This window comes from Sanguibacter hominis ATCC BAA-789 (assembly GCF_012396185.1).
Taxonomy (GTDB): domain Bacteria; phylum Actinomycetota; class Actinomycetes; order Actinomycetales; family Cellulomonadaceae; genus Flavimobilis; species Flavimobilis hominis.
Genome location: NZ_JAAXOW010000007.1, coordinates 1 through 52477 on the forward strand (window position 1 = coordinate 1; position 52477 = coordinate 52477).

The 52477-nt window shown below is 68.1% G+C and carries 45 protein-coding genes and 1 pseudogene; 34 read left to right on the forward strand and 12 right to left on the reverse strand.

The genetic code is table 11. The features are described from left to right. The first annotated feature begins 187 nt into the window (after positions 1 to 187). Positions 188 to 433: a hypothetical protein gene (locus HF995_RS13305; protein ID WP_168448307.1), complete on the forward strand. Its 246-nt coding sequence runs from the start codon at positions 188 to 190 to the stop codon at positions 431 to 433. A 128-nt stretch (positions 434 to 561) separates the two neighbouring features. Here HF995_RS13305 and HF995_RS13310 read toward each other — a convergent pair whose 3' ends face one another. The 4 genes from HF995_RS13310 to HF995_RS13325 form a co-directional block, all read right to left on the reverse strand. Beyond that, on the reverse strand, positions 562 to 1023 hold the full coding sequence (locus HF995_RS13310) for a hypothetical protein (protein ID WP_168448308.1): 462 nt from the start codon (positions 1021 to 1023) through the stop codon (positions 562 to 564). A 333-nt stretch (positions 1024 to 1356) separates the two neighbouring features. Further along, complete coding sequence (locus tag HF995_RS13315) at positions 1357 to 1869, reverse strand: hypothetical protein (protein WP_168448309.1); 513 nt, start codon at positions 1867 to 1869, stop codon at positions 1357 to 1359. Positions 1870 to 1905: 36 nt separating this feature from the next. Continuing rightward, on the reverse strand, positions 1906 to 2211 hold the full coding sequence (locus HF995_RS13320) for a hypothetical protein (RefSeq protein ID WP_168448310.1): 306 nt from the start codon (positions 2209 to 2211) through the stop codon (positions 1906 to 1908). A gap of 17 nt (positions 2212 to 2228) precedes the next feature. Further along, positions 2229 to 2447, reverse strand: a complete 219-nt coding sequence (locus HF995_RS13325; RefSeq protein ID WP_168448311.1) for a hypothetical protein — start codon at positions 2445 to 2447, stop codon at positions 2229 to 2231. A gap of 238 nt (positions 2448 to 2685) precedes the next feature. Between HF995_RS13325 and HF995_RS13330 the strand changes: the two genes are divergently transcribed. The 5 genes and pseudogenes from HF995_RS13330 to HF995_RS14195 form a co-directional block, all read left to right on the forward strand. Then, the gene (locus HF995_RS13330; protein WP_286189668.1) at positions 2686 to 2856 is read left to right on the forward strand and encodes a hypothetical protein; all 171 of its coding nucleotides are present in this window, start codon (positions 2686 to 2688) and stop codon (positions 2854 to 2856) included. A gap of 31 nt (positions 2857 to 2887) precedes the next feature. Further along, a complete protein-coding gene (locus tag HF995_RS13335; protein WP_168448313.1) occupies positions 2888 to 3559 on the forward strand; it encodes a helix-turn-helix domain-containing protein in 672 nt (223 codons plus the stop codon). Between the two features lie 51 nt (positions 3560 to 3610). Continuing rightward, complete coding sequence (locus HF995_RS13340) at positions 3611 to 4477, forward strand: hypothetical protein (RefSeq protein WP_168448314.1); 867 nt, start codon at positions 3611 to 3613, stop codon at positions 4475 to 4477. An 86-nt stretch (positions 4478 to 4563) separates the two neighbouring features. Then, complete coding sequence (locus HF995_RS13345) at positions 4564 to 4854, forward strand: hypothetical protein (protein WP_168448315.1); 291 nt, start codon at positions 4564 to 4566, stop codon at positions 4852 to 4854. Positions 4855 to 5318: 464 nt separating this feature from the next. After that, a pseudogene (locus tag HF995_RS14195) lies at positions 5319 to 5405 on the forward strand (winged helix-turn-helix transcriptional regulator); the annotation flags it as partial. A gap of 366 nt (positions 5406 to 5771) precedes the next feature. Here the strand turns inward: HF995_RS14195 and HF995_RS13975 are convergent. The 3 genes from HF995_RS13975 to HF995_RS13360 all read right to left on the reverse strand — a co-directional run bounded on the left by HF995_RS13975 (position 5772) and on the right by HF995_RS13360 (position 7794). Continuing rightward, on the reverse strand, positions 5772 to 6284 hold the full coding sequence (locus tag HF995_RS13975; RefSeq protein WP_286189670.1) for a hypothetical protein: 513 nt from the start codon (positions 6282 to 6284) through the stop codon (positions 5772 to 5774). Positions 6285 to 6418: 134 nt separating this feature from the next. Continuing rightward, entirely contained in the window at positions 6419 to 6871 is a 453-nt protein-coding gene (locus HF995_RS13355; RefSeq protein WP_168448317.1) for a ParB family protein, read from the reverse strand. Further along, positions 6868 to 7794: a ParA family protein gene (locus tag HF995_RS13360; RefSeq protein WP_168448318.1), complete on the reverse strand. Its 927-nt coding sequence runs from the start codon at positions 7792 to 7794 to the stop codon at positions 6868 to 6870. Before HF995_RS13360 ends, HF995_RS13355 begins: the two co-directional genes overlap by 4 nt. A gap of 429 nt (positions 7795 to 8223) precedes the next feature. Between HF995_RS13360 and HF995_RS13365 the strand changes: the two genes are divergently transcribed. From HF995_RS13365 to HF995_RS13380, 4 genes are all read left to right on the forward strand, one after another. Next, entirely contained in the window at positions 8224 to 8790 is a 567-nt protein-coding gene (locus tag HF995_RS13365; protein ID WP_168448319.1) for a hypothetical protein, read from the forward strand. Beyond that, positions 8787 to 9392: a signal peptidase I gene (locus tag HF995_RS13370; protein WP_168448320.1), complete on the forward strand. Its 606-nt coding sequence runs from the start codon at positions 8787 to 8789 to the stop codon at positions 9390 to 9392. Before HF995_RS13365 ends, HF995_RS13370 begins: the two co-directional genes overlap by 4 nt. Before the next feature lie 35 nt (positions 9393 to 9427). After that, complete coding sequence (locus HF995_RS13375) at positions 9428 to 10129, forward strand: hypothetical protein (protein ID WP_168448321.1); 702 nt, start codon at positions 9428 to 9430, stop codon at positions 10127 to 10129. 62 nt (positions 10130 to 10191) lie between these two features. Beyond that, positions 10192 to 11409 carry a fibronectin type III domain-containing protein gene (locus HF995_RS13380; protein WP_168448322.1) on the forward strand — a complete coding sequence of 406 codons (1218 nt, stop codon included), beginning with the start codon at positions 10192 to 10194 and terminating at the stop codon, positions 11407 to 11409. A 58-nt stretch (positions 11410 to 11467) separates the two neighbouring features. Here the strand turns inward: HF995_RS13380 and nrdH are convergent, their stop codons facing one another. After that, positions 11468 to 11818 (reverse strand): glutaredoxin-like protein NrdH, encoded by a 351-nt coding sequence (gene nrdH, locus HF995_RS13385; protein WP_168448323.1) that lies wholly within the window; start codon positions 11816 to 11818, stop codon positions 11468 to 11470. A 326-nt stretch (positions 11819 to 12144) separates the two neighbouring features. Here nrdH and HF995_RS13390 point away from each other — a divergent pair, with 326 nt between their 5' ends. The 19 genes from HF995_RS13390 (at position 12145) to HF995_RS13665 (ending at position 34256) form a co-directional block, all read left to right on the forward strand. After that, complete coding sequence (locus tag HF995_RS13390; protein WP_168448324.1) at positions 12145 to 13080, forward strand: hypothetical protein; 936 nt, start codon at positions 12145 to 12147, stop codon at positions 13078 to 13080. Next, on the forward strand, positions 13077 to 13892 hold the full coding sequence (locus HF995_RS13395; RefSeq protein ID WP_168448325.1) for a DUF2637 domain-containing protein: 816 nt from the start codon (positions 13077 to 13079) through the stop codon (positions 13890 to 13892). The genes HF995_RS13390 and HF995_RS13395 overlap by 4 nt, the downstream gene beginning before the upstream one ends. Next, positions 13889 to 14467 (forward strand): hypothetical protein, encoded by a 579-nt coding sequence (locus HF995_RS13400; protein ID WP_168448326.1) that lies wholly within the window; start codon positions 13889 to 13891, stop codon positions 14465 to 14467. Before HF995_RS13395 ends, HF995_RS13400 begins: the two co-directional genes overlap by 4 nt. Before the next feature lie 136 nt (positions 14468 to 14603). Next, positions 14604 to 15095 (forward strand): hypothetical protein, encoded by a 492-nt coding sequence (locus tag HF995_RS13405; RefSeq protein WP_168448327.1) that lies wholly within the window; start codon positions 14604 to 14606, stop codon positions 15093 to 15095. Positions 15096 to 15133: 38 nt separating this feature from the next. Then, the gene (locus HF995_RS13410) at positions 15134 to 15607 is read left to right on the forward strand and encodes a hypothetical protein (RefSeq protein ID WP_168448328.1); all 474 of its coding nucleotides are present in this window, start codon (positions 15134 to 15136) and stop codon (positions 15605 to 15607) included. After that, on the forward strand, positions 15607 to 16689 hold the full coding sequence (locus HF995_RS14200; RefSeq protein ID WP_168448329.1) for a C40 family peptidase: 1083 nt from the start codon (positions 15607 to 15609) through the stop codon (positions 16687 to 16689). The genes HF995_RS13410 and HF995_RS14200 overlap by 1 nt, the downstream gene beginning before the upstream one ends. Then, positions 16686 to 17303, forward strand: coding sequence for a hypothetical protein (locus HF995_RS13420; RefSeq protein ID WP_168448330.1), 618 nt, complete (start codon positions 16686 to 16688; stop codon positions 17301 to 17303). Before HF995_RS14200 ends, HF995_RS13420 begins: the two co-directional genes overlap by 4 nt. A 20-nt stretch (positions 17304 to 17323) precedes the next feature. Next, positions 17324 to 17692 (forward strand): hypothetical protein, encoded by a 369-nt coding sequence (locus HF995_RS13425; protein ID WP_168448331.1) that lies wholly within the window; start codon positions 17324 to 17326, stop codon positions 17690 to 17692. Positions 17693 to 17773: 81 nt separating this feature from the next. After that, a complete protein-coding gene (locus tag HF995_RS13430) occupies positions 17774 to 18106 on the forward strand; it encodes a hypothetical protein (protein WP_168448332.1) in 333 nt (110 codons plus the stop codon). A 30-nt stretch (positions 18107 to 18136) separates the two neighbouring features. Beyond that, complete coding sequence (locus HF995_RS13435; RefSeq protein WP_168448333.1) at positions 18137 to 19480, forward strand: hypothetical protein; 1344 nt, start codon at positions 18137 to 18139, stop codon at positions 19478 to 19480. After that, complete coding sequence (locus tag HF995_RS13440; protein ID WP_168448334.1) at positions 19477 to 20964, forward strand: SCO6880 family protein; 1488 nt, start codon at positions 19477 to 19479, stop codon at positions 20962 to 20964. Before HF995_RS13435 ends, HF995_RS13440 begins: the two co-directional genes overlap by 4 nt. Further along, positions 20961 to 22406, forward strand: coding sequence for an ATP-binding protein (locus HF995_RS13445; protein WP_168448335.1), 1446 nt, complete (start codon positions 20961 to 20963; stop codon positions 22404 to 22406). The genes HF995_RS13440 and HF995_RS13445 overlap by 4 nt, the downstream gene beginning before the upstream one ends. 14 nt (positions 22407 to 22420) lie before the next feature. Further along, a complete protein-coding gene (locus HF995_RS13450) occupies positions 22421 to 24235 on the forward strand; it encodes a type IV secretory system conjugative DNA transfer family protein (RefSeq protein WP_168448336.1) in 1815 nt (604 codons plus the stop codon). Further along, entirely contained in the window at positions 24235 to 24639 is a 405-nt protein-coding gene (locus tag HF995_RS13455) for a hypothetical protein (RefSeq protein WP_168448337.1), read from the forward strand. The genes HF995_RS13450 and HF995_RS13455 overlap by 1 nt, the downstream gene beginning before the upstream one ends. Further along, positions 24636 to 25184 (forward strand): hypothetical protein, encoded by a 549-nt coding sequence (locus tag HF995_RS13460; protein ID WP_168448338.1) that lies wholly within the window; start codon positions 24636 to 24638, stop codon positions 25182 to 25184. Before HF995_RS13455 ends, HF995_RS13460 begins: the two co-directional genes overlap by 4 nt. Further along, positions 25181 to 27652, forward strand: coding sequence for a coiled-coil domain-containing protein (locus HF995_RS13465; RefSeq protein WP_168448339.1), 2472 nt, complete (start codon positions 25181 to 25183; stop codon positions 27650 to 27652). Before HF995_RS13460 ends, HF995_RS13465 begins: the two co-directional genes overlap by 4 nt. Before the next feature lie 122 nt (positions 27653 to 27774). Next, positions 27775 to 32208 (forward strand): LPXTG cell wall anchor domain-containing protein, encoded by a 4434-nt coding sequence (locus tag HF995_RS13470; RefSeq protein WP_168448340.1) that lies wholly within the window; start codon positions 27775 to 27777, stop codon positions 32206 to 32208. Between the two features lie 87 nt (positions 32209 to 32295). Further along, on the forward strand, positions 32296 to 32772 hold the full coding sequence (tnpA, locus tag HF995_RS13985; RefSeq protein WP_168448341.1) for an IS200/IS605 family transposase: 477 nt from the start codon (positions 32296 to 32298) through the stop codon (positions 32770 to 32772). Then, the gene (locus HF995_RS13665; RefSeq protein WP_210727508.1) at positions 32769 to 34256 is read left to right on the forward strand and encodes a CAP domain-containing protein; all 1488 of its coding nucleotides are present in this window, start codon (positions 32769 to 32771) and stop codon (positions 34254 to 34256) included. Before tnpA ends, HF995_RS13665 begins: the two co-directional genes overlap by 4 nt. A 58-nt stretch (positions 34257 to 34314) precedes the next feature. On the opposite strand, the gene HF995_RS13485 is transcribed toward HF995_RS13665, so the two are convergent. Then, positions 34315 to 34890: a recombinase family protein gene (locus HF995_RS13485; RefSeq protein WP_168448342.1), complete on the reverse strand. Its 576-nt coding sequence runs from the start codon at positions 34888 to 34890 to the stop codon at positions 34315 to 34317. Positions 34891 to 35142: 252 nt separating this feature from the next. Between HF995_RS13485 and HF995_RS13490 the strand changes: the two genes are divergently transcribed. The 5 genes from HF995_RS13490 (at position 35143) to HF995_RS13510 (ending at position 45894) form a co-directional block, all read left to right on the forward strand. Next, the gene (locus HF995_RS13490) at positions 35143 to 35613 is read left to right on the forward strand and encodes a single-stranded DNA-binding protein (RefSeq protein WP_168448343.1); all 471 of its coding nucleotides are present in this window, start codon (positions 35143 to 35145) and stop codon (positions 35611 to 35613) included. A 302-nt stretch (positions 35614 to 35915) separates the two neighbouring features. Further along, complete coding sequence (locus HF995_RS13495) at positions 35916 to 37007, forward strand: hypothetical protein (RefSeq protein WP_168448344.1); 1092 nt, start codon at positions 35916 to 35918, stop codon at positions 37005 to 37007. 95 nt (positions 37008 to 37102) lie between these two features. Beyond that, on the forward strand, positions 37103 to 38602 hold the full coding sequence (locus tag HF995_RS13500; protein WP_168448345.1) for a hypothetical protein: 1500 nt from the start codon (positions 37103 to 37105) through the stop codon (positions 38600 to 38602). A gap of 240 nt (positions 38603 to 38842) precedes the next feature. Beyond that, positions 38843 to 39421 carry a hypothetical protein gene (locus HF995_RS13505; protein ID WP_168448346.1) on the forward strand — a complete coding sequence of 193 codons (579 nt, stop codon included), beginning with the start codon at positions 38843 to 38845 and terminating at the stop codon, positions 39419 to 39421. 95 nt (positions 39422 to 39516) lie between these two features. Beyond that, complete coding sequence (locus HF995_RS13510) at positions 39517 to 45894, forward strand: helicase-like domain-containing protein (RefSeq protein ID WP_168448347.1); 6378 nt, start codon at positions 39517 to 39519, stop codon at positions 45892 to 45894. 806 nt (positions 45895 to 46700) lie between these two features. Here the strand turns inward: HF995_RS13510 and mobF are convergent. From mobF to HF995_RS13525, 3 genes are read right to left on the reverse strand one after another with little or no spacing between them, the layout of a single operon-like run. Beyond that, positions 46701 to 50327: a MobF family relaxase gene (mobF, locus tag HF995_RS13515; RefSeq protein ID WP_168448348.1), complete on the reverse strand. Its 3627-nt coding sequence runs from the start codon at positions 50325 to 50327 to the stop codon at positions 46701 to 46703. After that, positions 50324 to 51493 carry a DNA cytosine methyltransferase gene (locus HF995_RS13520; RefSeq protein ID WP_168448349.1) on the reverse strand — a complete coding sequence of 390 codons (1170 nt, stop codon included), beginning with the start codon at positions 51491 to 51493 and terminating at the stop codon, positions 50324 to 50326. The genes mobF and HF995_RS13520 overlap by 4 nt, the downstream gene beginning before the upstream one ends. A gap of 44 nt (positions 51494 to 51537) precedes the next feature. Continuing rightward, positions 51538 to 51828: a hypothetical protein gene (locus tag HF995_RS13525; protein ID WP_168448350.1), complete on the reverse strand. Its 291-nt coding sequence runs from the start codon at positions 51826 to 51828 to the stop codon at positions 51538 to 51540. Positions 51829 to 52477: the final 649 nt, after the last annotated feature.

Below are 52477 nucleotides of genomic sequence, written 5' to 3' on the forward strand. Positions count from 1 at the left end.
ACAGGGGTGCGAGGGGTTCGGGTCTGTGGTGCTGCGCGCTCCCCCGGCGCGCGGAGCGCGCCTCGAGCGGTTGACCGCTCGCTGCTTCCCCAACACACACGCGCACTCGGCACCGATGCCAACGGCGGTTTGATCGATACGCAGCGAGCCTTGACACCCTCGCGCCTGTCAAGGTGTGCTTGACAACATGATCACCGCCTCCCACGCCCTCATCACCCTTGAGCGTCAAGCAGCGTCAGCCCGGCTGAACTACGAGACTGAGGTCTCCGACCTGCTGGACACTCTCGGCGCCCTGCGCATGATCGAGCTCGCGGCGGAGCAGGCGCGACGGGCCGTGGTCGCCCAGGCGCGCACTCAGGGCGCCACCTGGCAGACACTGGCTGACACCCTCGGCGTGACCCGCCAGGCAGTCCAGCAGCGCTACGCCCGGTAGCGCTGCCTTCAGGCCGACGGAACGATCGCGAACCGGGTGTCGAACTTGACCAGGGCGTCGAGGGTGGCGGCCCTGACAGACACCAAAGGCCGGCGTCCTTGGTGGACGCCGGCCGTGGAGTGCGGCTGCTAGTCGAGCGTGACGGTGCTCGGCCAGGTGCCGGTGGCGTCGTGCGCGGCTCGTGCGGCTTCGACGATGCGGGTCGCGGTCGTCACTGTCGCGCGGCCGCGTGCGTCGAGCTGAGTGGTGGCGGTGTCCGTCAGGCTCGCCAAGGCGACCGCCGTGCCGGCCACCTGAGCCTCGACGCCCGCGCCGACGAGGGCGCGCACGGCGGGCTCGTGCGTGGGGCCGATGACGGTCGCCAGAAGGGTGAGCGCTTCGTCGAGCGCGTCACGCACGATGAGCGTGCGGCTGGTGTCCTCGGCCCAGCGGTAGACCGTCTGGCGGGTGACATCGGCGGCGGCCGCAACCTCGGTGACGGAGCGGCCCAGGGCCACCGCCTCGCGCACGCGATCACGAAGGTGGGCCTGAGCCCGTTCGAGGTTGGTCCGGGCGGCGACTATCTCGCTGATGACCTCGGTGTCGGTCATGACGCTCTCCCTTTGCGGTTCGTCTTGCTGGCCTTGCGCTCGAGTCCGGCGACCGGAAGGTCGGCGCGCCACCAAGTCTCACACCCGCAGGCCGGACAGGGCCCGAGTGCCACTGGCCGGAGCGACGAGCGAACGACGACCGTGCCGCACCACGAGCACTGGAACACCGCTTGCTCGCCCCGCTGCATCGCAATCGTCGGTTCGATCCGTAGGTCGAGAAGCGGCTGGAAGGGTGCTCTCGTGCGACTGGGGGTCCCCATGATCTTGGCCCTTCGGGCTGGTCGGGGTGGGGGGCAAGGGCGCGGGACCGGGGGCGGTCCCGCGCCGGACTGATCAGGCGAGGCGTCGCCAGGTGTTCTCTGCTTTGATCCAGCGCCACGCGACGTCGCCCTCGCGCATTCCGGTGCGCGCGATCTTGAGCACCGCGTCGTCGGTGGCGCTGTCAGGGACGCTCAGGCGGTACTCGCGCTGGTTGTCGTGCGCCTCGTCGAAGTCCTCGCCGTCGATGAGGTCGCGGTACTCCAGGGGGAGATCGCCGGGGGTCAGAAGGACCGACGCATTCTCAGCGCCGTTGCGGTCGGCGGCGAACAGCACGCGGTTGGCGAACTGCTCCTGGTTGTCGAGCGTGGCGATCAGGTCGCGGCCCTCCCGGGTCATCGGGTGGGGCCACGCTCCCCCGCCGTTGCCTTCGTCAGTGACTTCGATGATCCGGGTCTTGCCGACCTGGATGTACGTGCGCATGAACACGCCGCCGCGAGCGGGGCCGATTTCGGTGTCGACAAACTTGAACGAAGCGAGGCCGCTGTCGATGGTCTGGCCGACGGCGGGGAGGGCGGTGCTGGTCATGGTGACTCCTTGGCGGTTGTGGTGGAACGGGGCGGGTTAGGCGTTGACGTACAGGTGGCACGCGAGCACGAGGTCGAAGTCCTCGCCGTCGACGGTGCCGATGAGGTCGGCGACGTCGAGCATCGCCTGCACCTCGCGGGCCGTGATGTGCCCGCCGGGTGCGCCCATGCGCCCATGGATGCGAGCTGCGGCCCCTTCGGGGGCGGGTGTTGCCGTCGCCGTCTTGGCGGCGACGGCACGCAGCGCGTTGCCCTCGCTGTCGTAGAAGGCCACCGTGGTGGCAGGGCTGGCGTTGACGTGGCGGGTGATGAGGCGTGCCGCCGTGGTGATCTCGATTGCCATGGTTCTCCTGTTCGGCGTCAGTAGGTCTCGCACCATGTGAGTGCGCGGCAGTTGCAGTGGGAGGTGGTGCGCCAGCGACCGTCGTCCAAGCGGACGGTCTTGGCGTTGATCGCGCCACACGGTCCGTAGGCGGTCGTTCCGCAGGTCACGCAGCGGGTCGAAGCCTCGACGTGCTCGCCGGTCGCGGCGATGGTTGCGGGCGAGTCCGCCAGGGTCAGCAGGTCGAGCAGGTCCATCGAGCGCACCTGGTGCGAGGTGCGGTGTGCTGTCGCAGTTGCCATCTCTGTGCCTCCTGTGTTCCGACCGGCTGTGTAACACGATCATACACTACTGTCACACAACTAGACAACTTGCAACGAGGTCAGATGTGCCGCCTACGGTTCGTCCGTGAGCAGACCCACCGGCAATACCCCGTTCCCCCAGAGGGCTCGATCCCTGTCGCCTCGCCAGTACGCCGGGCCGATCACGCGGGCAATGCGGCCTATCCCCGTCCGGGCGTGGCTGCTCACCGTCGACGGCGAGGAGGTCGAGGTCGAGGCAGAAGCGGTCGCCTGGACGGGCCGTGCCGTCCGCGTGAGCTACGTCGACAAGTACGGACACGAGGACTCCGCCTGGGTCTGGGCCGGGGCTGTGGCGCGCAGGTGACAAAAACGGTCGCGTAGGCGACTATTTATGTATGTCCTATCTCTCCACGGCGGACCTAGCCGCTGCTCTCGGCGTCTCTCGTCGTCAGGCGCAGCGGCTCGTCGCGGCCGGCAAGGTCGACGGCGCACATCGTGCAGGCCGCGCTTACGTCGTCGAGGAGACGGCCAGCGTGAACGTGCTCGGACGCGGGCGCCCGTGGTCGGAGCGCACGGCGTGGGCCGCGCTCGGGATGTTGTCAGGGGATTCGCTCGTCGACGTCGACGCGGTACAGCGCCGCCGACTGCGCGCGCGCATGGCGCAGCTCGATGCCGGAGCGTTGGCAAGCAAGGTGCGCGCTCATGCCGCCTGGCAGCGGTATCGCACGACGACCAGCGCGTTGGCGATCGCGCGTGAACGCCTCGTGCTCTCTGGGGCTAGCGCGGCGTCGTCGTTGGGCGTGGCGACCGTGGGAGATGACCTGGCAAGCGTCTGCGGTTACTGCACCGCCGAGGTGGCGCGCGACCTCGTGACGGCCTTCGCTATGGCTCCCGACCGCAGGGGCAACCTGCTGCTGGCCGTACCCGGTGAACACCTGACGGTCGACGGGGCCCTCATGCCGGCCGGGGTCGTCGCGGTCGACCTGATGGACTCAGCCTCCGAGCGTGATCGGGTCGTGGGACGTGAGTGGATCGACGCAGCGCTGGGCGCGATGCGCCACGACTGAGCGGCTGCTATCGGCGGCCTGTGAAGGCAGGGCTGCCCGCATAGTGAGGGCATGACCCAATCCTCTAGTGCAGGGCGAGCGGCAGATCTCTCGGTCATCGTGCCGCCCGTCTCGGCTCACGGCCCCATGATGCAGCTCGCGGAGATTGCCGGCGTCCTGGCCGAGCGCACTCCCCCGCACTCTTGGATGCTCGTCGGCGGGCTCATGGTTCAGGTCCACGCGATGGCGGCTGGGCTTAGCCCGTCACGGGCTACCGAGGACGTGGACCTGGCGATCAACCTGACTGCTCCTGACGTTGTGGCCGCGAACGTGCTGGGGGCTCTGCGGGGCATCGGCTACGACGTGATGGACCCGCTCGACCGTGACGGGCCGTTGCACCGGCTCACCCGCGACAAGCACCACATCGACCTCCTGGTCCCGGACCACCCTCCGCGCAACGAGTCGACCCGACGGCGCTACCGCGTCGGTGGCCGAGAGCTCTTCAGCGCCGCGGGGGTCTCTCAGGCGCTCGCGCGACCTCAGCAGGCCCTCATCACCCTGGAGCGGACACCGAGCTTCACGGTGACTGTGCCGAACCTCCTCGGCGCCCTCGTGCTCAAGGGAGCCGCATGGAAGGCAGACAACCGTGCCGCTCGCCGTCACCTCGAGGACGCGGTGACGCTCGCCGCATGCGTGGACGACGCCGTGCCGTACCTCAGCGACTTGCGCGGGAATGACCGTCGCCGACTTCGCGGACTGCACGAAGCGCTCGCCAGCGGTGACCCGGCGCTGGCGAGGCTCGGTGCTGCGGAAGCCGTCCGGGTGCAAGACACCATGCGCATCCTTGCGACTGCGCCGGGTCCCGGCCGACAGCGGCCCGTCGTTGAGGGCGCCCCGCTGGATTGGGCCCCTTCGACGCGAGGGCCACTGGGCCGATGACCGGCCAGGACATCACCGCGACCGTTGGTGTGGTGGCGCGGCGTGTCGACGGCGGTAGCGCTATCGATAGCGCTAGGTTTGCGTGCATGACCGATCCGACACCGCCCATCATGAAGCGGCCGCGCGGAACGCTCGACCCCGCCCGGACCACTGCGCTCTACGCCAAGGTCGACGTCGACGCCAAGGATGTCTTCGTGCGCCTCTCGCACGCCTCGGGACTGTCCCTTGGTGTGGTCGTCGAGCGGGTCGCAGAGCACCTCGAGCGGGAACTGCTGGACACGACCGGGCTGCCGGAGTGGTGGCCGACTGCGGCTGTCTCGCAGGACACCCTCAACCTGGACACAAACGCTGGGAGGGCTGCACGGAAGAGCGCCTAACCGCATAAACAGAGCGGCCCGCCCCCGAAGGGGCGGGCCGAGATTCAGCAGCTCATCACCCTCAAGCTTGGCGGCGACGGAGGTGATGGGCCCCGGTTGACGCACCCTTGGTGCGTCCGTGTCTGGAGTTCATCATAGGCATCCCGGTCCATTTCGACCAGTCTTTCCACGACGACACTCCGGTGTCGAACCGTGATTTCGGTCGCGACCTGCCCGCTGGCGGTCGTCGCAAGACCGTCATGCAAGAGTGCTCATGGTCCGACGTCGCCCGCGCGATCCGGTTGCGCCCCTACCGTGGCGCTGTGGTGCGCGCTGCGCGTGTCCCTGACGTCCTGGCTGCGTTCGACGCCTGCCCACACCCCCGCTTGATGCGGATGCGCGAGGACGGACGTGCGACTCTTCGGCACCTGCTGACCGTCTTGGCCTGGTCGAGCGATTGGGAGGTCCAGCGTCGTCGTCGCGAGATGCTGGTCAGCGTTCCTCAGCGCGAGCTCGCACGTCGGTGCGGGCGTACCGAGCGCACCGTCCGCAGACACCTGCGCGTCCTTGAGGAGATTGGGATGCTGGCGACCGTGCGTGAGGGCATCTCGGCCGAGGCACGTCCCTTCGCATCCGGCGACGAGGGCAACGTGGTCCCCGTGTACGTCCTGCTGATCCCCAGGTCCAGCCTGGACGGCTCTGACGACGCCCCGGACGTCGACGACGGGGAGCCGACGATCGCGGAGGATGCCCAGGGCGGGCGCCGGCATCTCTCTCTTGTGGACATAGATGTCCTCCCCTCGGGTTCCCCTTTTAGGGGAACCCTCGTCCCAACGCACACGCGCGCGAGGCGAGCCCTTCACGAGCCGCTTCGCGGCCCTGACCCCTCTGGCGGCGCTCCGCGCCGCCGCCTCCGGTCTGCAACGCGACAGCCTGGCCTAGATGAAGGTCACGTAACGCGGAGCCCGGAGGAAAAGCGTCGACCCAATCGCGAGATCGGTGCGGTCAGCACGCTGTCGTGGCCTGCGTACGAGGTCACCAAGTCCAAGCGTGACCGTCTGGCTGCGTCTGACGAGCTGCGTAATCGCCTGCCGGTCCTGCGGCACATCTCGGCGGCTCACGTTCGCTACGTCGTCCGAGAGTTCTTCCTGGCTGGCTGGACGGTCGCTGACGTCGCGTATGCAGTCGATCACCGCCTCGACGGCTCTCCGTGGCCCCACAGTGGCGCTGACGGTGTCGCGCGTCCCGCTGATTGGCTCGCCTACCGTCTCAGCGCTTGGCGGGACGAGGCGGGCACCGTGCGACGGTCTCGGGGCCAGCGCATCGAGGCTGAGCGCGTCTCCCAGCGTGCACGTCAGCGTGTAGCGCGCGACCGTGCCGCTGCGGCCGAGGCCAAGCGTGCTGAGAACCTGGTGTCGCCTCGCCGCGCCAAGATCATCGAGAGCATCCACTCCAACCTGCCGCCTCGTCGTCGCAGATGAGCCCCGGTTGGCCGGCATCGCGCGCACCTGCGTCGCAGCTCGTCTCCAGGTGACACGAAAGGGCCCCAGAACACCGAGTGCTCTGGGGCCCTTGCCGGACGGGGCTACCCCCGGGTAATGGGTCGGCCCGACGGAAGGGACGACGTCACACGCGGCAGCGGCTCGCCGTGGTTGTAATTCTCCTCGATCCGCGCGATCTCACGCGCCAAGGCCTGCTCGACGAACTCGCCATAGCTCTTCACCCCTTCGCGGAAGCGGGCCACCTCGTACGCGGCGCGGGAACGCTCACGCACGTCGGCGTCGATCTGAACCGTGATCGGTTGCTTCTTGCTACCGGTACTGCGCTTCGTCGGGGCGGCAGAGGTGCTGACCACCTCCGCGGACGCGACGCTCGGGGTAGGCGCAGGCAACTCCGTGGGAGCGGGAACAGTCACAACAGGCTCTACGTCGCGGACGGGTGCCGGGGTCGTCTCGCGCTTATCACGGCGGATCGTTGAGGGCTTGACGCGACGCGGAGGCGGCGGCGTCACGGTGCGGTTGGGCTGTTCGGCGCTCATGACGCCACCTCCTGCGTCTCGTGTTCGGTCAGGCGGGCCACGACCTCCTCGGTGAGGGCATGGAGATCTTCCGCAACCGTAGTGGCGGAACGAGGACCGCTCTGCGCGGCCGCGACCTCGCCGCGACGCACGCGCCACCACTCGGGCTCCTGGCGGACCGCGTCATCGAGCTCGTGGACCAACAGCCGGCGCTTGCGAATCTCCTGGGCGACCGCGCTCGAGTGTCGGATCGTGCTCTTGAACAGAACGTCTTCGCTCTCGAGACTCTCAGCGACCATTGCGCGGGCGTTCTCGCGCACACGGCTCGCAGCGGTGTCGACGTCGAACAGCGCAACTCCGAGCAGGTCGACGTCAGGGTTGTACGGCAGCACCGCCGCGAGGCGACGTGCCACGTCATCGAGCCCCTTCTGCGATCCTGCGTCGCCACGCGACGGGATAAGGACCCAGCGCGCGGCGGCGATCGCTGCGGACTGGAGGGCGTCGTTGCCCGGGGGGCAGTCGATCAGAATCACGTCGTAGTCGTCTGCAACGGGGACAAGGGCCCGCGCCAGGGAGAGAGCTGCCTTGGCGGCGTCCCTGCTGCCCTGGGCGGCCAGTGCAGCCTGTGCCATGTGCAGGGCGTCTCCCCCGATCAGCACGTCGAGGTTGGTCCTGACCGCGCGATGCGGCGCGGCCGCTCCCCCGTATGTCAGGGAAGTAGCGAGTGCCGCTCCCCCGTCGTCAGCGTCGGTGTCGACGTATCCCAGGTCCAGGCCGAGGTTGCCTTGTGGGTCCATGTCGACTACCAGCACGCGCCATCCGCTCAGCGCGAGAAGACCTGCCACGTTCGCGGTGATTGTCGTCTTGCCCACGCCACCCTTGCCGTTGATCACGGCGATGGTTCGCCCTAGCGCCGAGCGGTCGAGTTCGTCAGTTCCAGGCATCGTGGTCTCCTCATGGTCGAGCCAGCAACGCTGGCTTCACTTGCTTCGCTTCAATAACTTAGATCGTAGTGAACACCGGGAACCCTGTCAACACTGACAACACCAGAAATGCAAGCGTTTGTTGGATGGCGGCGGCAACCGACGAGTACATGACTAGACGTCCAACTCATGCCGCACGCGTGAGAACGCGCGCGTTGGACTGGGATGGTGCTCGCCCCTCCACTGAGGCCGAGAGTGACGGCAACGATGCTACCGATGTCAACGCCGGTATCACCGGCATGACTGGCAACACCAGGAACGCGGCAAAAACTGGAAACACAAGTAAAGCCCTTTTGCCTGGACGTATCAACCAGGCGTGAGAAGCACCCGGCGTGCGTGTGAGGGGCGTGGGCCTGCACAGGGCTGGCCCCACTGACTCTGGGAGACCTCATGCGTTCTTCGCGTCATCAGGCTGCGCTCGCCGCGCGGCGCTCGGTCATCATCCGTTCATCCATGGCTGTACTAGCGATTGGCGGGATCGCAGGGGTGGCGTCCGTCGCCGCCTTCTCCTCGTCGGTCGTGGTCCAGGCGGAGGTGGTGGCCGGCACGCTGGACATCAACCTCGACGGCAAGGTGGGGACTGAGGCGAGCCCGTACATGCTCCCTCTGACCACGGGCAAGATCGAGGCCGGGTCGACGAAGACGACCACTGTGCAGGTCAACAACACCGGGAGCGTCGACTCGGTTCTGGGGCTCGTGACGTCCGTCGAGACACCGACATCGGGCCTGGCGGGTCAGCTCACAGCAACGGTCAAGGACGGCTCGACCACGCTCTACGACGGCAAGCTCGCATCTGCCACCTTCGACAAGGTGACACTCAACGGCGGCGCGACGAAGACGCTGACGGTGACAGTCACGGCTCCGAACAACCTGGCGAACGCCTACAAGGGGACAGCGGACTCGGTTCGCCTGGTCTTCAACGCGGTCCAGGCATCGGCAATGGTGGACACGCCGTGACCGCAACGCGAGCGACAACACCGGTGCTGCGGTTCTGCGCGCAGGTGCTCCTCACCGCTGCGGCTGCGCTCGGCGTGGCCTCCGCGCTGCTGTTTGTCGGCACGAAGGCAGGCGTCGTAGCGACGTACTACGTCACGTCGGGGTCCATGGAGCCGAGCTTCGGGGCAGGGGACCTACTCATCTCGCGTCCGATCAGTGCTGCTGACCTCGCTGTGGGCGACGTGGTAACGGTCCAGGCGTCCGACGGCTATCTCGTGACGCACCGCGTGCAGGAGATCGCGGACGGTGCCGATGCCTCGTCGCGTGCGGTGATTCTCAAGGGTGACGCCAATGCGACCCCTGACCCGACGCCGTACCTTGTCGACGACGTGTGGCAGGTCGCAGTCGCGGTCCCAGGAGGGGCGACGTTCTTTGCGTTCCTGACGACCGGCCTGACCCCGGTGTTCATGATCGCGGCGATCATAGGCGTGGCGGGCTCTCTGCTCATGGGACCAGGACCTTCGCGTTCGCCGCGTCGTGTGGCGGAGCGAGCCGAGACGGAGCTCGAGCCGCGCCCCCTGGTGATGTGGCTGCCGGAGCCGGTCGCGGAGCCAGTCCCGTGACTGCCACACGTCGAGGCATGGGGGCGGTGGTCTGCTTGGTGCTGCTCGCGGTACCTGCGACGGGTGCGAGTGCCGGCGTCGAGCCCGGACTCGTGGCTGACCATGCGCAGCTCGTCATCGCCGACGTCGCCCCGGGGCATCCCGGTGTAGGCACGACGTGGCTGACGAACACCGCCAGCATTCCGCTCCAGGTCACCGCGCTGTCAGTGGCAAGAGGCGACCTTGTTGCCGGTGGCCTGACGGTCACCGTGCAGGCGTGCTCGGCCGCCTGGGTCCACGCGGACTGCCCCACAGGCGCGCTCGAGGTTGCCCAGGCCACGATTGTCGAGGGAATCACCACGACGACCACCACGTTCCGCATCGAAGCCAACGACAAGACACAACTTCGCGTCGAGGCGTCCTTGCCCAGCACCGTGGGCAATGAGGCTCAGGCACGCTCAGCGAGCGTGACGCTGACCTGGGCAGGCATCAAGGCGCCCTGGCGTCCTGGAGACCCTGAAGACGAACCTGCGGCGCAGCCCACGGTGGAACCGTCCTGGACACAGACCGACCCGAACACGCCGAAGATCACGCCCGAGGAGCCACGCCCAGGCCCCGGGTGGCTACCGCGAACTGGCCCCGCCGGAACAACAACGATCATCGGCGCAGCGGCAGCCCTGATCTTGGCCGGCATCGGCACGGTCAGCGCTCGAGCGCTGATCACCCAACGCCGCCGAAGCACCACCGAAGGAGCTTGATCCCCGTGACCCGTCCCGCAGCTCGTCACCGCGCGAGAAGCGCCCGCTTGCCTCTGGCTTTCGTGGCCGCGGTACTCGCCCTGGTCTCCGTCCCGGTCGCGTTGAAGTCCTCGCCTCCCGAGGTGACGTCAGCGGCGTTCTCTGCCTCCGCGTGGGGGAGGGCGACGATCACGGCCTCGGCACAGTGGGAGGCGACGTCGCCGACCGCGTTGGCTCTTTCCAACACAACTGCCCGTGTCACTTGGGTGGCTGCTGAGGGTCACACGACCTACACGCTCCAGCGCGCAACCAACGCTTCGTTCACTGCGGGATTGACTGCTGTCACGGTCAGCGGGACAACGTCCAATGTCACAGGCCTGGCGCAGAACACCACCTACTATTTCCGCGTCCGCGGTGCAGCGAACACCAACCTGCCATGGTCGGCCGTGGCCTCCGCGAAGACAGGTCCTGGCTCGTCCGTCACCAAGGTCGAGCTCATGCCTTACAGCGACATGCGCCTGCCTCACGGGCTGGTCGTCGACTCGTCGAACGTCGTGTGGGCTGCCGACTACAACACGGGAAGCCTTCTCCGCGTGCCTGCCGCTGGAGGCACTGTCACGACCGTTCTTGACGCGACATTCCCAACGAAGTCGATCCGCCAGATCTCGCTCACACCTACCTCGGGGGATGTCGCCATGGTGGTGAATGTGGAGGACGAGACACCTAACGCTCAATCAGGTAAAGATGGGATTTACCTGAAGTCGGGCGCGACCGCACGAAGGTGGGTCGATCCCGCACCGTACGGACTCGCCTACAGTGCCACCAGATCGCGCTACTACGCGACCGGCCTCGATGCGGCGGGCCGGACGGGCAGGGCGGTCTACGAGTGCACGACGGCCTGGGCTTGTGTGCGGATCTGGGAGAGTCCCGTGTGGATGGCGTACCTGTCAATTGCGCCGGGAAGTTCCAAGCTCACAATCGGGAGCGCGGATCGCATCTACAGTTTGGATTTATCGACGAAGAACGCTGTGATCGTCGCGACATTGGGAGGTGACGTGCGAGGCGTCTATTCTCCGACGGAAAACCTCTACTTCGTCGCCGACTACGCTGACGGTCTGGTTTGGCGCGTGCAGTATGTGCCCTCCACCGGGGCCACCAACTCGCAACTCATACTCACTGGGCTCCCCGGGACGCGAGCGATGGCGACGACGAGCAACGGGGACCTCATCGTTGCGAACTCAGCGCCAGCCGCGAACATCAACCTGCGCGGTATCTGGAAGTACGCGGGGCTGGGTAGGTAAGCAACTCAGCGTCAAACGGATTGTGAGGGGGCCTTTAGTCCGGAGTTCGCCGAGAAGATCATGCGAGCGTAGGCGACGCAGCTCGATCAGGAGACCCGATGGGGGCACCTACGACTGATACGCGGGCGGGTCTTAGGGGCGTCGCGTTCTCGGACCGCGACGCCAGAGCGGCGATGCGTTCAGGACGGTAGCCGCTCCAGTGTTCGGAGGGGCTGGCCACGACGACCGGCACTTGCTGGTAACCCATGGCGCGCACGGACTCAAGGGCGTCAGCGTCGGCGGTGAGGTCTACGAGCTCGTAGGCAATCCCGCGCTTCTCAAGAGCGCGGAGGGTCGCATCGCACTGTACGCAGGCCGGCTTGCTGTAGACGGTGATCGTTGCCCGGGTCGGGTCTGTAGTGGCGGTCATAGGTGCCTCCATGCTCGGGTCGGGTGGGGGTTAGCACCTATACACGCGAGGTGCGCGGACGTGAGTCCTCGTTGAGAGGGGGTGGGGGCCGATCACGACTTCCGGGGCGTGAGTTGCACCTCAGTCTGGCGGGCAAAGCGGTCATTAACGGGCGGGTCTATTGACTTATCAGTATCAGGCCGACTAGACCTGCTCCCGGGTCTAGTAGTGACCAATGGGGGACAGGTGGAGCGGTTCGCTCCACGCGCTTTCGCGCTAACTCCCGGTCCCGACGGCCACGGCCTGGCCGGGTGAACACGAGCAGAGAGCACGCCATGACGATTGAGATGACCGAGCCGCGAGAGCTCGAGGCCGATGCGCTGAACCGCGAGGCGGCCGAGGCGCTGACCGCCCAGATTCGCGAAGCGACCGCTCGTGCTGTGGGTGCGCTGGCCGAGGTCGACGAGGCAGTCGAGAAGGCTTGGGCGGGACGGGCCTGGATCGCGATGGGCTACGACTCGTGGGAGGGCTACTGCACGGCTGAGTTCTCCGACACGCGCCTGTGGCAGACGGTCGAAGAGCGCCAGCAGCGGACCTTGCACCTTCGTGAGGCGGGCCTGTCGACGCGTGCGATTGGCGCTGTGCTTGGCGTCGGGGTGGGGACAGCGCACCGCGACCTCACGGTGGTATCAGGTGTTCCATCTGGAACACCTGATGAGCGTCAGACGGGCGTCGACGGACGAAACTACCCGTCGCACCACGTCCCCGAGTCCGTGCTGAGCCGTCGGGTCAAGGCGGCGGAGCTGGCCAAGGCGGGCCTCTCGCAGAGTCAGGTCGCCGCCGAGCTTGGTGTCTCGCAGGGCACGATCAGCAGCGATCTGAGGTTCATGACGGACCTTGTGGAGAGTGCTCCCGAAGCGGCCCGTGAGGCGGTGACGTCGAACACGCTGACCTTCCAGACCCTCATCGAGAACTTCGACGTCACGACGACGCCCGCATATGACCTGGGTAAGGTCGCTGCCGGTGCCATGCGTGACCTGTTGCCGGTCGCGCGGTACACCTACGAGAAGGTCGTCCTGGCTGATGCGTGGGTCGAGGAGGGTCAGCGGGCGAGCGCTGTCGACGCGCTCGTGCCGAGCCTCGCGGATGCGGCAGTCGCGCTCGTGAGCGCCATGAGGGAGATCAACCCTGACGAGATTGCGGACGCCGAGCAACGGCTGCGCTGGACTCAGACGTGTGGTGACCTCGCACGCCTGACCGCCGCCTGGGACGGGCGCGCATGAGCACGTACCGCATCTCGAAGGTCGCAGACCGGCGCATCGGCGCGGTCGCAACGACCACGACGGTCATCGTCGCCCTGGCCGCTGCCGTCCTGTCATGGCACGGCCTGACGATGCTGGGCCAGAACGCTGGTCTCGGCGGTCTCGCGGTGCTCCTGCCGCTCGTGATCGACGGGACGATGCTTGTTGGCACGCTCCACGTCCTGCACTCCGAGCACACTGGCATGTCCACCCGGTTCGGATGGGGGCTAACCATGGCGGGGGTTGTGCTCTCGACCTGGGGCAACATCGCGGGCGCGACGACGACGACCATCGCGTCCACGATTGTCCACGCAGTGCCCGCGCTCGCCCTGGCCGCGTCTGTCGAGGCGACCATGCGGATCATCCGCCGTCGGGTGCATGAAGCAGCTCGTGCGACCACCGAAGTGCCCGCGCTGGTCGCCGCGACCGTGACGCAGACCGTGGCAGCGCCGCCTGCTCCTGCACCTGGTGCGGCGCGTACAGCGAAGCCTGCACCGGCACCCGCGCTGCCCGCCTCCACCGCCACAGATGCTCCTGCGTCGTCACGCCCTGTCCCGGTGCCTGAGCGACGTCTGCACGCCGTGCAACCGCGCCCGGACGTGACCGAGGCCGTGCGCCGCATGGGCGAGTGGATGCACGGCGAGCAGGAAGCGGGACGGCCCGTGTCCGCTGGTCGTGCGCACAAGGCTGGCCTGGCCTCGTCCGAGAGCACAGCACGACGTTTGCAGGCCAAGGTCAAGGAAATCGGCGTTGAGGCATTTGCCCTGCGCACAGACGAGAGGAAAGCGCTGTGACGGCGCAGAGCGAGGACGTGACAGTAAGCGAGGTCGATCCCGACACACGGCCAGCGCGGGAGGTCGCCTATGACGCCGACGAGTTCGCGGTCGCGGTGCAGACCTGGCGACCGCTCGTCCGCAGGCAGTTGGCGAAGTGGGGTGAGGCGGGTCGCGTCGAGGACGTCATGGCGATGTTCGCCTCGGACCTGTGGACGTCCCTCGGGCGTTGGGAAGTCGCTAACGGCAGCCCGCCGCTCGTCCAGTGGGCGCATGGGGTGGCGAAGAACACCGTCAGCACGTACCTGCGTACGGAGCGCCCGGGGCGCGGCCCTGCCGGTCGCCAGACGGTGCCGCTTGAGGTGCTCGTGGAGCTGCCAGGTCGCGAGTCAGAGAAGGCGGAGAAGGCCGAGGAGACGCGCGCTGCGAGAGAGATCATCCGCCAGTGCGAGACGTACTATGCGTCGATCCCAGGCGGGCTTGCGAAGTGGAAGATGATTCTGGATCAGGCCGACCATGAGCGGCGTGGCGTCAACGCACGCCAGCACGCCCTGGAGCTGCTGGAGACCTTCACCGACTCGCTCGACGAGGACTGAACCGGCTTGACGACCCCTGTGGCCGCGTAGGAGGGCAAGACCCCCTCGTGTTAGGACGCCGACAGTGGAACCAGAAGAAGCGGCCACGATCCGAGTCGTCTCGGAGATGCTCTGGTTCCGACCGTTCGCCACCACGGTGCTCGACGTGCTGCCGGTGACCGCCTTCGAGGACCGCGCATCCATCGTGGCGGTGATTGCAGAGCACGACGTCAAGCGTCCTGACGTCGCCCCTGACGGCATCGAACGACCGACGAGCATCGTCGCCTCGCTCCACGCTCACGCCCTCGCCGTCGGCCATTACGAGCGCGAGCTCGCAGCATGGCGCTCGAACAGCATGAACGGCCCCGCGCCCGTGTCCCCGTACCTCATGGTTACCCCGCCCGAGCGACCGTCGGTGGACCTGACCTTGCTCAGCCGCGCAGACACGATGATCGCCACCGGGCGCATCGGGGAGGTGATCGCGCCACCGCCCGCCGTCGCGGCAATTCCCCCCGGGGAGGCCCTGGCCTACCTCCTGACACTCAACGAGACGATCCCCGCCTTGCCACAGTCCTTCGAGAGGCCCCGCCCAGTAGTCCACGGCGGACCGCTGAATGGAAGACCCGTGAGCGGTCCCGGCCTCGCGTAGTCCCCGTAGAGACCGATCCGATAGCGGAGGGGACACCCATGAGCGACACGCTGGTGAAGATCACCCAGGTTTGTGGCCACGAGACGAGCGTCGACCTCGGCACTCGCAAGCCGTTCGAGCGCGAGAGCTTCCTGAAGTGGCTGCGCGGCAAGCAGTGCCGCGTCTGCGACCCCAAGGAGCAGAAGAAGCGGCAAGCCTTCCTCGACGAACGTCGCCGTCAGGAGGACGAGACCGCCCGCGAGGCAGAGAAGGCCTTCGGGTTCACCCCGCTGAACGGCCCGCCCAAGGCTCTGGCGTGGGCGACGCGCGTGCGCGTCGCCATGGTCGCGGCCGCGTGGCAGGAGCTGGGCCTGGACGAAGCGGAGTTTGACCGCACTGTCGGTAAGCCTGCGGGCGAGGTGGACGCTGCAACGTGGTGGCTCGACCATCGCGATACCACCTCGGAGAGCCTGCCGGCACTGCTCGCCGCCGCGCTCGGTGAGCCAGGCGTCGCAGACGGAAACCCCTTCTGATGGCTGCTGCCACCACGGGGCTCGCGGTCAAGGTCGCCAAGAGCGGTCTGATCCGCAAGATCGTGCGCGTAGGGCTCACGATCTACCTCGTGGGCTTCATGGCGCTGATCGCGTTCGCGGTCACAGTTCTCGGCGGCTCCATGGAGTCCGAGGGGGTGACTGAGACGGCCACCGGCGCGCGCGTGCCGGTCGAGTTCGTCCCCACGGTCGTCGCAGCAGCAGACGAGTGCAACGAGGTTGATGCGCCGACAATCGCAGCGGTGATCCACGTCGCCTCGGGCTGGGACCCAGAGTTCCAGGACGTCGGGCAAGACCGAGTCGGTCTCGGGGCCTACACCGCCCAGGACTGGACTCGGCTCAACGGGCGCACCGCCGAGAGCCGCAGGGAAGCGACCACCTCTATCACCACCGTTGCGGTCGAGCTGTGCGGCCTGGACAACATCCTGAGTGTCGTCGAGCCGGACCCCGTCGCGCGGGCTCGTATGACCATCGCCGCGCGCATGTACGGGGTAGCGGCGGTCCAAGACGCGCGCGGTGTGCCCCAGGTCGACGGTGCGCTCGAGTACGTGAACGCCGTCGAGGAAGCGCGTACGTCCCTCGCCCTCCAGTTCGGTGGGGGAGTGGAGAGTTCCGAGCTCGGCGCTCGGATCGTGGCTCAGGCACGCTCCGCAGTCGGCACGCCGTACATCTGGGCGGGTGGCACGCCGAGCGGACCGTCCGCCCCCAACGGAGGCACCAAGGGTTTCGACTGCTCGGGCTTGGTGATGTGGGCGGTCTACAACGCATCCGACGGCAAGATCGCGCTGCCACACCTGGCAAAGTCACAAGGTGGCCTCGGCCAGGCAGTGCTCACCGCACGGGGGAACCAAGCGGACCTGTCGCTGATGAGCCCCGGCGATGTGATCGCGTTCAAGCTCTCCAACCGCGTGGGCATGGCACCGACGGACTATGACCACGTGGGTATCTACATCGGAGGGGGGCGGATGATTCACGCCCCCAAGCCGGGGTCATACGTATCGGAAGCGGACCTCAGTTCGAGCTATTGGGCCACGACCATGTGGACCGTCAGGAGAATGGGATGAAGTACCTCACACGCGCCGCCAAGACGGCTCTGATCGCTGTGGCCGTCGTTGTATCCGTGGCCGTGGCCGGCATCGTGTACGCCGCGACCCGGCCCGAGCCTGCGCCACCTGTCGCCAGCCCGACCGACGGGCGCGTGCCTGGGCTACCTGACCCGGTGCGCGTGACGTCTCCCTCGACGCCTGTGGCGACGCCGCCCATCGACCCCGAGCACCGCGGCCTCTTCGATGCCAAGGAGGACGAGATCGTCACCTCGACGGCCAGCGCGCTGTTTACCTTCGACACCCGCGTCGACAAGGGGCCGAGCGACGTCGCGGCGCGCGCGGCAGGCTGGTTCATCGACGGTGCAGCACCCGAGACGATCATCGGGCCGTGGGCCACCGCCGAGGGCTGGGCTGCTCTGGGGGCGACCACGACGTCCACGCTCGTAGGTCTCTCGGACGCCACCGAGGCAGGTGCTCCCCAGAGCCCGTCCGAGGTCATGAAGCGCTACGTCGCCACCGTCGAGCTCAACGATGGCTCGACGATCACGCAGCGCGACGTCATCTTCGACATCACGCTCAAGCGCCTGGCGGACGGCGTGTACTGGCGCGCCTCGCAGGTTCGGGAGATGTGACCGTGCGCACTGTGCTCCCGATGATCACGTTGCGCCCCGACGACGAATGGGTTGCCTCGATGGGGTTCTTCCGCCGACTCGCGGGAGGAACGTTGGCGGTCGTACTCGTACTGGCCGTGATCGCGCTAGTCGTTGCGGTCGTGGTCCTCATGCTGACCAAGGCTGCACCCCAGGTGTTCGGCTCGCGTCATCCGGACCCGTCCTCGATCTTCAAGGTGATGCTCGCAGCGGCCCTCGCCGGCAGCCTCTCTGGACTGGTCGGCTGGGGTGGAGGGCTCGACCTGGGACAGGCTCTCAGATCGTTCTACAGCGGCGGGAAGTCTACGGGCGTGAAGCTCGAAACCTGCCAGGGCCACCTGGCTGACAAGCTGGAGAGCTGCAAGGAGTGAGGGGGGACGACTAGTAGTCGTCCCCGATCATCCCCCGGCGTGCATGTAGGTGGTGTTCGCACACCTACTCAAGGAGTCACCATGCTCGCCACCTTGGAAGCAAACCTCACGTCGACAGCCCTCGCTGTCCTGCCCGCCAAGATCGACCCCGGCGTCAAGGTGAACTGGTCGTTCTTCCCGTTCATGAAGACCCTCAAGGACGCGGCGGGCGGTCTGATCGCCGTTGGTCTGGTGATCGGCGTCATCGGCATCGTGATCGGCGCGATCATGCTCATGATGGCCAAGTCCACGAAGTCGACCCGGATGAGCGATGCATCGGCCACCGTCCTGCTGTGGGTCATCGGCACGTCGGCGGTTATCGCCTCGGCCAGCGGCCTGATCATGTGGGGCGCGAGCCAGAGCCTCGGAGTCTGACCCGTGTGTGCTCCGTGGGACGGCGCATGCATGGCGAACGAGATTCTCTCGTCGTTCTCGAGCGACATGGCGGAGTCCGCCTGGGGGTTCCTCGTTGGTGCGTTCACGGGCTCCGCGTCCTACATCTCTGACGAGCAATGGTCGGTTGCGACCATCTTCACCAACCGCTTCGCGGCGGTCATGGCGATCTTCACCGTCATTGCAGCTCTGCTTCAGATCGTGCGCGCCTTGTTCGCCGGACGGACGCGAGACGTCCTGATCCCCGCCGTGGCAGCGGTCCTGGCGTGGCCCGTGACCGCTGTCTCGGTGTGGCTCACGATCAGGGCGGCGGGCGCACTCGATCACCTCGTGAGGGCGATGTTCGGGTCCTCCGACGACAGCGCGCTCGAGTCGATCTTCCTGCCGCTTGCAGCGCTCGGCACGGAGACGTCACCGCTGGGAACGGGAGGGTTCGGAGCCACGCTCCTGCTCCTGGCCCTGGTCTGGATCGCGTCGCTGGTCCTGTCCCTCGTGATGATCTTCCGCAACTTCGCGCTTCTGATCCTCGTCGCGTTCGCCCCGGTCGCTCTCATGCTCCTTCCGGCGTCGATCACACGGTCGTGGAGCAAGGTTTGGGCGCAGTCGGTCGTCGCGCTGATCATCGCCAAGCCTCTAGCGGCAGGGGTGCTGCTCATCGCCGCCGAGTTGACCGCTACAGCGGACGGTATGGCTCAGGTGCTTACCGGCCTGACCGGGCTCATCGTGGCGTGCGCCTCCCCGGCTGGTGCGTTGCAGCTCGTGCGCTTCACCGGCGCGACGTCGGCCACGACCGACACTGCTGCGACGGCGGGAGCGATAACCAGCCCGGCCGGCAAGGCGCAACGCACGTTCACGTCGGCGTCCCACACCCTGCGAGGGATGCGCCTGGGTGGTGGGGGCGCGTCGCGTGCTAGCGCTGGGGTCGCCCGTACGCAGGCGGTCCCGATGCCGTCCGCCAAGGGGGCGGTGGGAAGTGGCGCAGGCGGTGCGGCTACGGGTGCCACCAGTTCTGGGGGCGTCGGAACCACGGGCTCGGGTTCGGGGGGTGCTGGCACATCCGCAGGATCGAAGTCGGTCGCCGCTTCTGGCGCTGCATCAAAGCCGGCATCGACCCCGAGCTCGTCCTCGGCAGGCGTCCCCTCACCGGCTCCCGGACAGGTTCGTCCGACGCCTGCGCCCGCCGCGAGCAGCCCGCGCGTGGCTCCTGCACAGTCGTCGCCACGGCCCGCGCCCGCACCGGCACAGCCGCGACCCGCACCGGCACCGCAGGCGGCTCCGGTCGTGCAGCCTGTCTCCGCGCCGAGGCCCGCCGCCCCGTCGCCTACACCCCCGGTACCGCAAAGGACTGATCGGTGAGCACGTACCTAGAGACCGCACGGTTCCCCCGTCTGGAGCGACAGGGGTTCATGTTCGGCATGACGGGAGGGCAGCTCGGGGTCCTCGCGGGCGCGGGCGCCCTTCTGATGCGCGCTGTGCTCTCGCAGGACGTCACCAACATCGTTACGACGATCCTCTTCGTCGCTGGCCCGCTGGCGGCGTTCGGGACCATCGCGGTCCAGCGGCGCGCGCTGACAACGATCACCCTGGAAATCGGAGTTTGGTACATGCGCAAGCTACTCGGGCAGACCACCTGGAAGGTGCGCCCGGAGTCCACCGTCGAGGACCACTCGTTCGGCGTGCCGGGAGCCGTCGGCACCCGCATCTCCGTACACCGCACGGGGTTCGCGGACGGGGCACTGCTGTGGGATGCCCGGGAGAATACTGCGACCGCAGTCATGCGGGTCGAGGCGACGAGCTTCGCTCTGGCATCCGACGACGACCGCGCCGGGCGTGCGGCTGGTTGGGCGCAACTGTGCGCTCAGGTGGTCCAGCACGAGGGTGTCAGCCGCGTCGCTACGTACGCCCGCACGATCCCAGCGGCCAGCGCGGCCGCGAGCGACTACTACGTGCGGACCTCGGCGCAGCGCGGCGCAGGTGCGGCTGCGTCGGAGTGGGCAGACGCGCAGTACCGCGAGCTGCTCGACCAGGGCCGCTCGCTCGACGCTGCTGTTGGCGTCGTCTCCCGTGACACGCTCGTGGCGATCACGATTGACGCCAATGCGGCGCGCAACCTCATCAGGGGCGCAGGCGGAGGCAAGCGGGGGATGTCGCTTGTCATGGCGCGCGAGGTCGCCGCGCTCGGTCGCCTCCTGGAGGAAGCGGGCGCGACGGCGACCTCGTGGCTGACTGCCGAGGAAGTTGCCGAGACGATCCGTGTCGCGTTCGACCCGGGTGCGGTCGACGCTCTGGAGGACCGGCGCGCTCACGGCGCGACCCCGGTCCAGGTGCCCGCTGCTGGTCCGACGGTCGTCCATGAGGAAGTCGATCACCTCGTGACCGACACCGGCTTGCATCAGACGTTCTGGGTCGCGGAGTGGCCTCGGACTGAGGTGCCGATTGGCTTCCTGGCGAACCTGCTGTGTCGTGGGACGTACGCGCACACCTTCACGCAGGTGTTCACCCCGGTGCCTCTGCACAAGGCGCTCAAGGACGTCGCTGACGCCCGCATGGGCATCGAGTCCCAGATGAACGTCAACACCCGCCTCGGTCGCCCGATCACCGCCGAGATGCGCGCCTCTCTGGATGACGTCATGGAGCGCGAGCAAGAGCTGACGCAGGGCTTCGGTGACGTGCGGTTCACCGGGTACCTGACCATCTCGGCTCCCACCGAGGACGGCCTGGGGGCGGCGCGCGCGGAAGCGCTCATGGCCGCCTCGCAGCTCGACCTGCGACTGCTCAAGCGCCAGCAAGCGGCGGCGTTCACCGCTGCCGCCCTGCCGATTGGGTGGGGGCTGAAGTGAGCACGCAGACAGTCTTCTCCGTCGAGCGCAGGGGCGAGTCGCGCGGGGAGCGTAAGGCGCGCCGCGCCGCCGAGCGGTCGGCTCTGGCGGCGCTGAGCGCCCAGACGACGGACGTCGAGCAGGAGGTCGAAGACTTCCCGCTGGTGAAGGCTCCCCGGTGGGGCCGCATGGCTGACGGGTTCTGGGGTCCCGCTGCGCCGAAGCTGCCGAGCCACCGCGTGACTTCGCTGCGCTTCGGCGTCGCGACCCCGTTCCTGGCGGAGGCTGGGATCGGCAACCACGGTGCGGTCATCGGCGCTGACCTGGAAGCGGGCGGTCTGTTCGCCATGGACCCGTGGGAGCTCTACCGCGCGCGCCACATCACGGGCCCGTCGATGCTGAGCATCGGCCTCCAGGGAACGGGCAAGTCTACGACGAACAAGGCCATGGCCTGCCGCCTGATCGCCCTGGGGCGCAAGGTCGCCGTCGCGTCCGATCCGCGCGCGGAGTGGGTGCGTGTCGCTCACGCGGTGGGCGGCAAGGTGATCGAGGTCGGACCCGGACGTCCGGCCCGTCTCAACCCACTCGACCCGGGCACGCGCCCGCTGGGGATCAGCGACGAGCGCTGGGAGTCGCTGGTGACACAGCGCCGGCGACAGATCGTGGCTACCGTCCTGTCGCTGCTGCGCAAGGGCGCTGTGCTCACCGAGTACGAGCACACGGCGCTCGACCTGGCGCTGACGCGCATCTTCGCGACGCACACCGAGCCCACGCTGGTCCACGTCATGGAAGCTCTGCTCGACCCGGCCCCGGACGCGCGGGCGATCGTGAGCGATCACGGCGAGCCGCTGGGCCTGGCACTACGTCGCCTGGTGACGGGTGACCTGGCCGGCATGTTCGATCAGCCCTCCACGGTCGAGTTCGACGGGCAGGCTCCCATGCTCGTGATCGACACCTCGGCGCTGCTCGGAGGCGCGGAGGAAGCGTTGGCGATCGCCACCGCGTGCACGTCCGCATGGCTCGACGCCGTGGTGCGCGCCGGGTCGTCTGACTTCTGGCTGATCGTCAACGAGGAAGGCTGGTCCGCCATGCGCGACCCCAAGGCCGTCGAGCTGATGGACGCTCGCCAGCGCCTGGCAGGGGAGTGGGGCATCGCGAACATGCTGATCATGCACGAGCTGAAGGACCTCGACATGGTGGGTCCCGAGGGCTCCCCGCAGCGCAACCAGGCGCTCGGGCTCATGAGCAAGGCGCAGGTGAAGATCATCCACCGTCAGGCGCGCGAGACCGCGCCGCTCATGGCGTCCACGCTGGGCCTGACCAAGCGTGAGCAGGAGCTCGTCACACGCCTTGAGCAAGGTGTCGCGCTCTGGAAGATCGGAGCCAAGAGCTTCCTCGTGCAGACGCAACTCACCGACGGCGAGATGGCCGTCTTCAACACTGACGCCAAGCGAGCGGGGTAACGATGTTCGACCGGATGACCCGAAACGAGCGCGTCCTGGTGCTCCTGGTGCTGACTTCGATCCTGCTCGCGTTCTACGGCGTCGCGGGCACGGTGGCCGTGCGCGTCACGTGCGGTGACTGGCCGCAGGGTGGGCGCGGTCCGCTCGGCGGGGTGATGTTCCTGCTGACGAGGGACGTGGAGACGTCCATCGGCACGGTCGACGGTTGCGCCCCTGCGACGAGCACGGTTGCCGTCGCCCTCGTCTGCGTCACCGTGGCGATGCTCGCAGCAGTGGGCGTGATCGTCTACAAGATCCATGCCTACCGGCTGACCCCGGCGTACCTGCGCAAGCAGATACTCAGCCGTCGCGAGATTGCTGGTCGCGCAGAGGTGCGCCGCGAAATGGGTCCAGCCACCGCTGTGCGCCGTGGACGTCAGGTGCGTCCCACGCTCGACAACCCCAAGACGGTCGACATCGCGTGGCAGCTCGGGCTCTCGACGGGTGTCGAGGTCTGGGTGAGCATGGAAGACGCGGTGCTGCTCCTGGGCCCGCCCCGTTCGGGCAAGGGCTTCACCGTGCTGACCTCCGTCATCGTCGAGGCTCCCGGTGCCGTAGTGACCACCTCGTCACGCGGCGACAACATGGAAGCCACGATTGCCGCCAGAGCCCGCAAGGGACCCGTCTACCTGTTCGATCCTGAGAAGGTCACCGGCAGGGCGACCTCGATCCGGTGGTCGCCCGTGCGCGGGTGCGAGGTGGGCGAGACCGCGAAGAAGCGCGCGGGCGTCCTCGTCGCCGGGACGGGCTTGGGGTCGGGGCAGAATCAGGAATGGGCCGGGAAGGCAGCCGACGTGCTGCAATGCCTGCTTCACGCCGCCGCAGTCGGCGGTGTGTCGCTCGCAGAGCTACACACATGGACGAAGTCACCCACCGCCGCCCGCAGGGCCCTGGCAATCCTCGACACCAAGTCCAACCTCGGTTGGGGACCGATGCTGCGCACGGTCCTCGATATGGAGCAGAAGGCGCGCGACAACCAGTGGTTCGGCGTGCAGTCGGCACTCTCCGCGCTCGACGTCCCGGACGTGCGACGTGTCTTCGAGGTAGGACCGGGCGAGGCGATGTTCGACCCCGAGGCGTTCCTCGCACAGGCGGGCACGCTGTACTTGACCGCCGAGCTGCGCCAGTCGATCAGCGCACCGGGCGGCGTCGGGGTGTTCTTCTCAATGCTGCTCGACGACATTGCGGCCGCAGCGCACCGAGTCGCGATGCGCTCGCCTGGTGGTCGGCTCGACCCGCCCTGCACGTTCGTTCTCGACGAGATCGCCAACATCCACCCGTGGCAGGGGCTCCCGCAGGCCATGGCCGCAGGGTCCGGTGAAGGGCTCCAGGTCGTCGCCGTGTTCCAGTCGCGCAACCAGGCACGTGAAGGTTGGGGCACGAACGGCGAGGGCACGATCTGGGAGTCCGCGACGCGCAAGCTGATCCTCGGTGGTGCGGCTGACGCGTCGGACCTGCGCAACCTGTCGGACCTGCTGGGGATGCGCGAAGAAGTCGCCATGAGCCAGTCGTGGTCGGCCTCGACGGACGTCAACCACTCGGAGCAACTGCGTGAGCGTCCCGTGCTCTCTCTCGACGAGCTGCGCCGCCTTCCGGAGCGGAACGTCCTGCTCGTCGCAGGACGTGCCCGCCCGATGCTCGTCGACCTGATCCCGTGGCCGGAGCGTCCGTGGGCCAAGGAGGTCCACGAGTCGAAGGCGTGGCACAAGAAGCACCCGGCGAGCGACGGCACGACGTCCACGCTGGGCCTGACCTACGGCGCACGCCCCACCACCCCTGAGGAGTCCTGATGAAGTCCCTGCGTCGCAAGGGCTCCAGCACGTACCGCAAGTACCTGCGGTCACCCGGCTGGCACGCCCGTCGAGCAACCTGGTTCGAGGCGAACGCCGAGAACGACGGCAAGGTGCCCTGCGTGGTGTGCCGGAGTCGGCTGAGCGTCCACACGCTCCAGCTTCACCACGTCGACTACCGCGGAGTGGTCGAGCTCGCAGGCGGGCGCTGGGCCTCGCGTGAGCGCGACGACGACCTCATGCCGTTCTGCGCCGACTGCCACGAGCAGTTGCACACCCTGTTCGACGGGAATCCGGGCTGGAAGGCGCTGGGTCGCCGTGCCGCGACGACGCGGGCCGTGGGCAAGATGCAGCGCCGGCTCGCGCGCTACCTCGCGGCCACGTTGGCGAGGGAGGGACTGTGAGCACCAGATCGCGCTGGAACCTGCCGACGGCAATCTCGCTCGAGGAAGAGACGTCCGGGCCTCCGCTCAGGGAGCAAAGCGCCGATGCGCTTACCGCGCTGGCGCAACCGCCCGCTGGCGAGGTCGACGTCATCAACTGGCGCACCGCCGAGCAGCACGAGACCGCTGCCCAGATGGAACCACTGCGCGAGTTCGTCGACTGGCTCATCGCCACCTACAACGTGCAGCCCTCCGTGATCCCGCCCTGCTGGTGGAAGCACCCTGCACTGATTCAGGAGCTCTACGCGCTGCGCGTGTTCCACGCCATGGCCTTTCACGTGGAGGACCCAGGCCAAGGCCCCATCGGATTCCAGGAACGCTGGTTCATGGCCCGGTCGCGGCTCAACGAGTACACGAACGACACGGGGTGCAGCGGAAGCGTGCACGCCCAGCGGGTCATCGAGCCTCCCGGCCCGACGCGGATCGACGACGAATGGTTCGAGCTGACGACCGGCTCGCGCGCGTGGAATGACACAACCACCCCGGACGAAGGGTTCCAGCTATGAGCGCTCAGCGCGGCAACCTCGACGAGATTCTGGCCGAAATCGACCGCGTCTCCGCGCCCGCGAAGACCGCAAAGACCAAGACGCCACGTACCCGCAAGAAGAAGGGTGCCACCGCGCCGTCGTCGGCACCCGAGATGGACACGTCCGTCGTCGTCGACGTCTCCCAGGGATGGGCCGCACCGCCCGCTGTCCCGCCGCTCCCGGCCGCGCTGCCACCCGTGCCGCTGCCGCCCTCGACCGAGCCCGCAGGTCCCGTGCCAGCCGCAGTCGCGGCGCCAGCAGCCGCTGTCCCGCCTGTTCCCCCGGCGCCGGTCTTCGAAGAGCCTGTGGTCCCGGCGTGGGACGTGACCATGGCGGACTACCGAGCCGAGCAGCAGGAGCGCAGCCAGGCCGCTGAGCGCGAACGCGAGCGGCTCAACGCGGAGATTGCCGCCGAGCGTGCACGTGCGGACGCCGAAGCAGCGCGCAGCGAGCTGCACGCCCGCGAGGCCGCGCAGATTCGCGCGGAGGCGGAGGCAGAGCAGCGGCGTCTCACGAGCCAGATCGAAGCCTCTGCCGAAGCGTCGAACGCCCTGGAGCAGCAGCTTCAGCAGGCGACCGCCGCACACGAGGCCGCCACCGAGCAGGAGCGGGAAGCGACCCAGCGGACGATCACCGAGCTACGCACGCGCCTGGAGACGGAACTTGCCGAGCGCGAGCGCCTGGTGGCCGACCTCGAACGTTCGCAGGAGGAAGCCGAGCGTCAGCACCGCGCCGAGGCAGAGCGTCTGGAACAGGCCCTGATCCTCGAACGTGAGCGCGGAGCCGCCCAGTCGATGCGACTTCGAGAGGCGGAGGAACGCCAGGCGCAGGACGCCGCGCGCGCGGCTGAACTTGAGCGCGAGCTCGCAGAGCACGTCCGGTCCGCCGAGGCGCGCGTCGCCACTCTCAAGGCATCACTTGAGGAACAGGTCGAGGCGGCGCAGAGCGTCAGCGAGAGCGAGCGCGTCGCCCAGGCCGAAGCCCTGGCCCAGGCGCAGCAGCAGCTCGCCGCCGCAGCCGCACAACGCGAGGAACTTGCTACCGCCCTCGCCGCCGCGCAAGAGGAAGCAGCCGCGACCCAGGCCACGGTCGAGCGCACCATCGCGCTCGAGCGCGAACTGGCTGAGGTCCGCGAGCAGGCCGTCGTCGCCGCCGAACGCGCCGGTGCGCACGAGGCCGAGCAGCGCGCACGCCTGCGCGAGGTCCAGGCCGAGGCCGACGAACTACGATCCACCCTCGAAGCCGAGCGTGCGGCCGCAGCGGAGGCACTGGCCGAGGCAGAGCGCATCCAAGCCCAGCACGCCGAGTTGAGTGCACAGCTCGAACGCGAACGGGCCGAGGTCGAGCGTCAGCGCATCGCCAGCAAGGAACGCCGCGAGGCGGAGGCCGCACAGCAGGAAGAAGTGCGCCGCGACCGGGAGGCTATGCGTGAAGCACTTGCCCAACTGACGAGCGTCGCGACCGCAGGGGCGCAACCGTCGACCATGACAGCCCCGACACCGGTCACCCCGGTAAGCACGACGCCGTCGCCGTTCGCCACATTCGCAGTGCCGACCGCGCCCGACGAGCCCCGCAGAGGCAACGCCCGCACCCGCAAGCTCGTCGCTGCCGTCGGAGCGCTCATCCTCCTTGGCGGAGCAGCCTGGGGCGCGTCGGCCACCCTGCGCTCGGACGTGCCTCCCGCTGCCGCACCGCAGAGCGGCATCACCGACACCGGGATGACCAAGAGCGCACTCGGCCTCGTGCAGGCCGCGCGCGCAGCGGTGCGAGAGGCCCCGAAGGGTACGGACTCGGCTCTGCTCGATGAACTCGTGTCCGGTGCCGACGCGCTCGCCCTCGAGGCAAGCACGCTTGCGCCCAGTGACCTGATCACCCGCACCGCGCAGCTCCAGGCACTCATCACCCAGGTGGAGACGACGCCCACCCCGACGAGCGTGCCGCCGAAGAAGGCGACCACCGAGCCCACCAAGAAGCCGAAGCCCGCCCCGACGAGCGCGCCGCCTCAGCGACCTACGACAGCCCCGACGACCACGCCGACGACGAGCCCGACGTCCAGCGACGTCGACAAGGCCGCGGCGAAGAAGAAGGCCGACGAGGAAGCGGCGAAGAAGAAGGCCGCAGCGAAGAAGAAGGCCGACGAGGAAGCGGCGAAGAAGAAGGCCGCAGCGAAGAAGAAGGCCGCGACGGATACCAAGACGACGTCGGCGCGCGCCACGTCGTACTCGCTGACGGTCTCGTGCCGCAGCGATGCCGTCGTGACGTTCACGGCGACCGGCTCGGAGAAGGTCACGCTGACCGTCCGGGGATCGGGCTCGGCATCGGGCACCGGCTCGTCGTCCGTGGTGCGCTCGATCACCCTCGCCAGCGGTGGCAAGCTCACCGCCACCGCGACGTCGACCGTCGGCAAGGTCGGGCTCAAGTGGTCTGCGCAGGGTTCGTGCCAGTAGTGGGCATTTGACCAGTCCGTTGATCGCGTAAGGCAGGTGGTGGTCCAGAGCCGCCGCCGTTCGCCCTCGAGGAAGGACCATCCCTGATGGGGATTACACCCACGCTTAGGCCCCTTGGTCGATTGCTGCGCCGCAAGGCGAAGCACCGCCAGTCGACCGCTCGGCGTACGACGCTGCGAAGCGTCCTTGCCGGTGCTCTGGCAGTCCTCCTGGTCGGCGGTCTTGTCTCCGTTCCGGCCGCGACGGCGCTCGGAGGCGCTAAGTACGGCTACGGCGTCAAGGGCGGCACGGGCGCGGGCTACTGGATGGGCTCGTTCATTCTCGACAACGGCGAGATCGTCTACTGCGCAATGCAGAACGACGTCAACATCGACCCGGCGGGCACGCTCAACTACGGATCGGTCAAGCCGACGTTCGGCGCCAAGACGCGCGTGTCCTCCTGGACGGGCAACAGCCTTGGCGGCGGCTCGGTCGCGATGAGCGGCACGAAGGTCAACCGCCTGGCCTACGTGCTCTCGAAGTGGGGCGACACCACCAACAAGACCCGTGCTCTTGCCGTCAAGCGGCTCCTGCTCCAGAAGTCCGGCGTGGGGATGAGCGCGGGTCAGACCAGCACGTCGGGCGCTGCCGCTGTCGTCGACCTCGTTGACGAGATGTGGGCTGAGTCAGCCAAGTACTACGGCCCGTACAAGATCAACCCGATCCTCACCACGCGCACCGATCAGAAGTACATCGACGTCACGAACATCGGTGTGAAGTCCTCTGCCGGCAACTGGACCCCCGGCTACAAGATGACGCTCAAGATCACGGGCGGCGCGACCTGGGCGGCAAATGACACGAAGACGCTGACCGTCACCACCGGGACCTCGACGCTCGAACGGCGCATCGACGTCGCCCGCGCGAGCGAAGTCACGGTCACGGCCACCGTCAGCGGCCTGCCGGACCACCTGCTGACAGTCCGCAAGGCCAAGGAGAGCCGGATCAGCGGCTACCCGGTCCAGGACGTCGTGGTCGCCGGGGAGACCGTCGGCCTCGACGCTGAGCGCACCGTCACCCCGACGGCGACGCCCAAGATCGTCACGACCACCTCGGCTGCAACGACAACCCCCGGTGCATGGATCACCGACAAGCTCGTCGTCTCCGCAGGCACCGGCATGTGGCCCACCGCCACCACGATCAAGGTCAACTCGACGCTCTACGGTCCGTTCGCCACCAAGCCCGGACAGACCTCTGCCGTCCCCGCTGGTGCCCCTGTCGTCGGCACGGTCTCCACGAACGTCACCGGCCCCGGCACGTACACGACGCCGAGCATCCAGCTTCCCGCCAAGAAGGGCTACTACGTCTGGCGCGAGACGTCCGCCGCGAGCTCGAACGGACTCGTCAAGGCATGGAACGGCGCGTTCGGCGTGCCCTCGGAAATCACCTACGCCGACTGGAACAACTTCGGCTACAAGATCACCACGCAGACCTCATCGGCCACGGCGAGTCGGGGCGCAGCGCTGACGGATCTGCTCACCGCCTCCACGACGTCGGGGACCTGGGTGCCTGGGCACTCATTCAATGTGACCTCGACGCTCTACGGTCCGTTCGCCACCGCCCCGACCCAGACCGCGAGCGTGCCCGCAGGCGCGCCCAAGGTCGGCTCTGTCACGACGACGATCACGGGCCCTGGTGCGAAGCGGACGCCAGCGATCACCCTGCCCCAGAAGTCGGGCTACTACGTCTGGCACGAGACCGCTCCCGCCACGGCCTACACGGCAGCCTGGAGCGCACCGTTCGGTGTCGCCTCCGAGCGCACCCTTGTTCCGTTCAACCCGACGGTCACCACCGTGGCGCAGCCCGAGGTTATCGACGATTCCGACCTTCCGGTGAAGGCCACACTGCGGGATCAGATCACCGTGACTGGGGCCGCACCGGGCGCGACCGTGACGGCGACCGCCCGCCTCTACTACGCAGGCGCGACGCGCCCGACAACCGTCAACACAGTCCCGGCGAGCGCGGTGCTGGTCGGACAGGTGGACGTGTCGATCCCCATTCAGAGCTCAGGGACGGGCATCGCCACGACGCCCGGCGTGACGCTCACCAGTTGGGACGAGGGGTACTACACCTGGGTGGTCAGTGTTGCTGCTGGTTCTGGGGGTGTCTCGACCGCGTACACGTCGGACTACGGCATCCCGGCAGAGACCCGCTGGCTCGAGGAGTTCGGGCTGGCGCCCTACGTCATCACGGTGGCATCGAAGGAGGTGGCCCGCGCTGGTGACGTGTTGAGCGACACCCTCGTGGTCGACGACGCGAGCCACGTGGTGAGCGCTGACCAGCCGTTGACGGTGACGTCGACGCTCTGGGGGCCAGTGGATGCCTATGAGGTCGGTGTCAACGTGCCTGCCGGTACTCCCAAGGTTGGGGAAGTCCAGACCGTCGTTGGGAGCGGCGGCACCTATGTCACGGACGGGGTGCAGCTCCCTAGCAACGCACCCGAGGGCTTCTACGTCTGGACGTACTCGTTCCCGGCGAATGGAGGCCTGACCGATGCGGACCTGCCGCCAGGGACGCTGATGGAGTACGACGGGCGTGAGGACCTGACGGTCTACGCGGAGGAGACGACGGTCGTCCCGTGGGAACCCAAGGTTGCTACTGAGACCTCTCACAAGGTTGCCGAGGCGGGCACCGCGATAACCGACGCTCTGCATGTCACGGACGGACGTCCGGGCTATGAGCTCGAGGTTGTGTCGACGCTCTACGGCCCATTCGACCGTCGCCCCGTCGAGGGGGCGGCGATCCCGGCGGACGCTCCGAAGGTGGGCACCGTCTTCACCTCGGTGACGCCGGGTGCCGACGGCAGCGCCCGTGCGACGACGGACCCGCTGACGGTTCCGGAGTCGGGCTACTACGTGTGGCACGAGACCATCGCGGAGTCGCCCGACCGCGCCTCGGCCCCGTGGGACGGAGTGTTCGGGCTCGTTGACGAGACGACCATCGTGAAGTGGTCGCCCGAGGTCGTGACGGAAACCTCCGCCGCGCAGACGAGCGTGGGGGCCACCCTGCGAGACACCCTCTACGTGTCCGGCGTGAAGGCTGGCGTGCGAATGAACGTCGTGTCGACGCTCTACGGTCCGTTCCAGGACGCGCCTGCGGAGCAAGCCACCGTGCCGGCCGATGCGCCGGTCGTGGGCATGGTGACCACCGTGGTCGACGACAACGGCACGTTCGTCACGGACGCGCTGACCGTCCCGGAGGGTGGCTACTACGTCTGGCATGAGACCATCGCCGCCACGGAAGCCACCGAGCTATGGAGCGGACGCTTCGGTGTCGCGAGCGAGACGAGCTACGCGCCGTGGCAGCCGCGTGTCACGACCGAGACGTCGCACCAGGTCGCATCTCCCGGCCAGGCGATCACCGACCGCCTCACCGTGACGGGTGCCCGCGACGGTGTGGAGCTCGACGTCGTGTCGACGCTCTACGGCCCGTTCCTGACCCGTCCTGACGAGGGCTCGGCGGTTCCCGCCGACGCACCGATCGCCGGGACGGTGACCACCAAGGTGTCGAAGAACGGGACCTACGAGACCGCTCCCGTGACGATCACTGCCCACGGCTTCTACGTGTGGCACGAGACGATTGACGCCACGCCGTACAGCGAGGCGTGGGACGGAGTGTTCGGGCTCGTTGACGAGACGACGCTCATCCCGTGGCATCCCAAGGTGTCTACCCTGACGTCCGACAAGGTGGCACAGCCGGGTGCCCAGATCACTGACGCGATCCTCGTGTGGGACACGCACCCGACGGTGGAGCTCGAGGTCGTGTCGACGCTCTACGGCCCATTCGATGCGCGTCCGGTCGAGGTGGCGACGGTCCCTGACGGTGCTCCGGTTGTCGGCACGGTGACCACCAAGGTCAAGGGCAACGGCGAGTACGTCACAGAGCCGCTCACCGTGGGTGCTGCGGGCTTCTACGTGTGGCGCGAGACCATCGCCGCGACGGACAGCACGGAAGCGTGGGCCGGCGCGTTCGGCGTCGCTGACGAGACGACGCTCATCCCGTGGGAGCCGAAGATCGTCACCGAGACCGCGCGCAAGGCTGAGGTGGGCGAGATGCTCACGGACCACCTCACCGTGTCGGGTGCTCAGTCTGGGGTCGAACGTGTGGTGAAGTCGACGCTCTACGGTCCGTTCGAGGATCGACCTGGCGAGACAGGCGCGGTGCCCAAGGGCGCGCCCATTGCGGGCGTCGTCGAGACCGTGATCAAGGGGGACGGGAAGTACACGACCCCCGGCATCAAGCTCAAGGCCACCGGCTTCTACACCTGGGTCGACACGATTGACGAGACGGTGGAGAACGGGGCCTGGACCTCGAGGTTCGGTATCCCGTCGGAGACCAGCAAGGTCATCCCGAGCGGTGGTGGTGGTGGCGACGAAGACCCCGACAGTGGCGGTGACGGAGGTGAACGCCTGCCCCGTACGGGTGCCGAAATCGCGATCATGCTGGGCCTCGGCTTGGTCCTGATCGTCAGCGGCACCGGGTTCGTCCTGATCCGACGTCGCGGGCGACTCGCGGAGTAGTACGAAGCGCCAGATGGAGGGCCCGGTCCGAGATGGACCGGGCCCTCTGTCGTTGACACGCGGGACGTGCGGGAGGATATTGGTCTCATGGACCAAGAGACCGTCGTCAGGCCAGAAAAACCGCCAGTTTGGCGATGTGAGGCTGAGTTGGTCTTTGTGACCAAGGTGCACGGAGTGGTCTTCACCGAGGCCGTGCGGACAGACTGCGAGCGGATCGTGCGTGACGTCTGTGACGACTTCCACGTCAAGCTCGTCACCTTCACCTCCGGCGACGACCACGTAGCCCTGCGGGTGTCGTACCCGCCGACGGTTCAGGTCTCCAAGCTCGTGAACTCGCTCAAGGGAGTCTCGTCTCGGCACCTGCGGCGCTTGCACCCCGAGCTGCTCGAGCCCTTCTTGTGGGAGGGGCGCCTGTGGTCCCGCTCGTACTTCTGCGGCACCGTCGGTCCGGGTGACCTGGACCGCGAGATAGCCGCATACCTCGACAGCCAGCACCGATCAGGAAGTCGACTGTCGGCGCTCGATGACAGCATGACCGCCCCCGCCCGTAAGGTCGGACCGTGACCGCGAACCAGGAGATGACGATGACCGAGCCCCGAAGGCCCGCTGCCAGGCTTCTCGCCGGGGTGTGCGCGGCCGCGCTCGCCCTGCTCGTGGTGGTGCCTGGAGCACAGGCTGCGCCGGTCGCTGCCAAGGTCTCCAAGCCCAGGGTCACCGCCTCGAGCACGACGCTGGGTGCGGCGAAGGTGCGCACCACGGTGAAGATCTCGCTGCCGGGGCCCCGCACGGCCGCCACGAGGACGGTGCGGCTCACGCTCGACCCGTACGGCTCGACGAAGGCCACGGGGCGCACCCTGACGAAGACCGTGCGCGTGAAGTGGTCTGCCAAGACCAAGAGCTACAGCGGGACCGTGCGCGTGACCACAAAGGCCACGGGCAAGCTCGTTGTCCAGGCCAACGTCGGTACGCGGTACAAGCGGATCGCGAAGATCAACGTCGCTCGTGCGAAGACCAAGGTCACCGGCTGGGACAAGTCGGCGACATCTGCGGGCCGAGGCGACGTGACCGACACGGTGGCGATCACGCCGGCATACGGGCGCAAGGTCCTGCTCCAGCAGTACACGGGCGGCACCTGGCGCACGGTCGTGACGTACAAGACCCCCGCGAAGGCGATGAGCGCCAAGGTGCGAGTCACGCTGCCGGCGTCCCGGCTCAACGCCGCGACCTCGACGACGTGGCGAGTGCACGTGCCGGACTCGCAGGCCGGGGGCAAGGCCACGACCGCGACGCGCAAGGTGACGCGGCCCACCCCGACCCCGACGCCGACGCCGACGCCGACCCCGACGCCGACGCCGACGCCGACGCCGACCCCGACGCCGGGCATAGGCGCAGGCTGCAACGGTGTCGACATACTTGGTGAACCGTTCCCGTGTGATCACCCAGCGATTGGGACCGTGCTTGACCGATACCTGCCGGGAGACACGATGGGATGCGGGTCTACGCGCGTGTGCACACGCTCGATGACTGAGGCGGAGAAGGCTGCCTTCGGCGTAGATGACGCAACTTTCTGGTGGGAGCCGGTGACGACTGTCGGTAGCGGAAATGCGGTTCTCGGACTCCCGGAAATGCTGAACCGGATCAACCACTACAGAGCCAATGCCGGAAAGGCGCCATGGCTGCCGATGCCGGTGTCCGGGGTGTCCGGTGTGCCCGGCCAGGGGGGGCCGACGCAGGAGCGCGCCACCCTGATTCAGGATCGGCTCATCGCGGAGGGGCGTTCACTCCAGTCGACGGATCACTGGACAGCGCCTGCGATCAGCGCGGCCTGGGGCGCGGCGGTGCCGCCCGCAGGCGACAAGACATGGACGTGCGGGGAGAACATCGGTTCGAACAACAGCGTGACGGCGGACACGATTGTCGGGCAGTGGATAGCCAGTGCCGGACACCGACCCTTGATGCTCTCCGACTACACGCACGTTGCGTTTGGCGCGGCAATCACGCCGGATGGCACGGCGATCTACGTCCTGCACGCCTGCTCGATGGTCTGACGAGCTAGACGCAGGGGCCCTGGGCGTCCTTTAGGTCGGACGGCCAGGGCCTCTGCTTCTATTGCGAGGGCGGTCCCGCTCGTTGGATTGTGCGATAGACGGTGGAGCGGGCGACGCCGAACAGTTCGGCAAGCTCTGTCTGGGTATGTGTTCCTGCGCGCCAGAGTTCAACAAGATGCGTTTGCTGCGCAGAGGAGAGCTTCGGCTTCTTTCCACGAAGGCGCCCCTTTGCGCGTGCGAGGGCCATGCCTTCTCGTGTGCGTGCGCGAATTAGGTCGGCTTCGAATTCGGCGAAGGTTGCGAGCATGTTGAACATCAGCCGGCCAACTGGATCGGTCGGGTCGTAGACCGCAGAGCCGAGGCTGAGTGCGACCTTGCGCTCGAGGAGCTCGTCAGCGATGTGGCGTGCGTCGGTGATGGAGCGGGCGAGGCGGTCGAGCTTGGTGACGACGAGGGTGTCACCCTCGCGGCACGCTGCAAGGGCTGCGACCAGTCCTGGACGGTCGCGCCTTGTGCCGCTGAGCCCGTGGTCGACGTAGATGCGGTCGGGCTCGACGCCGAGTTGGGTGAGGGCCTGTCGCTGCGCTTCGACGTCCTGATCGTGAGTCGAAACTCGCGCATAGCCGATCTTCATGTGTTCCAGTATGGCCGTCCCCACAACTGTGCATTTAAGGCCCCCTCATCGGGCTTTTATTCGGGCTGGTCTTAAGGGCGGCAGATGACTGGCGATTGTCCGGGATATGGCGGGTGCGCCGTTCCGTTGCGCAGAGGGATCGGCTTGCGGGCACCCCCGGCGAGGCCGCCGATCAGCGTCAACGTCGAGACGCCCGCTGGTCGCGTAGGTAGATGAGGCCGCGCACGGCGGTCCTGAACCAAGGGAGCAGACGTGTCCTACGAAACGGGATTGGTCTACGGCAACCTCGCCGTCGACCCGGAGCTGTCACAGACACCCAACAGGCGGTCGGTGGCGAAGGTGATCGTCATGGAGAACCTTCGCGCCTTGAACAAGGATTCGGGTCGCTACGAGCCGACCGGCGAGACGCGGCGGCACGTCGTGGAGTGCTGGCAGCGCCTCGCCGAGAACGTCGCCGCGTCGCTGCGCAGTGGTGACCCGGTGGTGTTCAGCGGACGGGTCAAGCCGGAGGCGTACATCAACGGCAACGGCGAGGCGACCATCGCGGTCACGGTGACGGCCGACTTCCTCGCCCCAGACCTGCGCTGGGCGACCGCGACGGTCATACGCAACCCGCGCAGGGACCAGGACGGCCCCTCGCCGCGCGTCGCGCAGGCAGTGGCCGGGTCGAGCGCCCAGTGGCCTCCGCTCGCGCCTACCGGGAGCGACGTTGGCCCCGTGTAGAGAATGGAGGAACCGAGCGCGCGGCTCTACGCCGCGCACCTCGAGTCGTCCCTACGAGCGCACGGCGACGGAGCCCCGCTGTCCAGCACAGCGCGGTCCACTGCCTGCCGCGCGCTGCGCACCGTCTTTCGATCAGTTGGAGCCCACCGTGTCCGTGTCGCCAGTGTTGAGGTCGTCGGAGGTGACGAGGTTGTTCAAGCGCGTGGCCGACAACCGCAGCGAGCAGGTCGACGCCGACGTCGTGCGACTTGACCTGCCGGTGCGAATCATCCTGGACGACGACGATGAGTGAGCCTGCGGCCATGAGGATCGGGACGGGTGAACTACCCGTCCTAGCGACACGCCTTCTCGGCTACCAGCCCGACGACGGCTACGTGGCGTTCCTGGCTGCGTCGGACTACGGGATCGAGCACGTCGGTGCGCTGGGCCCTGACTTCGAACCGAACGTCTCCGAGCTCGTGGACCGTCTGCACCCGTCCGTCGACACGATCTACCTCGTGGGGTACGGAGCAGAGGGCGCGGAACTCGCTCGCCAGTGGCAGCGCGTGATGCTCGACGGACCTGTGCCGATCGAGGTGCCCGCGACGCTTGAGGTCGTCGACGGCTATTGGGGCCGCGTCGGCGATGCGACCTTCTCTGCCGAGCTCGAACGTCCTAGCGCCGTCGTGCGTGCGGTTGCTCCCGCGGAGCCCGTGGTCGACCGGGACGAAATCGTTGGTCGCTTGGAGGGTCTGGCGGCGGAGGCGCGCGTCTCGGACGAGGAGGCCGCGATCGCGGCGGACTACGTGGGGCGGCTGATCTACAAGCAGTCGCCCGTCGAGCGGGCTGCGCTGGCCGAGGACATTCTCGTGTCCTGGGAGGCTGGCGAGCCGATCGACGACGACATTGCGCGGATCACTGGCCGACCGATGGGCGCGACGTCGATCTTCTGCGAGCTCGTGCGCGATCCCGCCGTGCTCAGCGCGGTGATCGTCGTCGCGGCCGAGCAGCCGAACATCGTGCGCTCGTTCGTCGAGGCGGCGCGTCGTGCGCACCCGAGCGCGTCCATCGACGTCCAGGCGGGCGCCGGTGCCGCAGTGTGGGCGACGGGCAACGACTCGCTCGGGCCGGTCGGCTCGCAGGCCGTGGCTCAGTGGCTCGAACCGGTCAAGCACGTCTCGCCCTTGGCAAACGCCGTCTACGAGTGCGCTCTCGCGTGTGAGGACCCCGGCCCCGTCGTGGCCGAGCTTCACGCCACAGCGGACCAGGACATGGCTAACGCGGAGAAGCACTGGGAACAGGCCGTCGCGCCAGCGACCCCGACCTCCGCACCCCCTATCTCTCAGACTCGGCCCGTCGTCAGCGGCGTCACGCCCCACACCGGCCCGAGTCCTACGCATGGACCGGAGTTCTAGTGAACGAGTATCAGATTCCTGTCGTCCTGACGGTTCGCACCGTCACGGGCGGAGATCCCCTCGTGGAGGCGGGTTACGGCGTCCACCACGACCTGATGACGCTGCGTGAGAACACGCGCCGTCGCCTCCCGGGGCAGCCACAGGTGCAGGGCCTTGATTCCTGGGCCTTCGGGCAGCCCGAGCTCAGCCACATCGACCGCTCGCAGGGCGTGTTCGACAACGGTGGCTGGGTACTCGCCCCAGCGCCCGCCAACGAGCGTGCCTGGAAGCTCAAGGGCCAGGCCGAGGGCTACGTCCCCGCGCACGTTCTCGTGTGGTTCGCCGTCGCCGCGCCGGACGAGGCATCGGCCCGCCAGGCGCTCGACAACGGTCTGCGCGCGCAGTTCCGCCCTGGCGAGCCCGGTTCGCGCGTTGCCGAGGTGACCACCGACATCTACACCCCCAAGGCGGACGTCGGTTGGCGGCTAGCCCCGGCCGACGACTCCCCCGGCGTCGAGTTCGTCACGCTCAATGTCGGAGAGCACTCGCAGCTCATGCGGGTCAATGACCACCTGCGCGTCGCGGTCGCGGAGTGGAACGGCGAGCCGGTCATGGGCATCGACCTCAAGCACGACGAGGACGGAGACCTCATCGCGACCGCAGGACGGTGGAAGATCGAGAACGGTCAGCGGGTCTGGCAAGGGGGAGACTCGACGTACTCGCCCATCGCAGGTGCGAAGTCGGTGTACGTCGTCGTCTGGGACGACGAGGAAGCAGAGCACTACCTGCCTGCCATGACCTTCAAGGACTCCAAGCAGGGCGTCGGAGAGCCCGTCGCCTGGGTCACCGTAGACACGCTCGACCAGATGCAGAAGATCGGCGGTTTCGCCACGCTGGGGAACGTCAGCAAGGGTTGGAGCAGCGTTTACATCGCCCCTGATGCGAACGGCGAGCCGCACGATTACTCGTTCTCGAACGACCCCCAGACCCCGACGGGGACTCCCCTACCGTGCCGAGAACTCGATGGTGTGCGGTACTACGGCCTCGAAGGCTTCACTGTGAACATTGCGGGTTCCGTCGCCGTCGAGCAGCCGGTTACCGTGCACAGGTCGGTCCAGATCGAAATCGGCCACCCTGAGGACCCCTTTGGCCCGCCGATCTACGAGGGCGCGGTCGGCTACGCGGGCAGCAGCCTCATCGCGGGCCGCTACCAGGGCATGACGCTGGGCGACGACCCGGAGCCGGTCGAAGTCAAGGTCCGCGAGGACGGCGCGACGTCGGCGGTCTACATCCAGGAGCATACGTTTCGTGCCCAATTTGAGCCCGGAGGGGAAGGGAAGCCGATCAAGATGACGGTGCTCGAGGCGCGGGCTGGCATTGCGGCAGATGTTGCCGAACCGCTCACCGCGCTCCCCGACGGGACGTGGCAGGTCCTCGGGCAGGGACGGACGTACGAGGCGGCGCGGCTCAACGCGCTCGACGTGTTCACGAAGACCGTCGGCCAGAACTACACGGTGCCGGACCCCGCCGCCGCTGCGCCCACGCCGCGCCCCGTGGTGCAAGGCGCGAGCTACGGTCCCGCTAGCCCGGCCATGGGGGTCTACGGACCAGCCTGAAGCACCCACTCCCCCGCGACGACGCCCACCCCACCGAACGGTGCTGGTGGGCGTCGTCGTGTCGTGGGGCGTACGACTGGACAAACACGCGCGTATCTGTCCGTTATGTCATCGAGCAGGTTTCGAGCAGCGCCTAGACCGCATGGGAAGGGGGAAGGACGCCACCGAAGGGACCACTACGCATGGCTCGACGCAAGACCAGCACCGACTTCAACTGCGAGCAGCTCGCATTCGACTTCGATGCGCTGGAAGACATCTCCCCCACCGACTCGACCCCTGGAGCAGACAGTGAGCAGCAGCATGGAGAACCTGGCGGACTTCTTCGCGACGAAGGAGACCGAGGACACGACGTTCGCGACGTCGATGAAGACGTTGAGCGTGTGGGAGACGTCGCCGGATCGGTGGATGGACGACCCGGAGACGTTGCCGGATCAGGCCCCCGACGTAGCGGAACCGTCGTACCACCAGCACCCGCTGGCGCACCTGACGGACTTCTGGACGGATTGCGAGTTCAGCCCGAGGTTCCAGACGGTGCTCAACCGGCTTCACGGGGTGCTCGTGAAGGATGGGGACCCGAGGGCACTGCAGATGTCGACGGCACCGGACGGGCAGGCGCTGTCGCGCGAGCAGGTGACGCGCCCGGACGGCAGCGTGTGGCGTCCGAGGGGCGACGAGCTGCGAACGCACCTCTGGACGAAGATCCTCGTGCTGTTGGAGATGACGGCAGCGCACCTGGCGAGTCGCGGCGAGCTGATCGACAGCGACCGCGCGATCTTGGAGGCGACGCGCCTCGAGGTGCTGGAGATGACCGGGGCGTAGCACCGGGCGCGACCTCGTTCGTTCCCGAGGTCCGTATCTACCCGCCGTCGGGCAAGCGCGCCCGCGTCGAGGCGAATCTCGCGGCGGTCGCGGTCGTGCGCGACTTGGCCGAGCAGGGACGTGCGGCGACCGCCCAAGAGCAAGAGACGCTGGCTCAGTGGAGCTCGTGGGGCGCGGTCCCCGAGGTCTTCGAGTCCTGGCGCGAGGATTGGACCGAGGACCAGGCGAGGGTCAAGGCAGCGCTGACGCAGGCCGAGTACGGCGCTGCGATGACGACGACGCTCAACGCGCACTACACGGACCCCAGCGTCGTGGCGGAGGTGTGGCGAGCCCTCGGTGACGCTGGCTTCACGGGCGGGCCCGTGCTCGAACCGGGGTGCGGGTCGGGCACGTTCATCGGACTCGCCCCTGAGTCGGCGCAGATGGTGGGCGTCGAGCTGGACCCGCTGACGGCCCAGATCGCGGGCGCGCTCTACCCCAAGGCGCAGGTGCGCGCAGAGGGCTTCGAGAGGACGCGCTTGGAAGGCCAGTTCAACGCGGTGGTGGGCAACGTGCCCTTCGGTTCGTTCACGCTCTACGACCCCCTCGACAACCCGCGCGGCCTGTCGATCCACAACCACTTCATCGTCAAGTCTCTGCGCGCGACCGCCCCGGGCGGGTACGTGGCCGTCCTGACGTCCCGCTTCACCATGGACGCGCAGCGGCCCACCGCGCGCCGCGAGATGGCTCGCTACGGCGACCTCGTGGGCGCGGTGCGCCTGCCGACCGGCGCGTTCCAGAAGGTCGCAGGGACCGAGGTGGTGACCGACGTCCTCGTGTTCCGTCGGCGCGAAGACGACCGGCAGCCCAACTTCGACGCGATGCCCTGGCTGGAGACGTACGACGTCGGCGGCGACGTCGACGAGACTGCGCCGGTCACGGTCAACAAGTACTGGCAGACACACCCGGAGAAGGTGCTGGGTGAGGTGTCGCTTGGCCAGGGCATGCACGGCGATCAGACGCTCCGCATCACCGGCCCCAAGGGTGACGAGCTTGTCGCGCAACTGCGCACCGCGCTCGCCGGCATCATCCGTGAGGGCCACGAGGCCGGTCTGACGTATGCACCCAAGCCGACTGCCGTGGCACCCTCCGCGCTGACAGCACCTGGCCTGCGCTGGCCTGTGCCTGAGGACCAGCAGGTGCGCGCCGGACACGTCCGCGAGGCCCGCGCCGGGACCTTCGAAGCGTGGAACGGCACGGTCTGGGAGCCGGTGAAGGTGCCTCGTACGCAGGTCGCGGAAACGCGCAGCCTCCTGGCGCTGCGCGACGCGGCGCTCAGCGTCGTCGAGGCGCAGCGCAGCGGCGCGAGCGACGAGAAGCGCGACGAACTGCGCGCCGAGCTCGGACGCGAGTATGACCGCTACGCGGCTACGTTCGGGGCGATCAACCGCTTCGAGTGGTCCAAGCCCAAGGCGGTGCCGGCGGCCAAGATCGAGCAGTACGTCACGACGCAGAAGAAGGCGTGGCGGGCTGCCCTGCCCGCCGACCTGGACCCGTGGGAGCGCGAGGACGCAGTTCCCCCGCAGGAGCTTGTCGAGTCGTGGCGGTCGGAGGCGGCCGAGGCCGGACAGCGCACTCGGCGTCAACCGCACCTTGCACCGCTGCGTCAGGACCCCGAGTTTGCGCTCGTGCTCGCCCTCGAACTGTTCGACGAGGAGACGCAGCAGGCCCGCAAGAGCCACATCTTCAGCGCAGACATCGTGGGCCACACCGTCGAGCGTGAGAGAGCGGAGACGCCCGCCGACGCGCTGGCGATCTCCATGGATGAGAAGCGCCAGGTCGACGTCGAGCGCATCGCTGAGTTGCTCGGGACCGACGTGGACGACGCTCGTGCGCGCCTGCGCGGCCTGGTCTACACCAACCCGGTGACGAACGAGCTCGAGCCCGCGGTTACCTACGTGGCCGGCAACGTGCGCGAGAAGCTGGAGGTCGCCCAGGAAGCGTCCCGCGCCGACGCGCGGTTCGAGCAGAACGTGCTCGCCCTCGAGGCGGTGATCCCCGAGACCATCTCGTTGGCCGAGGTCACGGTCCGCCCAGGCGTCAGGTACATCACGAAGGAGGACTACGAGCAGTTCATCCGCGAGACCTTCCGTGCGACGGCGACGGTGCTCTACACCGCCAGCGACGGCAAGTGGGCGGTCGACGGGCCCGCGCGTGCGCGTCTGGACGCGGACGTCGATTTCGAGTTCGGCGTTGCCAAGCGGTCACCGTTCGATCTGCTCGAAGCGGTGATGAACAACTCCCCCGTGACGATCACCAAGTCCGTCATCGACGCGCACGGGCGGGAGCGGACGGTGCGCGACGTCCAGGCGACGACGCTCGCACGGGAGAAGTGCGAGCAGATCGCTGCGCGCTTCACGACGTGGCTGCACGGCGACCCCGAGCGCGTGGCCCGCGTCGAGGCCGAGTACAACGGGCGCTTCAACTCGTTCGTCGCGCCCGACTACTCGCAGCTCGGCGCGAAGCTTGCTCTCGACGGCATGAGCCCGTCGTTCAAGCCGCACGACTACCAGCGCACCGCCGTGGCGCGCATCCTCAATGAGCCCTCGGTGCTCCTAGACCATGTGGTCGGCGCCGGTAAGACGGGCACGATGATCATGGGAGCCATGGAGCTGCGGCGGACCGGCATCGCCCGCAAGCCGTGGCTCGTCGTGCCCAACCATCTCGTCGAGCAGATCGCGGCCGAGTGGAAGGCGTGGTACCCGAGCGCGTCGGTGCTCGCAATCCCGACCGGCTGCACCCGCGACGAACGCCGCGAGTGGATCGCCCGGTCGGCGGCGAGCGATTGGGACGGCGTGATCGTGCCGGCGTCGGTGTTCAAGCTGATGACCATCGACCCGTACCGCTCCGCTGAGTGGCTGGCCGAGGACATTGCCACCCTGCGAGCCGACCTCGCGATGCTGCAAGATCGAGCGGGCAAGAAGACCGACAAGCGCGTCAAGAAGGTCGAGAAGCAGATCAAGACCATCGAGGCGCGCTACGCGAAGGCGTTCGACAACAAGGACGCTGGGCTGACGTTCGAGTCGTCGGGCTGCGACTACCTGTTCGTCGACGAGGCGCACAACTACAAGAACCTCATGCGCACCTCCGCGCACCAGGAACTGGCCTGCACGGGCTCCCTCCAGGCCCTCGACCTCGACCACAAGCTGCGCGCCCTGCGCGAGGCGAAGCTCGAAGCAGCCGAGCGCGCCGGGTACGCCACGGAGCACTACCTACCTGCCGTCGCCACGTTCGCCACCGGCACGCCAGTGGCCAACTCCCTGGCGGAGATGTGGGTCATGCAGCACTACCTCCGGCCTGACGTGCTCACGAACGCAGGGGTCGACACGATTGACGCCTGGGCAGGTCAGTTCACGCAGTCGACGTCGCGCCTCGAACTAGGGCCCGACGGAAGCACCTGGCGGATGAAGGACCGCATCTCGCGATTCGCCAACGTGCCCGAGCTCCTGGCGCTCACGAGCCAGTTCGCCTCGGTCGTCACGACAAACGACATCACGGTCGCGCGCCCCGACCTCATCGGCGGTCAGCGTCGGCTCATCTCGCGTCCGGCGTCCGCCCCCGTGGTCGAGTTCGTCAAGGAGCTCGCCCACCGGGCGAACAACCTGCCGAACGACCCGTCCGTGGACAATCTGCTCAAGATCACCCACGAGGGCCGGACGGTGGCGCTCGACCCCCGGCTCATGGGGCTTCCCGCCGACGTCGACGGCGGGCGCATCGCAGACGTCGCCACCGAGGTCATGCGGATCGACGCACAGCACGCGACGCACAGGTTCACCGACGCCTTCGGCAACGTCGACCCCCTGCCGGGTGGGCTCCAGATCATCTTTGCCGACCGAGGCGTGCCCAAGGACGACGGATCGTTCAGCGTCTACGAAGCTGTCCGCGACGAGTTCGTGAACCGTGGCATGGAGCGCAGCAAGATTCGCTTCATCCATGAGGCGACCGACGACGACCAGCGCGCAGCGCTGTTCGAGGCGTGCCGCGACGGGCGGGTGTCGGTGCTCATCGGCTCGACCGAGAAGATGGGGACCGGCGTCAACGTCCAGAAGCGTGCGACCGCGCTGCACCACATGGACTGCCCCTACCGCCCCTCAGACCTGGAGCAGCGCGAAGGGCGCATCATACGGCAGGGCAATCAGGTCGCAGAAGTCGAAATCCTCAACTACGTCACCGAGGGCACCTACGACGCGGTGATGTGGCAGATGGTCGCACGCAAGGCTGCGTTCATCGCCCAGGTGAAGACCGGCCAGATCACGGGCCGTGTCGTGGAAGACCTCCAGGACGACATGACGATCTCTGCCGCTGCGGCCAGCGCCGTGGCAACAGGAGACCCGCGCATCATCGAACGCGCAGAGCTGATCCATCAGATCAACGGCCTGGAGACGTTGGAGAGCGCCTTCCGCGCCGAGAAGGGTGCGCAGTACCGCGCCGCGCGCATGGCTGAGGCGGAAATCAACGTCATCGCTCAGCGCAGGGAGAAGCTGAACGAGCTCATCGCTCGCACCCGCGACACCAGCGGGGATCAGTTCTCGATCCAGATGTTCGCCACCACCTACACCTCGCGCGCCGACGCGGGCGCGGCGGTCCTCACGCGGGTCCGCAAGGGGTGGCGCGAGTTCGAGGCGGGCAGCGTTGAGCCGCTGCGCGGGCTCATGGTCGGCGGCGTCGAACTGCACATCAAGCCTGCCCTGACCGGCAAGCGCGTGATCGTCTCCCTGGCCGACCTGCCCGAGCGCACCACGCTCGTCAGCATCGACGCGCAAGACACCGAGTCGGTGTTCGTGGGCCTCACCCGTCGCCTCGAGAACTTGGTCGCGGGCCTGCCCACCATGGCCGAGGAAGACGCACGACGCGAGGCCGAGGTGCGCGGCCGCATCGAGCAGATGGCGAAGATGGGGGATCGGGCCTTCCCGCGTCAGGCGGAGCTCGACGACCTGCGCAGCCGACTCCTCGCGCTCGATGCGGAGCTCGACCTCACCGAGAAAGAGCAGGAAGGAAGTGATCCGGACGCGCGCATCTCTGGGGAGGTGCTGGCCCGGACAGTCGACGGTCTGAAGGTGCGAGGCGACAGCGTGCGCATGGGTGACATCGTGACGAACGTCGGACGTGCCGGCATGTGGGAGGTCAAGGAGCCGGGTATGAAGGCGGGCCTGATCAAGGCCGACGCGGGCGACGACGCGCCTAAGCACACGTTGGAGTGGGGCAAGGCCGTGCAGCTCGTCTCGCGCCGCGTCGACCAGCTCACCGACCTCGAGAGGGCTGCGGCGTTCGGATCACCCGACGACCGGCTTGTGTTCCGGTTCGGCGAGATCGGCCGAGGGGCGGAGGTCACCGTCGAGGGCTGGGTTCAGCCCCGCAACGCCCAGGGACCGGACTACGAGGTGGTTAGGAGCCAGAAGCCGACGTCGTTCACCGGCAAAGTCACCTACGTCGTGCGCTCCCAGCTGCTCGACCTCGAAGACGCCAACGGGGACGTGCAGAGAATCTGGACCAGCAGGACCGACGACGGCTCGACCCCGGCGCTTATCCACGGGGGCAACGCGGCAAAGCACAGGGTGAAGCCGGTGACGGTCTTGAATCTCCTGCCAGGCGACGTTCTCACCGAGCCCGTGACCAATGAGAAGAACGAGACGCTACCTACCGGTAGCGTCCGCCTGGGAAGCGGCGCCTGGGCCGTGATGCTCGATCCGACGAGCGACACGATGTACCGCGGCAACGCGTTCACCGAGCAGCCGGTGCAGTATCAGGCGGGCCGCGACCTGACCGCCGACGAGATGACAGCGCTGTTTGGCAACGAGGAGCTGACCACCAACGACCTGCGTCGCGGAGACGTGGTGATGCGCGACGACCTCGACTCGAGATCGGCGCTCTCCGAGCCCGTCGTCATCCTCATAGCGGGCGGCTACGGCGCACGCCATGAGGTGGAGTACCGCGTGGTGGGCGAGTCGCAGGGCGAGAAGCACATCGCCACGCGCAGCGCTGACAAGGCAATCACCTTGGTGAGCCGTCGGTTCGGGGCGTTGACTGACTTCGAGGTCCGGAGTCTGCGCGACCCCGAGGCGCAGCTCGTCGACGTGACCCAGGTCGATCTCGGCACACCCTCGGTCGCGGTCACCGGGCAAGAAGGGTTCGCCTATGGGGCCCCACGGCAGACTCGGGCGGGCGCGCTCGTGAGGGTCGATGAGGTCAACAGCGGCCTGCAGGTGACCGTCAGGACGGCGAAGGGGCGCGAGATGCTGGTGCTCGCAGACCGCGAGGTGCTGGTCTACCCCGAGGGACACCCCATGCCGGCCCAGGTCGACAGGTCGGGCATTCAGCAGTCGTCGACCACTGCACCGGCAGCCGCTCCGGCTGGACCGCGCGCGCGCCCTCGACCCGAGGTTCAAGGCGCGCTCGTGTCGCACATGGCAGGTGTGTCCGGTCCGAGCATGTAGCCGTGCGGTACTCGTTTCTTCAACATCATGAGGTTTGTCGAGACGCGGTTGCTGCTACTGCGTAGTGAAGTACCACGCCAGGAGCGAGCGCATCGAGAACGTCAGGTTGGTGACACGTCCTCGCGGAGGGTGTTCCCTGCCAACCGTTCGTGAACTTCAGGAGGCCCCTGCGCTTCGGCGCAGGGGCCTCTCCTGTGTTTGTGCAGGTCAAGGACATGCGAGGCCACTGCCGTGAGAGAGGGCGTCGGCACTGTGCGCCGTAGGGCATCCAGCCTGCGGCCGCGATCGACCTGGGTCGTCACGCCGTTCACGCGATGGAAGGAAGATCCATGACCTCGACTCAAACCCGCACGCCCGCCTCGCACGGTGCCGCTCGTTGGTGGATGAAGGCCGCTCTAGGCATGCGGAGGAGCGCGAGTTCGTCGCGACTTGCACCTGGTTTGAGACGTTCGCCGTGGCAGACTGGCTTTAGGCAGTGGCGAACCGTTCACCTGCCTGCGGAAATGCGAAAGGGACTCGCGCCAACGAGTCCCTTTTGCCGCTCCGCTTCGCTTCGAGGGCGTTTGCGCGGAGAGTTGATTCTACTACATGCGTATAGACACTCTATGGCCCGGTTCTGGGCCATGCAACGTCCTCCGTACCAGGAGGGAGCGCGCATGGTCGAGAGACCGTACGACTACCCGACGTGGGGAGGGGTGCCTGATCTGATTCAGGTTGCTCAGCTCCTCGTCATGATCGTCGCCCTGTTCGTCTGACGCGACGAGAGCGCCCCCCAGGCCCGCGTGACCTGGGGGGCGCAGTCGTTGTCAGGCGAGGCCGGGGCTGTGATCGACGCGAGGGGCGACCGTGGCACCTGCCACGCTCTGCCGGACGGGCGTCGGGGTGTCCGTCGCAGGTGGGCGCGCGGCGTCCGCGAGACGACGGTGCGCGTCGGACCAGGCCGCGAGGCGGGTGCGGTCGATCTCTGCCGGCACGGGACCGAGCGGGGTGTCGCCGTCCCACGAGAACCTGTCGCGGTAGACGGCCACGGCGGCTAGGGCGTCGTTCCAAGCGCGGTCGCCGTGCACGATGGGCAGGTCTGCCGCCCATGGCGCGTCGCGCCAGTCGCGGGAGCGCAGTTCCTCGACGCGGGCGTCGAGGAGGTCGGTGGACTGGCGTAGGAGGTCGTCTAGTCCGCCGTGGCCGGTGCGGGTCATGCGACCGGCGACCGGATCGAGGCCCGCGGCGTGCGTCTCGCCTCCGTTGTGACGTTCGAGGCGGTAGAGCAGGACGCGCGCGGGGTCCTCGGCTGAGGCGAGCTCGCGCGTGGCTGCCATGGTCGAGAGCAAGGCGGCGGCGTCGACGCCGCTGCCGTTGAGGCGGGCGACTTCGGAGGCGAGCGCGCTGTAGCGGTCGGAGCCGCGCAAGCGCTCGGCCAGGTCCGTGCCGAGGCTGTCGCTGATCAAGGTGGTGATCCGCTCGCGCTGCGTGGCCCCGGTCAGGGCGAAGCTCAAGGAGAGCAGGTGGTCACGTTCGGCGCTCAGCCGGGAGAGTGAGTGCTGGTCGTCGTGGCTCTGGGCGGCGACCTCGTGGGCGGTGCGCTCTGTGCTGGTGTGCGTGGCGATTGCCTCGAGCGTGTCGCGCCACGTTGGGACCTCGGCGGGGTGGATCAGAGAGTGGCTGTCGCCGGAGTTCTCCTGTCCGACCCAGGCGACGTTGGACTCGCGTCCGCGCGTCATGGCGACGTAGAGCAGCTCTCGGGTGAGCGCGTTCTGCGAGGGGATCGCGACGTGGCCGACGTCGACGGTCGTGCCCTGAGCGCGGTGCGCGGTGATCGCGTAGCCGAGCTCGACGTGCTGGGCGACCCATGCAGCGGGCAGGGTGACCGTCGCTCCGGTGTCCGAGCGGGTTGCCGTGAGCGAGCGGTCGCGCCCGATGCGCGTGACGGTCATCTGCGTGCCGTTGCGGATGAAGTCTCCCTTGTCGTCGCGCAGGCTGCGGTCGACCTTGCGCGCCAGAATCTGCTCGCCGACGCCCGCAGTGGTGCCGCCGCGCAGGTCCACAAGGGTGTCGATTTGGACCTCGCCCGCCGCACGTCGTTCGAGGGTGAACCGCTGATTGAGGTCAGCGGCGACGGCGTTGGTCGCGGCGATGAGGATGGTGCTGCGCCCTGCGGCCTGGTCCGCGCGGGCTGCGGTGAAGGCGTCTTCGAGAATCTGCTCGTCGTCGCCGTGCCGGACACGATCATGGGCGATGTACGTGTCGAGCACGTCGAGGTTCCCGACTCGTAGTGCGAGGCTGGCGTCCTTCTCCCACTCGGCGGTGAAGCGCCATACGCTCGTAAGGTGCGTGGCCTTGCCCGAGCGCTCAAGCCAGCCGAGCACTCCCCCGGCCTCCACGGCGTCGAGCTGCGCGGGGTCTCCCACGAGGAGCACCTTGGCACCTGCCTCCTGAGCCTGACGGGTGATTTCGGCCAGGGCGTGCGTGCCGGTCATCGACGCTTCGTCGATGATGACGAGTTGCCCGGGGCGCATCTTCCAGCGGGCGGACTGCGCCAGGAGGGTGGCCGTGCGTCGACGTGCGCGAGCCTTCTGGACGTACCCGGTGGTGGACGAGGTGAGGATCGCCTGCTGGTCAGCGAGGGCTGCGGAGCGCTGGCGTGCGCCGTCGCCTACGGTCTCGTGTAGCCACTTCGCGACGGTGTTGGCCTCGGCGTCGAGCTCGCCCCCCAGAACCGCTGCGGCCTGGGCGGAGGTGGTCAGGCCGGTGACGCTCCCCTCGCCGTAGGTGGCTTCCCACACTGCGCGCACGGCGCGCATGGTGGTGGTCTTGCCGGTCCCTGCGGGGCCGACGATTGCCGAGACGGTGTGACCGTCGGTGACCACCTGCGCGGCCGCGGCGAGCTGGTCGGCGGCGAAGCCGAAGCCGCGCTCGCTCTCCTGCTGGGCGGACAGGGCCGCCAGGGTGGTGGTCGTGGCTGGCAGGGCGAGGGCTGGGCCGGTGTCGGTCTCTGCGGCCGCGAGGACAAGGGCCTCGGCGTCGAGCACGGACTGATCGGTGAAGGTGCGGTTGTGGTCGTCGTCGAACACCGACGAGCCGCGCAGAGCGAGGCTGACGTCAGCGGCGGCCTCGGGGGTCAGCGAGTACCGGCGTTCGGTGACCTCGATGCTCGCGGCGGCAGCGGCCTGGACGACCGTGGAGATGAGCCGGCGCCGGTCCTCGGCGCTCGCGCAGCGCACGCCGCGCGTCAGGCGTTCGGCCTCCGCGCGAAGGTTCGCCAGGGTCCACGTCGAGCGCATGGAGCGGATCTGAGCAACGACGGCACCGGCATAGCGGTCGGCGAACCCTTGAAGGGTGAGCGCTGCGTAGTCGGAGGCCAGGTCGATGTCGTGTGCGGCCGCGGTGTCGGCGTCTGGTGAGCGATCGACGTTGACGGTGGCTGCGAGCACCTGGGCGACGTCGACCCCTGCGGCCTCAGCCTGTCGACGCCAGCGCGTGCGTAGTACGGGAAGGGCGGCGGGGTCTGTGGCCTTGGCCTTGCGGGTGGCTCGCCAGACGTCCTGGTGGATTCGCGCGAGCTCGCGCCCGGTCGGCTTCTTGCCGTGCTTGGCTGTCCAGTCGTCGACGGCCTTCTTCTGGGCGGCCTTGATCTGCTGATCGCGGACGCTGAACGTCGAGATGAGCGTGGGGTCAACGCCGGTGACGTCGTGTACCGAAGCGTTGCTCTGGACGTCGGTCCGCTCTGCGAACGTCATCCCGAGGGAACGATGTAGCTCGTCGAGCAAGAGGTTCTGGTGCAGCTCGCTGACTGCCACGGCAGAGCGGTGCAGGCCGCGCGAGTCCACCGAGAGCCACTTGCCGTCAGAGGCGCGTTGGACGCGGTTGGAGACGACGACGTGGGTGTGCAGGTGGGGATCACCCTCCCGCGATTCCCAGTGGTTGAATCGCCCGGCGATCATGCCGCGCACCCCGACAGATGCGACTCCGTTGCGCCCAGAACGAGTCTGGAGCACCTCGTCCTCGACGTACTCGAGGGCCTGGCTGACGGCAGTCTCGTGCGCGGCCAGGATTGCGCGCTGGGTCTCTTCGTCGGCTACAGCCCACACGACGCTGACGGACTTCGGGATGGTGAAGGTCAGGTCGAAGCCCGCGACGGCGCTGGCTGCCACGCCGCTGCTGCTACCGCGAGGTCGACTGCCGAGCTCGACGCCGGTGTTGGGGTGCTTGAAGTGCTTGAACAGCGCGTCCGCACCGTCGCGGGTGATCGTCTCTTCGTCGTGCAAGTCAGCGGCGTGAGCGCCACGTCCCCACCAGCGCCCGGGAGGGGTGCCCGTCGCCGCGTAGTAGTCGGCCATGCCCTGACGGGGTGCGTTGCGTCCGTCTCCGACAGCAACGGTGCTGAGCAGGTAGTCGACGCCGGACCCCGTGGTCAGGCGTGTGAGGTTCATGCTCATGCGGAGACTCCAGGGGCGGCGTGGTCAAGGGACAGGGAGGCGTAGGGCCCAAGCACGGCGGCACGCTTGGGGGTCAGGCGCGCGGCGTAGGCATCTGAGGGGCCGTAGAGGCGCGTGCGCTCGGCCGCGAGGTGGGCGGCCGCCGGAACGTGGAGGGCGTCGCCGATGACGGTCGCGGCCACCAGCGGCGATACGACGTCACCGGCCTGCTGGAACTGCGAGCTCCGAGAGCCGGTCCACGGGTAATCGGGGCGGAAGCCAGACAGATAGCCGGCCTGCGCCGCGGTCAGGCGCAGACCGTCGTCCCGCTGCCAGGACCGCGCTCTGCCGGTCAGGCACCACGAGGCGCTGTCGGCAGAGAACTTGTTGCCGCCACCGGCTGCACGGTCGCCACGGGTGACCATCGTGTGCCCCTCGGGCCAGCGCAGGGCCTGGGCCATGGTGGGCCCCGTGGCCCGGGATGCGCCCTCGACGCCGTAGCCGGGACGTACCCGATTGCCGACGAGGAAGGTGCGCTTGCGGTGGGAGGGGACGCCGAACTCTGTGGCATCGAAGTCGTGGACGTTGAAGAACTCCCACCCCATGCTCGACAGCTCAGCGCTGAGGTCGATGAACGCCTCGTGGACGACGGGGACTTCCTCCATGACAAGCCAGTCGAGGTTCGGCATCGTCATCGCCCAGACGCCGGCGACAGTCAGTAGGGCTGTGCGGGGGTCCTTGATGTGCTGGACGTCTTCGAGCGCGTCGAGAGGGTCGATCCCCCATCCGATGCCGGTCCAGATGTCACGGACCAACTGCTTGTCTCGTCCGTCGCGGTCGCTGTGGGTGCCGGCGACGGAGAAGGACGGGCACGGTGGGCTCACGATGAGCCCGGTGGCGTTGGGGTACTCATTCGGGTGGACGTGGCGCACGTCGACGTTGCGGCGGCGGTGACCGGCAGTACGCGCTGTGGCGCAGGCGTCGGCGGAGATCTCGATGCCCTCGATATTGAGGTCCAGGCCGAGGATGCGTGCGCCCTCCTCCCAGCCGCCAGGACCAGCGAACAGGTTGACGGTCTCGACGTCTGCGCGGTCAGGTGCGCCGATCAGGTCGATCAGGTCGGTCGGTCCCTGCATCCATGCGCCGCCGTCAGGGGTGGCGGTGGCGGGCGGCTGGTGGTGGCTCATGGTGACCTCGTGACGGGTGGCGGGTGGTGGGTGGTGGGTGGTGGTCAGTGGCCGGTGCGGACGTACCGCTCCACCACGTCACGGACCTGGCCGGTGTAGCCGGTCCACCCCTTCACCCGGTAGGTGAGAGCCACCTGGGTGGCGAGCCACCGGGCGTCTTCGTGAACGCCCTGCGCGATCGCGCGCGCGGCGTCGAGCTCCTGGCTCAGCGCGTCGATCTGCTCGGCCTGGAGAGCGATGGTGTGCGCCTGCTCGGAAGCCGTGGCCTGAGTGCGCGCTAGCTCGCGAGCAGTTCGCCGCTCAGCCCGAACGGAGGTCACGTCCGGCGCAGGCACGAGCTGAGCGAGCGAGGTTAGCGGAGGTCCGCTCTGGGCCGCCGTGGGCGTCGGAGCTGCGCTGGCTGCGACCCGCGCACGTGCGCGAGCCCGACGCTTCTTCTCGCGCTCACGGCACCGGACAGAGCAGTACGTGGACACGCCCTGGAAGACCTCGTCGCAGGATGGGCAGGCCCGAATCTTGGTGGTCCCGTTCATGCCTTCTACATGCGTCGTGAGCACCGATCACGCGGTGCTGGTCGGGGGTGCGGGGGGACAGCGTTTGTCCCCAGGCGGATCGAAGATGCCAGAGGTCCGTACTGGTTTGGGGTTGATAGGCGCTGGGCTGCTGAGGTGAGTGGAACGTGGGACTGGATGAGGTCGGCTGTGGTCTGTCTGGGGGGTGGGCTGCTGAGGGCGTGTGTGTAGGTGAGTAGGTCGTTCCTGGGGCTGTTCGGGCGTGTGTATGGGGTGCTGAGCTGCTTGTGTGGGTGGGCCGTAGGTGGGGCCGACGGCCCACGTACGGCCCGCTTGCCTGGCGGTTGGTGAGGGCTGCGCGGCTAGGCCGTGCACCGGCCCCGTGCGTGGTGGTGACGGGCGAGCTCGTGGTGACGGCGGGGGCGGTGTGCGGGCGGGGACGTGGGTCCCGTCGTGCCCCTGTGGGCGGGCT

Coding starts and splice junctions, on each gene's coding strand:
- HF995_RS13305 (WP_168448307.1), top strand. CDS start 188: ATGATCACCGCCTCCCACGCCCTCATCACCCTTGAGCGTCAAGCAGCG.
- HF995_RS13310 (WP_168448308.1), bottom strand. CDS start 1,023: ATGACCGACACCGAGGTCATCAGCGAGATAGTCGCCGCCCGGACCAAC.
- HF995_RS13315 (WP_168448309.1), bottom strand. CDS start 1,869: ATGACCAGCACCGCCCTCCCCGCCGTCGGCCAGACCATCGACAGCGGC.
- HF995_RS13320 (WP_168448310.1), bottom strand. CDS start 2,211: ATGGCAATCGAGATCACCACGGCGGCACGCCTCATCACCCGCCACGTC.
- HF995_RS13325 (WP_168448311.1), bottom strand. CDS start 2,447: ATGGACCTGCTCGACCTGCTGACCCTGGCGGACTCGCCCGCAACCATC.
- HF995_RS13330 (WP_286189668.1), top strand. CDS start 2,686: ATGCGGCCTATCCCCGTCCGGGCGTGGCTGCTCACCGTCGACGGCGAG.
- HF995_RS13335 (WP_168448313.1), top strand. CDS start 2,888: ATGTCCTATCTCTCCACGGCGGACCTAGCCGCTGCTCTCGGCGTCTCT.
- HF995_RS13340 (WP_168448314.1), top strand. CDS start 3,611: ATGACCCAATCCTCTAGTGCAGGGCGAGCGGCAGATCTCTCGGTCATC.
- HF995_RS13345 (WP_168448315.1), top strand. CDS start 4,564: ATGACCGATCCGACACCGCCCATCATGAAGCGGCCGCGCGGAACGCTC.
- HF995_RS13355 (WP_168448317.1), bottom strand. CDS start 6,871: ATGAGCGCCGAACAGCCCAACCGCACCGTGACGCCGCCGCCTCCGCGT.
- HF995_RS13360 (WP_168448318.1), bottom strand. CDS start 7,794: ATGCCTGGAACTGACGAACTCGACCGCTCGGCGCTAGGGCGAACCATC.
- HF995_RS13365 (WP_168448319.1), top strand. CDS start 8,224: ATGCGTTCTTCGCGTCATCAGGCTGCGCTCGCCGCGCGGCGCTCGGTC.
- nrdH (WP_168448323.1), bottom strand. CDS start 11,818: ATGACCGCCACTACAGACCCGACCCGGGCAACGATCACCGTCTACAGC.
- HF995_RS13390 (WP_168448324.1), top strand. CDS start 12,145: ATGACCGAGCCGCGAGAGCTCGAGGCCGATGCGCTGAACCGCGAGGCG.
- HF995_RS13395 (WP_168448325.1), top strand. CDS start 13,077: ATGAGCACGTACCGCATCTCGAAGGTCGCAGACCGGCGCATCGGCGCG.
- HF995_RS13410 (WP_168448328.1), top strand. CDS start 15,134: ATGAGCGACACGCTGGTGAAGATCACCCAGGTTTGTGGCCACGAGACG.
- HF995_RS14200 (WP_168448329.1), top strand. CDS start 15,607: ATGGCTGCTGCCACCACGGGGCTCGCGGTCAAGGTCGCCAAGAGCGGT.
- HF995_RS13420 (WP_168448330.1), top strand. CDS start 16,686: ATGAAGTACCTCACACGCGCCGCCAAGACGGCTCTGATCGCTGTGGCC.
- HF995_RS13425 (WP_168448331.1), top strand. CDS start 17,324: ATGATCACGTTGCGCCCCGACGACGAATGGGTTGCCTCGATGGGGTTC.
- HF995_RS13430 (WP_168448332.1), top strand. CDS start 17,774: ATGCTCGCCACCTTGGAAGCAAACCTCACGTCGACAGCCCTCGCTGTC.
- HF995_RS13435 (WP_168448333.1), top strand. CDS start 18,137: ATGGCGAACGAGATTCTCTCGTCGTTCTCGAGCGACATGGCGGAGTCC.
- HF995_RS13450 (WP_168448336.1), top strand. CDS start 22,421: ATGACCCGAAACGAGCGCGTCCTGGTGCTCCTGGTGCTGACTTCGATC.
- HF995_RS13455 (WP_168448337.1), top strand. CDS start 24,235: ATGAAGTCCCTGCGTCGCAAGGGCTCCAGCACGTACCGCAAGTACCTG.
- HF995_RS13465 (WP_168448339.1), top strand. CDS start 25,181: ATGAGCGCTCAGCGCGGCAACCTCGACGAGATTCTGGCCGAAATCGAC.
- tnpA (WP_168448341.1), top strand. CDS start 32,296: ATGGACCAAGAGACCGTCGTCAGGCCAGAAAAACCGCCAGTTTGGCGA.
- HF995_RS13485 (WP_168448342.1), bottom strand. CDS start 34,890: ATGAAGATCGGCTATGCGCGAGTTTCGACTCACGATCAGGACGTCGAA.
- HF995_RS13495 (WP_168448344.1), top strand. CDS start 35,916: ATGAGGATCGGGACGGGTGAACTACCCGTCCTAGCGACACGCCTTCTC.
- HF995_RS13500 (WP_168448345.1), top strand. CDS start 37,103: ATGACGCTGCGTGAGAACACGCGCCGTCGCCTCCCGGGGCAGCCACAG.
- HF995_RS13505 (WP_168448346.1), top strand. CDS start 38,843: ATGCGCTGGAAGACATCTCCCCCACCGACTCGACCCCTGGAGCAGACA.
- mobF (WP_168448348.1), bottom strand. CDS start 50,327: ATGAGCATGAACCTCACACGCCTGACCACGGGGTCCGGCGTCGACTAC.
- HF995_RS13520 (WP_168448349.1), bottom strand. CDS start 51,493: ATGAGCCACCACCAGCCGCCCGCCACCGCCACCCCTGACGGCGGCGCA.